We start from the raw sequence: 57170 nt of genomic DNA, 5'->3' as shown, positions 1-57170 counted from the left end.
TTGTCGCCGATCGAGTCGCCATCGGTGTCGAGCACGATATAGGTGTCGAGGGTGAACTGGCTGCTGGAGGTGATGACCCGGGCGTCGTGAATGTTCAGGTTGAGCTGGTCCATCGCGGCCACGGTCACGGCGAAGAAGTCGTGTTGATCCGGTGCGTAAATGAAAATCTGTGTGCCGCCCTCGAACTCGCGCTGGGTGGTTTCCTTGATCAGCACCAGTGGACCACCGTCGGCCGGTTGCTGCAGGATTGCCTCGGTGTGCCAGGCCACATCGCCAGCGGTGTGGCGCAGGAAGTAGTCATCGCCCAATTGCGCCCAGAGCTGCTCGACGTCGTCCGGGTCGGTGCCGCCGCGTACCAGGATGTCCAGCGCCGCGCTCTGGGTCTGACGGATCTGCTCTTCGCGATCCACCGGATTTTCCAGGCCGCGACGCAAGGCGCGCTTGGTCTCGGTGTAAAGCTGGCGCAACAGACTCGCGCGCCAGGAATTCCACAGCGACGGGTTGGTCGCGTTGATGTCGGCAACGGTCAGCACATACAGATAATCAAGGCGGGTTTCATCGCCGACGATCTGCGCGAAATCGTGGATCACATGCGGGTCGGACAAGTCCTTGCGCTGGGCGGTGGTCGACATCATCAGGTGGTTCTGCACCAGCCAGACGATCAGGCGGCTGTCCCAGACCGGCAACTGGTGGCGCTGGCAAAAGGCTTCGGCATCCACTGCGCCGATTTCCGAGTGATCGCCATGCCGACCCTTGCCGATGTCGTGATACAGACCGGCCAGATAGATCAGCTCGGGTTTGGGCAGCTTGGCCATGAGCTTGCTGGCCAGCGGGAATTTTTCCGACACCTGGGTGTACTGCAATTTACGCAGATGCTTGATCAGATTCAGGGTGTGGGCGTCGACCGTATAGATGTGAAACAGGTCGTGCTGCATCTGCCCGACAATGAAGCCGAACTCCGGCAGATAACGCCCAAGGATGCCGTAACGGTTCATCCGCCGCAGGTTGCGGTGGATGCCGATCTTGCACTTGAACAGCTCGATGAACAGGCTGGTGTTGCGGATGTCATTGCGGAAGTCGTCATCGATCAAATGGCGGTTCTCGCGCAGCAGACGGATGGTGTCGGCGCGCACGCCCTTGATCTCCGGCTGCTGGGCCATCAGCACGAATATCTCAAGCATGGCGAACGGCGTGCGGCGGAAAACGTTGTCGCTACGCGCCTCGATGTAGCCGTCGTGCAGCTGGAACCGCGAGTTGATAGGCTGTGGCGGTGCTTCGTCTTCGGGGGCCAGGATCACTTCTTCGAAGTGCTGGATGATCAGGTCGCTGAGTTGGGCGATGCTCATCACCACCCGGTAGTACTGCTGCATGAAGTTTTCGATGGCGTGCTTGGCGTCATCGCCGTTGAACCCAAGCAGCCCGGCAATCGTGCGCTGGTGATCGAGCAGCAGGCGGTCTTCGGAACGGCCGGCGAGCATGTGCAGGGCGTAACGCACTTTCCACAAAAACTCCTGGGACGAGGCCAGCAGGGCGTTTTCGCTCTCTACCAGGAAACCTTCACCCGCCAGAGCCCGCAGGTTCAAGGTGCCGTACTCGCGACGGGCGACCCACAGGATCGTCTGAATATCCCGCAAGCCGCCGGGGGAGCCCTTGACGTTGGGTTCCAGGTTGTATTCGGTGTCGTTGTACTTGTGGTGGCGGGCCTTCTGCTCGGCGCGCTTGGCCAAGAAGAAGTCCTTGCTGGGCCACATGTGCGCGGTGCTGGTCACGTCCAGCATGCGCTGGCGCAGGCGCTCGGGGCCGGCAATGGTGCGGCTTTCCATCAGGTTGGTGATCACCGTCAGGTCGGCGCGGGCTTCCTCGGCGCATTCGTCTACCGAGCGCACGCTCTGGCCGACTTCCAGGCCAATGTCCCACAACAACGTCAGAAAACGCTCGATGGAATCACGAAAAATTTCGTGATCGGCGCTGTCCAGCAGGATCAACAGGTCGATGTCGGAGTAGGGGTGCAGCTCGCCACGACCGTAGCCGCCGACCGCGACCAGCGCGATGTCGGCATCGAAGTTCCAGTTGAATTGTTCCCAGGCCTTTTGCAGGATGTTATCGACGAACCAGGCACGATCCTCGATCAGCCGGCGAATGTCCCGGCCGCTGCGAAACCGCTCGTCGAGCACCTCGCGGGCTTGACGGATCGCCTTCTTGAAAGCAGCGATAGGGCTTGCCTTCAGGGCCAGTTCAGCCTGGAACTGGCCGCGGTCGAAGAGTTCGGGATCCACCTGCGGCATCGATTGACTTTCCTTTCTATAAGGCTGGGAACGGAACTGGCGGGATCAGGCCGAAACGCGCGCGATGGTGTCGTCGCTGCGCAGGGTGAAGATCTCGTAGCCGGTTTCGGTCACCAGCAGGGTGTGTTCCCACTGCGCCGACAGCTTGCGGTCCTTGGTGATGGCGGTCCAGCCGTCGCCCAGCACCTTGGTGTCGGCCTTGCCCTGGTTGATCATCGGTTCGATGGTAAAGGTCATGCCGGCTTTCAGTTCCATGCCGGTGCCGGCGCGGCCGTAGTGCAGGATCTGCGGCTCTTCGTGGAACACTTTGCCGATGCCATGGCCGCAGAACTCGCGAACCACCGAGAAGCCGTTCTTTTCCGCGTGCTTCTGGATCACTTCACCGATATCGCCCAGGCGGCAGCCGGGTTTGACCAGTTCGATGGCCTTGTACATGCATTCCTGAGTCACCTGGGACAGACGCTCGGCCCAGACCGGCACGGTGCCGACGTGGAACATGCGGCTGGTATCGCCGTGGTAACCGTCCTTGATCACGGTGACGTCGATGTTCACGGTGTCGCCATCTTTCAGTGGCTTCTCGTTCGGGATGCCGTGGCAGACCACGTGGTTGATCGAGGTGCAGATCGACTTCGGGAAGCCCTTGTAGTTGAGCGGGGCAGGAATGGCTTTCTGCTCGTTGACGATATAGTCGTGGCAGATGCGGTCCAGCTCTTCGGTGGTGACGCCCGGTTTGACATAATCGGCAATCATTTCCAGCACATCGGCGGCCAATTTGCCGGCGATACGCATTTTTGCGATGTCCTCTGGGGTTTTGAGGGTGACGGTCATACAGGCTCTCTCTGCGCTCAATGGCGCCTTCTAAAACGAAATGGGCATTGCGCAGACAAATGTCGCAGCCCTGAAAAACGCGATTCTACCAGACGATCAGCGCAAATCTGAGCCTCTGTGTATCGCTTCTCTCTATAGGATGGCGCATTCTGGGGAGATTCCAAGGCGGGGGCCAAAAGCATTCACCGGCTTTTCAGAATCCGGGTTCCGTTTTTTTCTGCCTTGTGATATAAAATGCGCCGCTTTCCGGGGATACCCTGGAAAGCTTAAATCCACACACGTGTCGACACGATGACCTGGGTGCCTTCAGCTGATGCTGCTGGTTGGTCATTGGGATACGTGGAGGCCAAACCCGACTTATTAAGGAACTATCATGTCCCAAGTCAACATGCGCGATATGCTGAAGGCCGGTGTGCACTTCGGTCACCAAACCCGTTACTGGAATCCGAAAATGGGTAAGTACATTTTCGGCGCGCGTAACAAGATTCACATCATCAACCTTGAAAAAACCCTGCCAATGTTCAACGAAGCTCTGACTTTCGTAGAGCGCCTGGCCCAGGGCAAAAACAAGATTCTGTTCGTCGGCACCAAGCGTTCCGCTGGCAAGATCGTTGCTGAAGAAGCAGCACGTTGCGGTTCGCCGTACGTCGATCACCGCTGGTTGGGCGGCATGCTGACCAACTTCAAAACCATCCGTGCTTCCATCAAGCGTCTGCGTGACCTTGAAGTTCAAGCCGAAGACGGTACTTTCGCCAAGCTGACCAAGAAAGAAGCGCTGATGCGCACTCGCGATCTTGAGAAGCTGGATCGTTCCCTGGGTGGTATCAAGGACATGGGCGGTCTGCCAGACGCTCTGTTCGTTATCGACGTTGATCACGAGCGCATCGCGATCACCGAAGCCAACAAGCTGGGCATCCCGGTTATCGGCGTAGTCGATACCAACAGCAGCCCGGAAGGCGTTGACTACATCATCCCAGGCAACGATGACGCAATCCGCGCTATCCAGTTGTACATGGGTTCGATGGCTGACGCTGTAATCCGCGGTCGCAACCACGTTGCTGGCGGCACCGAGCAGTTCGTTGAAGAAGCTCCGGTAGCAGCAGCTGAGTAATTGACGCCCTGGCGTTGACTCAGTAAGCAAAAAGGGGGCTTGGCCCCCTTTTTGCCACCTCGAAAACCATTTGTGAGCAGCGCAGCTACAGCATCTGTAACGTGCAGCGGCTAACAAGGGTGGTTCGGGAAGAATTGAACGCCCGTTCGATCGGGTGGAATGGTTGAAAACCTATCCAAGAGGAATTTGAAAATGGCAGAGATTACTGCAGCGTTGGTCAAAGAACTGCGCGAGCGTACTGGCGAAGGCATGATGGATTGCAAAAAGGCCTTGACCAAGGCTGGCGGCGACATCGAAAAAGCCATTGATGACATGCGTGCTTCGGGCGCCATCAAGGCCGCCAAAAAAGCAGGCAACGTTGCTGCTGAAGGCGCGATCGCTATCAAGGCCGACGACAAATCAGCCGTGCTGCTGGAAGTCAACTCGCAGACCGACTTCCTGGCTCTGCAAGATGACTTCAAGAACTTCGTTGCTGCCAGCGTAGACAAAGCCTTCGCTGAAAAACTGACCGACGCAGCTCCGCTGATCGCCGCTCAGGAATCGGCTCGTGAAGCCCTGGTGGCCAAGGTTGGCGAAAACGTCAACATCCGTCGCCTGGCGCGCGTAGAGGGTGACGTTGTCGGCACCTACCTGCACGGTAACAAGATCGGTGTTGCTGTTGTTCTCAAGGGTGGTGATGTTCAGCTCGCCAAAGAGATCGCCATGCACGTGGCGGCAAGCAATCCTGAGTTCCTGCTGCCATCGCAGGTTTCGCCAGAAGCCATCGAGCGTGAGAAGGGCGTCTTCCTGTCTCTGAACGAAGACAAGATGAAAGGCAAGCCAGCTGAAATCGTCGAGAAGATGATCGCCGGTCGTATCACCAAGTTCCTGGCTGAAGCCAGTCTGGTCGAGCAGGCTTTCGTCATGAACCCGGAAGTCACCGTAGGTGCTCTGGCCAAGAAAGCCGGCGCTGAAATCGTTTCCTTCACCTACTTCAAGGTTGGCGAAGGCATCGAGAAGCCAGTTGACAACTTCGCCGAAGAAGTTGCTGCACAGCTGGCTGCCGCCAAGCAATAAGACAGTTTTTTAACTGTCGCCCTGAAGAGGCTGCCCGCTTACGCGCGCAGCCTCTTTTCAGATGGGGTTGCCAATTTTATTTGGTTTCCTTTTGGAACTGGCTTACAAAGCCATGTTCCGATGGCGCTGAAGCAGCGCCAAGCTAGAGTGAACGCCAGCTGTAAACAGCTCGCAAAGAATTTTTAAAATACGCCGCAGGAGAGATTCGCAATGGCTCAGCAGGGCAGTGGTTATCAGGCTCGCTATAAACGCATTCTACTCAAGCTTAGCGGCGAGGCCCTGATGGGCTCGGAAGAGTTCGGGATCGACCCCAAAGTTCTGGATCGCATGGCGCTGGAAGTTGGCCAACTGGTCGGCATCGGTGTTCAGGTCGGTCTGGTGATCGGTGGCGGCAACCTGTTCCGTGGCGCGGCGCTCAGTGCGGCGGGCATGGATCGGGTTACTGGCGACCACATGGGCATGCTGGCCACTGTGATGAACGCCCTGGCGATGCGCGATGCGCTGGAACGTGCCAATATCTCGGCCATCGTGATGTCGGCCATTTCCATGGTCGGTGTGACCGATCACTACGATCGCCGCAAAGCCATGCGCCACCTGAACGCCAAGGAAGTCGTGATTTTCGCCGCCGGTACCGGTAATCCGTTCTTTACTACGGATTCGGCAGCCTGCCTGCGAGCGATCGAGATCGATGCCGATGTCGTGCTCAAGGCGACCAAGGTCGATGGCGTCTACACCGCTGACCCGTTCAAAGACCCGCATGCCGAGAAGTTCGATCATCTGACTTACGATGAAGTGCTGGATCGCAAGCTGGGTGTAATGGATCTGACGGCCATTTGTCTGTGCCGCGACCATAAAATGCCGCTGCGCGTATTTAACATGAACAAGCCCGGCGCCCTGCTGAACATCGTGCATGGCGGCGCTGAAGGGACCCTGATCGAGGAAGGCCAACAATGATCAACGAAATCAAGAAAGACGCTCAAGAGCGCATGCAGAAATCCCTGGAATCGCTGGCGCACAACTTCGGTCGTATCCGTACCGGCCAGGCGCACCCAAGCATTCTGGAAGGCGTGATGGTGCCGTATTACGGTTCCGACACCCCAATCAAGCAAGTGGCCAACATCACTGTTAAAGATGCTCGTACCCTGCAAGTCGTTGCCTTTGAGCGCAACATGTTGGGGGCTGTGGATAAAGCGATCGGCAGCGCTGGCCTGAACCTCAATCCGACCAACCTCGGTGAACTGCTGCTGATCAGCATGCCGGCCCTGACCGAAGAAACCCGCAAGGGCTTCACCAAGCAAGCTCGTGATGCCGCTGAAGACGCCCGTGTTGCCGTGCGCAACATCCGTCGTGATGCACTGGGTCAGTACAAGGATCTGGTCAAAGAGAAAGAGATCAGTGAAGACGAAGAGCGTCGTGCGGCTGACGATATCCAGAAGCTGACCGACAAGTTCATTGCAGACATCGAAGTGGCTGTGAAGCAGAAAGAAAAAGACCTGATGGCCGTATAAGGGTCGTTTTTTCATGGATAAGACCAAGCAGACTGCGCCGTCCGCGGTGCCGCGCCATGTCGCGATCATCATGGATGGCAATAATCGCTGGGCGAAGAAACGCTTTATGCCGGGTGTCGCCGGGCATAAAGCGGGCGTGGATGCGGTGCGCGCGGTGATTGAGGTGTGTGCCGAGGCCAAGGTCGAAGTACTCACCTTGTTCGCCTTTTCCAGCGAGAACTGGCAGCGCCCTGCCGATGAGGTCAGCGCCTTGATGGATCTGTTCTTCAAGGCTCTGCGTCGTGAGGCCAAGCGCCTCAACGACAACAACATCAGTTTGCGCATCATTGGCGATCGTTCGCGTTTTCACCCGGAGCTTCAGGCCGCCATGTGCGAAGCCGAGGCGATGACCGTCGGCGCCAACCGCTTTGTTCTGCAGATCGCCGCCAACTACGGCGGCCAGTGGGATATCGCGCAAGCCGCGCAGCGTCTTGCGCGCGAAGTTCAGGCCGGGCATCTGCGTCCGGAAGACATTACCCCCGAACTTTTGCAAACCTGCCTGGCGACCGGTGATCTGCCGTTGCCGGACTTGTGCATCCGTACCGGTGGTGAGCATCGCATCAGTAACTTCCTGCTGTGGCAACTGGCTTACGCCGAGTTGTACTTCTCCGACCTGTTCTGGCCGGACTTCAAACACGACGCCATGCGCAACGCGCTAGCCGATTTCGCTTCTCGCCAGCGTCGCTTCGGTAAAACGAGCGAGCAGGTCGAGGCTGGAGCCCGGGTTTAATGCTTAAACAACGAATCATCACGGCGCTGATCCTGCTGCCGATTGCCCTGTGCGGGTTTTTCCTGCTCGAAGGCTCCGGTTTTGCGCTGTTCATCGGGCTGGTGGTGACGCTTGGTGCGTGGGAATGGGCGCGCCTGGCAGGTTTCGCTGCCCAGTCGATCCGTGTCGCCTATGCGGCTGTGGTCGCGTTGATTCTGTTTGTCATGCACATCCTGCCGGGGCTCGCGCCTTGGGTATTGGGCGCTTCGGTGCTCTGGTGGGGCGTGGCCACGTACCTGGTGCTGACCTATCCACGGTCTAGCGAGCACTGGGCCAGTGCAGCTTGCAAACTGGTGATCGGTTTGTTGATTCTGTTGCCGGCCTGGCAAGGGCTGATCTGGATCAAGCAAGGCGCCCTGGGTAACTGGCAGATCATGGCGGTGATGGTGCTGGTCTGGGGTGCTGATATCGGCGCGTACTTCTCCGGCCGGGCCTTCGGCAAACGCAAGCTGGCGCCACAGGTCAGCCCAGGCAAGAGCTGGGAAGGCGTTTACGGCGGCTTGCTGCTGAGTCTGGTGATCACGGCAATCGTCGGTTTTGTGCGGGACTGGAGTTTCGCTCAGATGCTGATGGGGCTGTTCGGTGCCGCAATTATCGTATTCATTTCAGTGGTCGGCGACCTCACTGAAAGCATGTTCAAGCGCCAGTCGGGGATCAAGGACAGCAGTAATCTGCTGCCGGGTCACGGCGGCGTGCTGGACCGCATTGACAGCCTGACGGCGGCGATTCCGGTGTTCGCCGTGCTGCTGTGGATGGCGGCGCCGTGAGCCGCCCGCAGCAGATTACCGTGCTGGGGGCGACCGGTTCGATTGGTCTGAGCACCCTCGACGTCATCGCCCGTCATCCCGAGCGCTATCAGGTTTTTGCCTTGAGCGGTTTCACTCGCTTGAGTGATTTGCTGGCGCTGTGTGTGCGTCATGCACCGCGCTTCGCGGTCGTGCCGGAAGCTGGCGCTGCCCGAGGCTTGCAGGACGACTTGCGCGCGGCCGGTCTGTCGACCCGCGTTCTGGTGGGGGAGGAAGGGTTGTGCCAGATCGCCTCCGATCCGGAAGTCGATGCGGTGATGGCGGCCATCGTCGGTGCGGCAGGCTTGCGTCCGACTCTGGCGGCGGTCGAAGCCGGCAAGAAGATTCTTCTGGCCAATAAAGAAGCACTGGTGATGTCCGGTGCGTTGTTTATGCAGGCCGTGCGTAAAAGCGGTTCGGTGTTGCTGCCGATTGATAGCGAGCACAACGCGATTTTCCAGTGCATGCCGCAGGATTTCGCCCGTGGACTGGGTGCGGTCGGTGTACGCCGGATTTTACTGACAGCCTCTGGCGGCCCGTTCCGACAGACACCCATGGCCGAACTGGCGCATGTTTCCCCTGAGCAAGCGTGTGCCCACCCGAACTGGTCCATGGGGCGCAAGATCTCGGTGGATTCGGCCAGCATGATGAACAAGGGGCTCGAGCTGATCGAAGCCTGCTGGCTGTTCGACGCTACGCCTTCTCAGGTCGAAGTGGTGATTCACCCGCAGAGCGTGATTCATTCGCTGGTCGACTACATCGATGGTTCGGTACTGGCGCAGTTGGGCAATCCGGACATGCGCACGCCGATCGCCAATGCCTTGGCCTGGCCAGAGCGGATCGACTCGGGTGTTGCACCCCTGGACCTGTTCGCCATCGCTCGCCTGGACTTCCAGGCGCCCGATGAAGAGCGTTTCCCTTGCCTGCGCCTTGCGCGTCAGGCCGCCGAGGCTGGCAACAGTGCGCCGGCCATGCTCAATGCGGCGAATGAAGTGGCTGTGGCGGCCTTTCTCGACGGACGGGTTCGCTATCTGGAAATCGCGAGTATCATCGAGGAAGTGTTGAGCCTCGAGCCTGTGGTTGCGGTAGATGATCTCGAGGCAGTGTTTACGGCCGATGCGAAGGCACGGGTACTGGCCGGGCAATGGCTGAGTCGTCACGGGCGATAAGTGCTGCAATACGTCGCCCCATGCAGCACTGATAGGATTGCGGAGAAAGTAGATGAGCGCGCTCTATATGATTGTCGGCACCCTGGTAGCGCTGGGCGTGCTGGTCACCTTCCACGAGTTCGGCCATTTCTGGGTCGCGCGTCGCTGCGGGGTCAAAGTGCTGCGTTTCTCTGTGGGCTTCGGCATGCCGCTGCTGCGCTGGCACGACAGCAAGGGCACTGAGTTCGTGGTCGCCGCCATTCCGCTGGGTGGCTACGTGAAAATGCTCGACGAGCGCGAGGGCGAGGTCCCGGCCGATCAGCTCGATCAAGCCTTCAATCGCAAGTCCGTCCGCCAGCGCATTGCTATCGTGGCAGCCGGTCCGATCGCCAACTTTCTATTGGCGATGGTGTTTTTCTGGGCGTTGGCAATGCTCGGCAGCGAGCAGGTGCGCCCGGTTATCGGCGCGGTTGAGTCCGGCAGTATTGCCGCCAAGGCCGGTTTGAGTCCGGGTCAGGAAATTGTTGCCATCGATGGCGAGCCAACCTCCGGCTGGGGCGCAGTGAATTTGCAGCTGGTCCGTCGCCTGGGGGAAAGCGGTTCCCTTCAATTGTTGGTCCGCGAACAGGGCTCCACGGTGGATTCGCCTCGTGAGCTGGTATTGGAAAAGTGGCTCAAGGGCGCTGATGAGCCGGATCCGATTCGTTCGCTGGGTATTCGACCTTGGCGTCCGGCGTTGCCGCCGGTCCTGGCCGAGTTCGATCCGAAAGGCCCGGCGAAGGCTGCGGGCCTGAAAGCCGGCGACCGCTTGTTGGCCCTCGATGGCAAGGCGCTGGATGACTGGCAGCAGGTGGTCGACATCGTCCGCCTGCATCCGGATACCAAAATCATGCTGCGCGTCGAGCGCGATGGTGCTCAAATCGATGTCCCTGTGACACTGGCTGCTCGCGGCGAGAGCAAGGCACCCAGTGGTTATCTGGGCGCGGGGGTGAAAGCGGTCGATTGGCCACCAGAGATGATTCGCGAAGTCAGTTACGGTCCGGTGGCTGCGATTGGGGAGGGTGCCCGACGCACCTGGACCATGAGCGTACTGACCCTCGATTCGCTCAAGAAAATGTTGTTCGGCGAGCTCTCGGTAAAAAACTTGAGTGGACCGATAACCATTGCTAAAGTGGCGGGCGCTTCTGCCCAGTCGGGCTTCGCTGATTTCCTGAATTTCCTTGCTTATCTGAGTATTAGCCTGGGGGTTCTGAATTTGCTGCCCATTCCTGTGCTGGATGGGGGGCATTTGTTGTTTTATCTGATCGAGTGGGCGCGTGGTCGTCCCTTGTCGGATCGGGTGCAAGGTTGGGGGATACAGATCGGTATCAGTTTGGTGGTCGGGGTGATGTTGCTTGCTCTGGTCAATGATCTGGGTCGACTGTAACGCTTCGCTGAATTGCGAATCTGCCGCATTTTGCGGCAGTTTTTATTGCCAGTTGGAATAAGAAAGGACTTCATGAAACGTCTGCTGCTAACTGCGGTTCTCACCGTATTGATGATCGCCGAAGTTCACGCCGAGTCCTTCACTATCTCTGATATTCGCGTCAATGGCCTCCAGCGGGTCTCCGCGGGTAGTGTCTTTGGTGCCTTGCCGTTGAACGTCGGCGAACAGGCGGATGATCGTCGCCTGGTGGAATCCACTCGTGCGCTGTTCAAAACCGGGTTCTTTCAAGATATCCAGCTGGGCCGTGAAGGCAACGTCCTGGTCATCACGGTAGTCGAGCGTCCGTCGGTCGCCAGTATCGAGATCGAAGGCAACAAGGCGATCTCCACTGAAGACCTGATGAAGGGCCTCAAGCAATCCGGTCTGGCCGAAGGCGAGATCTTCCAGCGCGCCACCCTCGAAGGTGTGCGTAACGAGCTGCAGCGTCAATACGTCGCTCAGGGCCGCTACTCGGCTACCGTCGACACCGAAGTGGTGCCGCAGCCGCGTAACCGCGTTGCCCTGAAGGTCAATATCAACGAGGGCACCGTTGCGGCGATCCAGCACATCAACGTGGTGGGCAACACCGTCTTCCCTGATGAAGATCTGATCGACCTGTTCGAACTCAAGACCAGCAACTGGCTGTCGTTTTTCAAGAACGATGACAAGTACGCCCGTGAAAAACTCTCCGGTGACCTGGAGCGTCTGCGTTCCTACTATCTGGACCGCGGCTATATCAATATGGATATCGCTTCGACCCAGGTGTCCATCACCCCGGACAAGAAACACGTCTATATCACCGTCAACGTCAACGAAGGCGAGAAGTACACCGTTCGTGACGTGAAGCTCAGCGGTGACCTGAAAGTCCCTGAAGACCAGGTCAAGTCCCTGCTGCTGGTGCAGAAAGGCCAGGTGTTCTCGCGCAAGCTGATGACCACCACCTCCGAACTGATCACCCGCCGCCTGGGTAACGAGGGTTACACCTTCGCCAACGTCAACGGCGTGCCTCAGCCTCACGATGAAGACCACACGGTCGATATCACGTTCGCTGTCGATCCAGGCAAGCGTGCTTATGTGAACCGCATCAACTTCCGTGGCAACACCAAGTCAGAAGACGAAGTGCTGCGCCGTGAAATGCGTCAGATGGAAGGCGGCTGGGCTTCGACCTACCTGATCGATCAATCCAAGACGCGCCTGGAACGCCTGGGCTTCTTCAAGGAAGTCAACGTCGAAACACCAGCCGTACCCGGTGTCGATGACCAGGTTGACGTGAACTACAGCGTTGAAGAACAGGCCTCCGGTTCGATTACCGCCAGCGTCGGTTTCGCCCAGAGCGCCGGCCTGATCCTCGGTGGTTCGATCACCCAGAACAACTTCCTGGGTACCGGTAACAAGGTCAGTATCGGTTTGACCCGCAGCCAATACCAGAGCCGTTATAACTTCGGTTATGTCGACCCCTACTGGACTGCTGACGGTGTGAGCCTGGGTTACAACGCTTTCTACCGCACCACCGACTACGATGAGCTCGATGCCGACGTGGCCAGCTATGCCGTAGACAGCCTGGGTGCGGGCGTGAGCGTCGGTTACCCGATCAGCGAGACTTCGCGTCTGACCTTCGGTCTGTCTGCGCAACAGGACAAGATCAAGACTGGCCAGTATACCGTTGATGAGATTTTCGACTTCGTTAACCGCGAAGGCGACAGCTACCTGAACTTCAAGGCTTCGGCCGGTTGGTCCGAGTCCACCCTGAACAAGGGCGTACTGGCGACCCGCGGTCATTCCCAGAGTCTGACCCTGGAAACCACGACGCCTGGCAGTGACCTGTCGTTCTTCAAGCTCGATTACCGTGGCCAGTTGTTCCAGCCGTTGACCGAAAATTACACCATGCGCCTGCACACCGAGCTGGGCTATGGCGATGGTTACGGTTCGACCGATGGCTTGCCGTTCTATGAAAATTACTACGCGGGTGGTTTCAACTCGGTGCGTGGCTTCAAGGACAGTACCCTGGGGCCTCGCAGTACCCCTAGCCGCGGCGTGGCTGTGACGGGTAACACCGGCACACTTGCCGACCCGGATCAGGATCCGCTGCCGTTCGGTGGTAACGTGCTGATCCAGGGTGGTGTCGAAGTGCTTTTCCCACTGCCATTCGTCAAGGATCAGCGTTCCTTGCGTACTTCGGTATTCTGGGATGTGGGTAACGTATTCGACTCCAAGTGCGAAAAAACGACAAACGCAAATGTCGGTTCAACCTCTCAAACAGCGTGCAACGACATCAGCCTGAGCAACATGGCCAGTTCTGTCGGTGTAGGTGTGACCTGGGTTACCGCACTGGGGCCTCTGAGTTTCGCGTTGGCCATGCCGATCAAGAAACCGGATGAGGCTGAAACCCAAGTGTTCCAATTCTCCCTCGGCCAGACGTTCTAAGCGTCTGACCCAAGATAACGACAATGGATTTTGTAGGAGTGCATCGTGCGTAAGTTGACTCAATTGGTTCTCCTGGCGACCGTACTGGTCGCAGGACCGGCTTTTGCCGACATGAAAATCGCCGTTCTGAACTATCAAATGGCGCTGCTGGAATCCGACGCGGCGAAGAAATACGCCGTGGATGCCGAGAAGAAGTTCGGCCCGCAACTGACCAAGCTCAAGAGCCTGGAAAGCAGCGCCAAGGGTATCCAGGACCGTCTGATGGCCGGTGGCGACAAAATGCAGCAAGGCGAGCGTGAGCGCCTGGAGCTTGAGTTCAAGCAAAAGGCCCGTGATTTCCAGTTCCAGTCCAAGGAGCTGAACGAAGCCAAAGCCGTTGCCGACCGTGAAATGCTGAAGCAGCTCAAGCCGAAACTGGACAGCGCTGTGGAAGAAGTCATCAAGAAAGGTGCTTTTGACCTGGTCTTCGAGCGTGGCGCAGTGATTGATGTCAAACCTCAGTACGACATCACTCGCCAGGTTATCGAGCGCATGAATCAGCTGAAGTAACCCATGACAGCGACTATCAAGCTCGGCCAGCTGGCCGAGTTCCTCGGCGCCACCTTACGTGGCGACCCGAAGAAGGAAATTACTGGGCTAGCCACTTTGCAAGAGGCTGGCCCAGCTCAGTTGAGCTTTCTGGCAAACCCCCAATACCGTAAATACCTGACTGGCAGTCAGGCCGCAGCTGTATTGCTGAAGGCCGCCGACGCTGAAGGTTTTGCCGGTGATGCCCTGGTGGTGCCTGATCCGTATCTGGCCTACGCGCGCATTTCCCATTTGTTCGATCCCAAGCCCAAGGCACCTGCCGGTATTCATCCGACAGCCGTGGTGGCAGCGGATGCGGTGGTTGATCCGGCAGCGAGCATCGGTGCCTTTGCGGTGATCGAAAGCGCAGCGCGAATTGGTGCTGGTGTGACCGTTGGGGCTCATTGCTTCATTGGCGCTCGTAGCGAAATCGGCGAGGGCGGCTGGCTGGCCCCGCGCGTTACGCTGTATCACGACGTGCGCGTCGGCAAACGGGTCGTGATTCAATCCGGTGCCGTGCTCGGCGGTGAAGGCTTCGGTTTTGCCAATGAGAAAGGTGTCTGGCAGAAAATCGCCCAGATCGGCGGCGTCTCGATTGGTGACGACGTTGAAATAGGTGTAAATACCGCTATCGATCGCGGTGCGTTGGCCGATACCGTCATCGGCAATGGTGTGAAGCTCGACAACCAGATTCAGATCGCCCACAACGTCCAGGTCGGTGACCACACTGCCATGGCCGCATGTGTGGGGATTTCCGGCAGCACCAAAATCGGCAAGCATTGCATGCTCGCCGGTGGCGTAGGGCTGGTGGGGCATATCGATATTTGCGATAACGTTTTCCTGACCGGGATGACCATGGTGACCCACTCGATTACCGAGCCGGGCTCTTATTCTTCCGGTACGGCGATGCAACCGGCAGCCGAATGGCGCAAAAGCGCGGCACGTATCCGTCAGCTCGATGACATCGCGCGACGTCTGCGACAGCTGGAAAAGCGTGTAGGGGACGTGACCCCTGACGGTAATGCTTCATCAGATGGCTGATACCATTTCCATATCAAGTGTGCACAGCCACTAGACTGCCTCCTTGATTTGCTAGAGGAGTGCGCGTCAGTCGCGCGCTCCCAATCTTTACATAGGCTTCCCCCCGAAATGATGGACATCAACGAGATTCGCGAATACCTGCCTCACCGTTACCCGTTCCTGCTGGTGGATCGGGTCGTGGATCTGGATGTGGAAGACAAGCGCATTCGCGCCTACAAGAATGTCAGCATCAACGAGCCGTTCTTCAATGGTCACTTCCCTGCGCATCCAATCATGCCGGGCGTATTGATCATCGAAGCGATGGCTCAGGCTGCCGGGATCCTTGGTTTCAAAATGCTCGACGTGAAACCGGCCGACGGCACCCTTTACTATTTCGTCGGCTCCGACAAATTGCGCTTTCGTCAGCCAGTGCTGCCGGGCGACCAACTGATCCTTGAAGCCAAGTTCATCAGCTGCAAGCGTCAGATCTGGAAATTCGAATGCCAGGCTTCGGTCGATGGCAAACCCGTCTGCTCCGCTGAAATCATCTGCGCGGAACGCAAGCTATGAGTTTGATTGACCCTCGCGCAATCATCGATCCGACGGCCGTTCTGGCCGACGACGTCGAAGTCGGCCCTTGGTCGATCATCGGCGCAGGTGTGGAAATCGGCGAGGGAACAGTGATCGGGCCGCATGTGATTCTCAAGGGCCCGACCCGAATCGGTAAGCACAACCGCATCTACCAGTTTTCTTCGGTAGGCGAGGACACGCCCGATTTGAAATACAAAGGCGAAGAAACCCGTCTGGTCATCGGTGATCACAACGTCATCCGCGAAGGCGTGACGATTCACCGTGGGACCATTCAGGACCGTTCGGAAACGACCCTCGGCGATCACAACCTGATCATGGCCTATGCCCACATCGGCCATGACAGCGTCATCGGTAATCACTGCATTCTGGTCAACAACACCGCGTTGGCGGGCCATGTGCATGTCGAGGACTGGGCGATCCTGTCCGGTTTTACCCTGGTTCACCAGTATTGCCACATTGGTGCCCACAGCTTTTCCGGCATGGGCACCGCCATTGGCAAGGACGTTCCAGCCTACGTCACGGTATTCGGCAACCCGGCCGAAGCCCGCAGCATGAACTTCGAAGGCATGCGCCGTCGCGGTTTCAGCGAAGACGCGATCCACGCGCTGCGTCGTGCCTACAAGGTGGTTTACCGCCAGGGCCTGACGGTCGAGCAAGCGCTTGCCGAGCTGGCGGAACCTTCGCTGCAGTTCCCGGAAGTCGCGGTATTCCGTGATTCCATCCAGTCTTCGACCCGCGGCATCACCCGCTAATCATGGCCAATCTGCGTATTGCGCTGGTGGCGGGTGAGGCTTCCGGTGACATTCTGGGCGCGGGTCTGATGCGTGCGCTCAAGGCACAGCATCCTGCGGTCGAGTTCATGGGTGTCGGCGGTCCGCTGATGCAGGCCGAAGGCCTGACCTCCTATTTCCCGATGGAACGCCTTTCTGTCATGGGGCTGGTGGAAGTGCTGGGCCGTTTGCGCGAGCTGTTGGCACGTCGCAAGAAATTGGTTGCGGACCTGATTGCCGAGAAGCCGGACGTGTTCATCGGTATCGATGCCCCGGACTTCAATCTCAATATCGAACTCAAGCTGCATCAGGCCGGGATCAAGACGGTGCATTACGTCAGCCCGTCGGTCTGGGCCTGGCGGCAAAAACGGGTGCTGAAGATTCGCGAAGGTTGCGACCTGATGCTGACGCTGTTCCCGTTCGAAGCTAAATTTTATCAAGAGAAGGGCGTGCCGGTGCGGTTTGTCGGGCATTCCCTGGCCGATGCAATCCCGCTTGAGGCCGATCGCGCCGCTGCGCGGGCCGAACTCGGTTTGCCGGGCGGGCCGTTGGTCGCCCTGATGCCGGGCAGTCGTGGCGGTGAGGTCGGGCGCCTCGGCGCGCTGTTCCTTGATACCGCCCAGCGCCTGCGGGCCATGCGTCCAGGCGTGCGGTTCGTCATGCCGTGCGCCAGCCCGGAACGCCGGGCCCAGCTTGAAGAGCTGCTGGTCGGTCGCGACTTGCCGTTGACCTTGCTCGACGGCAAATCCCACCAGGCATTGGCGGCGTGCGATGCGGTATTGATCGCTTCAGGAACGGCGACGCTGGAAGCACTGCTGTACAAGCGGCCGATGGTGGTCGCTTATCGCTTGGCACCGCTGACGTTCTGGATTCTCAAGCGGATGGTGAAGAGTCCTTACGTCTCCTTGCCGAACCTGCTGGCCCAGCGTCTGCTGGTGCCGGAGTTGTTGCAGGACGATGCGACGGTCGAAGCCTTGGCCCAGACCCTGTCGCCACTGATCGAAGGTGGCCAGGAGCAGACCCGAGGCTTCGACGAAATCCACCGAACCCTGCGCCTGGACGCCTCCAATCAGGCAGCGGACGCGGTGCTGAACCTGATTGGCGGAGCATAATGAGCAAAGCAAGCAAGCAGCTGGGCCTGGATTTTATGCTGGTCGATGAAGTTGAAGATCTGGTGGCGGGTGTTGATGAAGTCGGTCGTGGCCCGCTGTGTGGTGCCGTGGTGACGGCGGCGGTGATCCTCGATCCGAGCCGGCCGATTCTCGGCCTCAACGATTCGAAGAAACTCACCGAAGCCCGCCGCGAAAAGCTCTACGACGAAATCTGCGAAAAAGCTCTGAGCTGGTGCATCGCTCGTGCCGAAGTTGAAGAAATCGACGAGCTGAACATTCTCCATGCCACGATGCTGGCCATGCAGCGCGCGGTCGAAGGCCTGCACATTCAGCCGAAACTGGCGATGATCGACGGCAACCGGTGCCCGAAACTCTCGATGCGTGCCGAAGCGGTGGTGCAGGGTGACGGCAAAGTGCCAGCCATCGCCGCGGCGTCGATTCTGGCCAAGGTCAGCCGTGATCGTGAAATGGCGGCGTTCGAACTGATTTACCCGGGTTACGGCATCGGTGGCCACAAAGGCTACCCGACGCCCGTTCATCTGGAAGCGCTGACGCGTCTGGGGCCGACACCGATTCATCGGCGCTCGTTCGCCCCGGTACGCTTGGCGTATGAAGCGCGGGAAAACCTGATCGAGGGTTAGTCGCAGGCTGATGTTTTACTCAAGGCCCGGTACAATCCGGGCCTTGTTGTCTTCACGTTTCTAGTTTCTAGACAGGATCACTATGCCGGCATCATTCGTTCATCTACGCCTGCACACTGAATATTCCCTGGTCGACGGTCTGGTGCGGATCAAACCGCTGGTCAAGACCCTGGTCGGCATGAACATGCCTGCCGTGGCGGTCACCGACCAGAACAACATGTGTTCCCTGGTCAAATTCTATAAGGCCGCCATGGGCGCCGGGATCAAGCCGATCTGCGGCGCCGACCTGTGGCTGTCGAACAAGGATCCGGACAACCCCTTGAGCCGGATCAGCCTGCTGGCGATGAACGCCACGGGTTATCGCAACCTCACCGAACTGATCTCCCGCGGCTTCATCGACGGCCAGCGCAATGGCTCGATCATCATCGAGCGCGAGTGGGTGGCCGAAGCCAGCGAAGGCTTGATCATGCTGTCGGCGGCGAAAGAGGGCGAAATCGGTCTGGCCATGCTCGGTGGCAACCCGGACGAAGCCGAAACCCTGGCTCGCGAATGGATGTCGGTGTTCCCGGATCGTTTCTATCTGGAAGTCCAGCGCACCAACCGCCCCAATGATGAAGAACAACTGCACGGCGCCGTGGCCCTGGCCGAGAAAATCGGCGCGCCACTGGTAGCGACCAACGACGTGCGCTTCATCAAGCAGGAAGACTTCGAAGCCCACGAAACCCGCGTTTGCATCGGTGAGGGCCGCGCCCTCGACGATCCGCGACGTTCGAAAAATTACAGCGATCAGCAATACCTCAAAAGCGCAGAGGAAATGGCCGAGCTGTTCAGCGACCTGCCCGAGGCGCTGGAGAACACGGTCGAGATCGCCAAGCGCTGCAACATCGAAGTGAAACTGGGCAAGCACTTCCTGCCCAACTTCCCGATTCCCGATGGCATGACCATCGATGAGTATTTCCGCAAGGTTTCGTTCGACGGTCTGGAAGAGCGCCTCACCGTTCTACTGCCCAAAGACACCACCGAAGACTACGAAGCCAAGCGTCAGGTCTATGTCGACCGATTGAATTTCGAGCTGGATATCATCATCCAGATGGGCTTCCCCGGTTACTTCCTGATCGTGATGGACTTTATCCAGTGGGCCAAGAACAACGGCGTGCCGGTCGGTCCTGGCCGTGGGTCGGGTGCCGGGTCGCTGGTGGCCTACGTGCAGAAGATCACCGACCTCGACCCGCTGGAATATGACCTGCTGTTCGAACGATTCCTTAACCCGGAACGGGTTTCCATGCCCGACTTCGACGTCGACTTCTGTATGGACGGTCGCGACCGCGTGATCGATTACGTGGCCGAGAAGTACGGCCGTAACGCGGTAAGCCAGATCATCACCTTCGGTTCCATGGCGGCCAAGGCTGTGGTCCGTGACGTGGCGCGAGTGCAGGGCAAGTCCTACGGCCTGGCGGATCGTCTGTCGAAGATGATTCCGTTCGAAGTCGGCATGACCCTGGAAAAAGCCTACGAGCAGGAAGAAATCCTGCGCGACTTCATCAAGGTCGATGAAGAAGCCGCGGAAATCTGGGAAATGGCGCGCAAGCTCGAAGGCGTTGTGCGTAACGTCGGTAAACACGCCGGTGGTGTGGTAATCGCGCCGACCAAGCTGACCGACTTCTCGCCGATCTATTGCGACGAAGCGGGCGACGGTCTGGTGACCCAGTTCGACAAGGACGACGTCGAGGCTGCCGGTCTGGTGAAGTTCGACTTCCTGGGGCTTCGGACCCTGACGATCATTGACTGGGCGCTGAAAACCATCAACCGCGAGCGCGCCAAGGTCAACGAACCGCCGCTGGATATCGCCTTTATTCCGCTGGACGACAAACCGACTTACACGTTGCTGCAAAAAGCCGAAACCACCGCGGTGTTCCAGCTCGAGTCGCGCGGCATGAAAGAGCTGATCAAAAAGCTCAAGCCCGACTGCCTGGAAGACTTGATCGCACTGGTGGCCCTGTTCCGTCCGGGCCCGTTGCAATCGGGCATGGTGGACGACTTCATCAACCGTAAGCACGGTCGCGCGGAGCTCGCGTACCCGCACTCGGACTACCAGTACGAAGGCCTCAAGCCCGTCCTGGCGCCGACGTACGGCATCATCCTGTATCAGGAACAGGTGATGCAGATTGCCCAGGTCATGGCCGGTTACACCCTCGGCGGCGCGGACATGCTGCGTCGAGCCATGGGTAAGAAAAAACCCGAAGAAATGGCCAAACAGCGCGGCGGTTTCATTGAAGGTTGCGCCACCAACAATATCGACGCTGACCTGGCCGGTAACATTTTCGACCTGGTGGAAAAATTCGCCGGTTACGGCTTCAACAAATCCCACTCCGCCGCCTACGGCCTGGTGTCGTACCAGACCGCGTGGCTGAAAGCCCACTACCCGGCGCCGTTCATGGCCGCGGTGCTCTCGGCGGATATGCACAACACCGACAAGGTCGTGACCTTGATCGAAGAAGTGCGGACCATGAAGCTGCGCCTCGACGCGCCGGACGTGAACACCTCGGAGTTCAAGTTCACGGTGAACGACGAAGGCCGCATCATTTACGGTCTGGGCGCTATCAAGGGGGTGGGCGAGGGGCCGGTCGAAGCGATTACCGAGGCGCGGCAGGACGGGCCGTTCAAGGACCTGTTCGATTTCTGCGCGCGGGTCGACCTCAAACGCATCAATAAACGAACCCTCGACGGCTTGATCCGCAGTGGTGCCCTGGACCGCCTTGGCCCGTATTTTCACGATGAGCAGAAAGCCTATCAGGCCAACATCGATCGTAACCGCGCGGTCTTGTTGACGGCCATGGAAGAAGCGATCAAGGCAGCCGAACAAACCGCTCGCACTCACGACAGTGGTCATGCCGATCTGTTTGGCGGTCTGTTCGTTGAAGAAGACGCCGATGTCTACGCCAATCACCGCAAGGCCAAGGAACTGACCCTCAAGGAACGTCTGAAAGGCGAGAAAGACACCTTGGGCCTGTACCTCACCGGCCACCCGATCGACGAATACGAAGGCGAGATTCGTCGCTTCGCCCGTCAACGCATCATCGACCTGAAGCCGGCTCGCGATACCCAGACGGTCGCGGGCATGATCATCGCCCTGCGAGTGATGAAGAACAAAAAGGGCGACAAGATGGGCTTTATCACCCTCGACGACCGCTCCGGGCGGATTGAAGCTTCGTTGTTTGCCGACGCCTTCCATTCCGCGCAGTCGCTGTTGCAGACCGATGCGATGGTGGTAGTGGAAGGTGAAGTCAGCAACGACGACTTCTCTGGCGGCCTGCGGCTGCGGGTCAAGCGGGTGATGAGCATGGAAGATGCGCGCACCAACCTGGCCGAAAGCCTGCGCCTGAAATTGCACACCAAGGATTTGAAAGGCGATCAGCTACGCTGGCTGGGGGAGCTGTTCAAGCGTCACCGCGGCGCGTGTCCGATCACCATGGAGTACACCAGTCCCGATGCGAAGGCCTTGTTGCAGTTCGGCGAGACCTGGCGGATCGACCCGGCGGATGCCTTGATTCAAGCCCTGCGTGACCAGTTTGGGCGAGACAACGTCTTCCTCCAATACCGTTGACGGTCAGGTGCCATTCTTTACCATTGGAACGCGCCTGATCCCGACCCGAATTTTTAATCTCGACCTGAACGCGCCTGTCCCTTAAGGTAGGGCGCGAATAGACAACCGGCCGGCCCAAGCTCTCTTGGACGTCGACCCAAGACGGACGCCTATGAACCCGAATTTCCTGGATTTCGAACAGCCGATCGCCGACCTGCAAGCCAAGATCGAAGAGTTGCGCTTGGTCGGTAATGACAATTCGCTGAATATCGGCGATGAGATTTCCCGCCTGCAGGACAAGAGCAACACGCTGACCGAAGACATCTTCGGCAAGCTGACCAGCTGGCAGATCGCGCGTCTGGCGCGTCACCCGAAACGTCCGTACACCCTGGACTACATCGAACACATCTTCACTGAGTTCGATGAACTGCATGGCGACCGTCACTTCTCCGACGACGCTGCCATTGTTGGCGGTGTTGCCCGTCTGGACGACCAGCCGGTGATGATCATCGGTCACCAGAAAGGCCGTGAAGTGCGCGAGAAAGTTCGCCGCAACTTCGGCATGCCGCGCCCTGAGGGCTATCGCAAGGCGTGCCGCCTGATGGAAATGGCCGAGCGTTTCAAAATGCCGATCCTGACCTTCATCGACACCCCGGGCGCTTACCCGGGCATCGATGCCGAAGAGCGCAACCAGAGCGAAGCGATTGCCTGGAACCTGCGCGTCATGGCTCGCCTGAAAACCCCAATCATCGCCACCGTGATCGGTGAGGGTGGTTCCGGTGGTGCACTGGCAATCGGCGTCTGCGATCAGCTGAACATGCTGCAATACTCGACCTACGCGGTGATTTCGCCGGAAGGTTGTGCCTCGATTCTGTGGAAAACTTCCGAGAAAGCTCCAGATGCCGCTGAAGCCATGGGCATCACTGCCGAGCGCCTGAAAGGCCTGGGCATTGTCGATAAAGTGATCAGCGAGCCGTTGGGCGGCGCTCATCGTGATCCGGCCGCTGCCGCTGCCTCGATCCGTGCCGAGCTGAGCTCGCAACTGGCGATGCTGAAGAAGTTCGACAACGACGCGCTGCTGGCCCGCCGTTACGAGCGTCTGATGAGCTACGGTCTCTGATCTGACGCAGATTCGGCTGACCATAGAAAAAACTGTGGGAGCGGGCTTGCCCGCGAAAGCGATGTAACATTCAACGAATGTGTTGGCTGTTACGCCGCCTTCGCGGGCAAGCCCGCTCCCACATTTGATTTGTGCGAAGTGATCGATATGAGTCAGCCCACGATTGATCTGCCTGCCAGGCTCCTGCGCAACCTCACGCCTTGGCGCAATGCTACAACCTGGCGCGTCGCTTTCTCCGGTGGTCTTGATTCCACCGTCCTGCTGCACCTTCTCGCGCACCTTGCGAAAACCCAATCCCTGCCGGCGCTGACCGCCATTCATGTCCACCACGGCCTTCAGGCTGCGGCTGATGCGTGGCCGGATCATTGTCAGTCGGTCTGTGATGCGTTGGGAGTGCCGCTGGAGGTTGTGCGCGTTCAGGTTGAGCCTGGCGCAAGCCTTGAGCGTGCGGCGCGGGATGCGCGTTATGGCGCCTTCATCGCGGCAACTTGCGCCGGTGAAGTGCTGCTCACTGGCCAGCACCGTGACGATCAGGCGGAAACCCTGTTGTTTCGGCTCTTGCGTGGGGCTGGAGTGAGAGGTTTGTCGGGAATGCCGAGCGAGCGTCCGTTGGGGCGGGGGCATCTGCTACGGCCGCTGCTTGATGTCACTCGCGCCGAGCTTGAGGCCTACGCAACTGAACATCAGTTGAGCTGGATCGAAGATCCTTCGAACCAGGACCGACAGTTCTCGCGCAATTACCTGCGCCATCAGGTGTTCCCCGTGTTGACCGCACGCTGGCCGCAAGCGGTGGCGACCATGGCTCGCAGCGCCGCGCATCTGAGTGAAGCCCAGGGCTTGCTCGACGACTTGGCACAAATCGATCTGGCCCACGCCAGTACCGTCAGTGATTTCGATTGGCTGGGTTTGCCATCGCTGGAGCTGGCGCCACTGGAAACACTCTCTGATGCGCGCCAGCGCAACGCGTTAAGTCATTGGCTCAAACCGCTGACATCTTTGCCAGACAGTGACCATTGGTCGGGTTGGGAGAGTTTGCGCGATGCGACCGGTGATGCGCGTCCCGTCTGGCGGCTGGCGACGGGTGAGCTGCATCGGGCCGGTGGGCGTCTCTGGTGGTTGTCAGGTGGTTGGCTGCGTACGCTATCCTCTCCGGTATCCTGGGCTGATCCCTCGGTATCACTGGCGTTGCCGGATAACGGTGTGCTCACACTCACCGGTCAGATCCCCGATGGCCCGTTGCAGATTCGCTATCGTGAGGGCGGCGAGGTCATGAATCTGCCCGATCGCGGCCACCGTGACTTGAAGCGTTTGCTCAACGAAAGCGGCCTGCCGAGCTTCGCCCGTGGCAGATTGCCGCTGGTCTACAGAGGCGAGCAATTGCTGGCGGTGGCGAACCTGCGGGGGCTAAATGGCGATGTACAGGGTGGCTGGTATTTGCATTGGCAGCCGCTGATCGAAGATCTAGGTTTGAGCTGAAAGGGGCTTTCCGGTAGACTACGCTCCCTTCTTGATACAACTTCTGTGGATTCGCCTGAATCGCAGGAGTTGCCGATTACCAAGCAGTCTTTGCTGGGCGATTCCAAAAAATGTGTAGCGAGCAACCTACCGGTGTTTCATCTGCCGGTCTGTCCCAACGCGGCGGTTTTTTTGAAAGGTGCACTGTGATTAATGCAGGTGATCGGGGGCTTCGGCCTTCCTTCGCTTTCCCCGGCGGCTCGGACCGCTTTAACGCAGACTTCTAGGGTTTTTCATGACGCGCTACATATTCGTCACGGGCGGTGTTGTTTCTTCATTGGGGAAAGGCATTGCCTCGGCTTCATTGGCGGCCATCCTGGAGGCGCGGGGACTTAAGGTCACCATGCTGAAGCTGGACCCGTACATCAACGTTGACCCGGGCACCATGAGCCCGTTCCAGCACGGTGAAGTGTTCGTCACCCACGACGGCGCCGAGACCGACCTGGACCTGGGCCACTACGAGCGGTTCATCCGCACGACCATGACCCAGAACAACAACTTCACTACCGGTCGTGTCTACGAACACGTCCTGCGCAAAGAGCGCCGTGGTGATTACCTTGGCGCAACCATTCAGGTGATCCCGCACATCACCGACGAAATCAAGCGCCGGATCATCAAGGGCGCCGGCGATGCCGACGTGGCCATGGTCGAGATCGGTGGCACCGTGGGTGACATCGAGTCGCAACCGTTCCTCGAAGCGATCCGTCAATTGCGTTTCGAAGTGGGCGCCAAGCGCGCGATGCTGATGCACCTGACGCTGGTGCCGTACATCGCCACTGCCGGCGAAACCAAAACCAAGCCGACCCAGCACTCGGTCAAGGAACTGCGTTCCATTGGCCTGCAACCAGACGTGCTGGTATGCCGTTCCGATCACCCGATCGATATCTCTTCGCGTCGCAAGATCGCGCAGTTCACCAACGTTGAAGAACGTGCGGTGATCGCGCTGGAAGACGCCGACACCATCTACAAGATCCCGGGCATTCTGCACTCCCAGGGCCTGGATGATTTCGTCGTCGAGCGTTTCGGCCTGCAATGCGACAGCGCCGATCTGTCCGAGTGGGAAGCGGTGGTTGACGCCAAGCTGAACCCGGAGCACGAAGTCACCATCGCCATGGTCGGCAAGTACATGGAACTGCTGGACGCCTACAAGTCGCTGATCGAAGCGATGAGTCACGCCGGCATCAGCAACCGCACCAAGGTCAACCTGCGCTATATCGATTCCGAAGACATCGAAAACCAGGGCACCGCGCTGCTGGAAGGCGTCGACGCGATTCTGGTACCAGGCGGCTTCGGTCTGCGTGGTGTCGAAGGCAAGATCACTGCCGTTCAATACGCTCGCGAAAACAAGGTTCCGTACCTGGGCATCTGCCTGGGCATGCAAGTGGCCGTCATCGAGTTCGCTCGTAACGTCATGGGCTGGAAAGACGCCAACTCCACCGAGTTCGATCGCACCAGCGGTCACCCGGTCGTGGGTCTGATCACCGAATGGGAAGACGCCACCGGCGCAGTCGAAATCCGTACCGAAGCGTCCGATCTGGGCGGCACCATGCGCCTCGGCGCTCAGGATTGCCTGCTTGAGCCAGGTTCCCTGGTGCACGATTGCTACGCCAAGGACGTGATCGTCGAGCGTCACCGTCATCGCTACGAAGTGAACAACAACCTGCTGCCGCAAATCATGGAAGCCGGTCTGAAAATCTCCGGTCGCTCCGGTGATGGCGCGTTGGTTGAAGTGGTCGAAGCACCGGATCACCCATGGTTCGTCGCTTGCCAGTTCCACCCTGAGTTCACCTCTACTCCACGCGACGGTCACCCGTTGTTCAGCGGTTTCGTCAAAGCCGCTTTGGCTCAACATCAGAAGAAGGCTTGAACTTCATGGCGCAGAAAATCATCCGTGTAGGCAACATCGAGATCGCTAACGACAAGCCGATGGTGCTGTTCGGTGGCATGAACGTACTGGAAAGCCGCGACATGGCGATGCAGGTCTGCGAAGAGTACGTAAAGGTGACCGAGAAACTCGGTATCCCTTACGTGTTCAAGGCCAGTTTCGACAAGGCCAACCGTTCCTCTGTGACCTCTTACCGTGGCCCTGGCCTGGAAGAGGGCATGCGAATTTTCCAGGACATCAAGCAAGCCTTCGGCGTGCCGATCATCACCGACGTTCACGAGCCTGATCAGGCTGCGGTCGTGGCTGAAGTCTGCGACATCATCCAGCTGCCGGCCTTCCTTTCGCGTCAGACCGACCTCGTGGTTGCGATGGCCAAGACCGGCGCGGTGATCAACATCAAGAAAGCCCAGTTCCTCGCGCCTCAGGAAATGAAACACATCCTGAACAAATGCGTAGAAGCCGGTAACGATCAGTTGATCCTCTGCGAGCGTGGTTCGAGCTTCGGCTACAACAACCTGGTCGTCGACATGCTCGGCTTCGGCATCATGAAGCAGTTCGAATACCCGGTGTTCTTCGACGTGACCCACGCGCTGCAAATGCCTGGCGGTCGCTCCGATTCCGCTGGCGGTCGTCGTGCCCAGGTCACCGACCTGGCCAAGGCCGGCATGAGCCAGTCGCTGGCCGGGCTGTTCCTCGAAGCCCACCCGGACCCGGACAACGCCAAATGCGACGGCCCTTGCGCCTTGCGTCTGGACAAACTGGAACCCTTCCTGGCCCAGCTCAAAGCACTGGACGAACTGGTGAAGGGTTTTCCGACGGTAGAAACCGCGTAAACCTCGATTCTCCGGTAAAGTACCGCACGGTTTAATGCTCAGGCCCTCGGGCTTGAGCCTTATCGTCCGCAAGCCTGCCCGCTGTCTGTCGCTTGCCGACGATAAAAGATTTCCTTCAGCTGCGTCGTTTTCGTCAACTTTGGAGTGTTTACAACAATGGCAAAAATCGTCGACATCAAAGGTCGTGAAGTTCTCGACTCCCGTGGCAATCCCACTGTGGAAGCAGACGTGCTTCTCGATAACGGCATCATCGGCAGCGCTTGCGCGCCGTCCGGTGCTTCCACTGGCTCGCGTGAAGCGCTCGAGCTGCGTGATGGCGACAAGAGCCGTTACCTGGGCAAGGGCGTGCTCAAGGCTGTAGCCAATATCAACGGTCCGATTCGCGACCTGTTGCTGGGTACAGACCCAAGCGACCAGAAAGCGCTGGATCACGCGATGATCAAGCTCGACGGCACCGAAAACAAAGCGACCCTGGGCGCCAACGCGATCCTCGCCGTTTCCCTGGCCGCGGCCAAGGCAGCAGCACAGGACCAGGACCTGCCGCTGTACGCACACATTGCCAACCTGAACGGCACCCCAGGCGTCTACTCGATGCCGGTTCCGATGATGAACATCATCAACGGTGGCGAGCACGCCGATAACAACGTCGACATCCAGGAATTCATGGTTCAGCCGGTTGGCGCCAAGTCTTTCTCGGAAGGTCTGCGCATGGGCACCGAGATTTTCCATCACCTCAAAGCCGTTCTGAAGGCTCGTGGCCTGAGCACTGCCGTTGGTGACGAAGGTGGTTTCGCGCCGAACCTGGCCTCCAACGAAGACGCTTTGAAAGTGATCTCCGAAGCCGTGGCCAACGCCGGTTACAAGCTGGGCACCGACGTGACCCTGGCGCTGGACTGCGCGGCCAGCGAATTCTACGAAGACGGCAAGTACAACCTGTCCGGCGAAGGCCAGGTGTTCACCGCTGAAGGTTTCGCCGACTACCTGAAAGGTCTGACCGAGCGTTATCCGATCATCTCCATCGAAGACGGTCTGGACGAGTCCGACTGGGCTGGCTGGAAAATCCTCACCGACAAGATCGGCGAGAAGACTCAGCTGGTTGGCGACGACCTGTTCGTGACCAACACCAAGATCCTGAAAGAAGGCATCGACAAAAAGATCGCCAACTCGATCCTGATCAAGTTCAACCAGATCGGCACTCTGACCGAAACCCTGGAAGCCATCCAGATGGCCAAGGCCGCTGGTTACACCGCCGTGATCTCGCACCGCTCCGGCGAAACCGAAGATTCGACCATTGCCGACCTGGCCGTGGGCACCTCGGCTGGCCAGATCAAAACCGGTTCTCTGTGCCGTTCCGACCGCGTTTCCAAGTACAACCAACTGCTGCGTATCGAAGAGCAGTTGAATGGCAAAGCCAAGTACAACGGCCGTAGCGAGTTCCGCGGCTGAGTGGTAAACGATAAAAAGACACCGGATTGTGTCGGAAAAATCGCAGCAGCGATGGATTTGCCACTAATCTGATGCCTTAAGAGCACAAGCCTGGTTCTTCCAGGCTTCGTGCTATCAGAAGCTTCAAAGTTTTGGCATGGCTGTCTTTTTTCACTGGATACCTGATATTCGATGCGCAGTCCCAATTGGTTGTTCCTCGTCTTGCTCTTGCTGCTGGCTGGCCTGCAGTACCGCCTGTGGGTGGGTAATGGCAGTCTGGCGCAAGTGGCCGAGCTGAAGCAGCAGATTGCGGACCAACATGCCGAGAACGAGGCGCTGCTGGAACGCAATCGGGTGATGGATGCCGAAGTCAGCGAATTGAAAAAGGGCATGGAGACCGTTGAAGAGCGGGCTCGCCATGAGTTGGGCATGGTCAAGGACGGTGAAACCCTTTACCAGTTGGCCCAATGATGGAGTCGTTACCGGCCTTCTGGGCCGTGATTCCTGCCGCGGGTGTCGGTGCCCGTATGGCCGCGGACCGTCCCAAGCAATACTTGCAGCTGGGCGGGCGCACTATTCTGGAACACAGTCTTGGCTGTTTTCTCGATCATCCTTCCCTGAAGGGGTTGGTGGTCAGTCTTGCTATCGACGATCCTTACTGGCCGAACCTGGCGTGTGCTGCCGATCCGCGTATTCAGCGGGTTGAAGGTGGCGCCGAGCGTTCCGGGTCGGTGCTCAATGCCTTGCTGCATCTGCATGCCCAAGGCGCTGACGATGAGGATTGGGTGTTGGTTCACGATGCTGCGCGACCGAATCTGGCGCGTGATGATCTCGATAAATTGCTCAGTGAGCTGGTCGACGATCCGGTGGGTGGTCTGTTGGCGGTGCCTGCGCGCGATACCCTCAAGCGGGTCGACCAGCATGGGCGTGTGCTGGAAACGGTGGATCGCAGTGTGATCTGGCAGGCCTACACACCGCAGATGTTTCGCCTCGGCGCGTTGCATCGGGCGTTGGCGGACAGTCTGGTAGCGGACGTTGTCATCACCGATGAAGCTTCGGCCATGGAGTGGTCGGGCCAGGCGCCGCGCCTGATCGAAGGTCGATCCGATAACATCAAGGTCACTCGCCCCGAAGACCTTGAGTGGTTGCGGCAGCGTTGGGCTAACCGCCGTTAAAAGATCGCAGCCTTCGGCAGCTCCTACATTGATCGTGTGCGCCTCGGATTAACGGGTGTACTCGATACCTGTAGGAGCTGCCGCAGGCTGCGATCTTTTTATCTTAAGTTCGATACTCCGGCCGTTCGGCCAACCCCGCCTTCAAGTAATCCACCAACTTGCGCACCTTCGGCGACAGATGCCGTTGCTGTGGGTAAAGTGCCCACACGGCTGTATTCGGCGGTTGGTGGGCTTCCAGCAGCGAAATCAATTCGCCGTTTTTCAGGTGCTCCAGGACGTAGTAATCCGGCAGCTGACACAACCCAACCCCCTGTAGCGCGGCATCCAGCACCGCTTGCCCACTGTTGCAGCGCCAGTTTCCCTGTACTCGCTGGGAAAATTCCCGCCCGTTCTGTTCCAGTTGCCAGATATCCGAGCTGCCGATGAGGCAGTTATGGCGGCTCAGTTCCGACAAACTGTGTGGGCGACCATACCGCTCCAGGTAAGACGGCGAGGCGCACAGGTACATGCGTCGTGGTGCCAGACGTGTCGCGACCAATCTTGAATCCTGCAGACGGCCGAGGCGGATGGCCAGGTCCAGGCCTTCATGCACCAGATCGAGCGGATGATTGCTCAGTTCGATGTCAACGCGTAGTTGCGGATACAGCCCCATGAAACGAGTGACCAGAGGCACGATGAATCGCTCGCCGTAAGCCACGGCGCAGGTCATGCGCAACATACCTTTGGGTTCGCTGGTCAAATCACCGACGGCTCGCAACGCTTCTTCGCGACCGTCCTGCAGGCGCTGGCAATGTTGCAGAAAGGTTTGCCCGGCCTCGGTCAGCGTGACCCGACGGGTGCTGCGATAGAGCAAACGGGTTTGCAGGCGCTCTTCCAGCCGTACGATTTGGCGACTGATGTGGGAGGAAGACACCCCAAGGCGTTCAGCCGCGGCAGTGAATTGGCTGCATTCGGCGACGGCGACGAACTCGTCGATACCTTCCCAGCGGTTTTCGGACATCAGGATTATCCCTGTATGGCAATAATGTTTTGCTTTTGTGCCGATTATTCATCGCAAGCAGCTGTATTACACTCCCTGTCTTGTTTTTATTCACTGGAGAGTCAGCATGATCAAGTCGCGCGCCGCCGTAGCCTTCGAGGCCAAGAAACCCCTCGAGATCGTTGAAGTCGATGTCGCCATGCCCAAGGCCGGTGAAGTTCTGCTGCGCGTGGTCGCTTCCGGTGTCTGCCATACCGATGCCTACACCCTCTCGGGCGCGGACCCGGAAGGCATTTTTCCTTCGATTCTGGGGCATGAAGGTGGCGCGGTGGTTGAAGCGATCGGCGAGGGCGTGACGTCGGTCGCGGTCGGTGACCATGTGATCCCGCTGTACACCCCGGAATGTGGCAAGTGCAAATTCTGTCTGTCGGGCAAAACCAACCTCTGCCAAGCCATTCGTGCGACGCAGGGTAAAGGCCTGATGCCGGATGGCACTTCGCGTTTTTCCTACAAGGGCGAAACGATTTTCCACTACATGGGGACCTCGACATTTTCCGAGTACACCGTGCTGCCGGAAATCTCCGTGGCCAAAATTCCTAAAGAAGCGCCGCTGGAAAAGGTCTGCCTGCTGGGCTGTGGCGTCACCACCGGCATTGGCGCGGTGATCAACACCGCCAAGGTCAAGCCGGGCGACACGGTTGCCATCTTCGGTCTGGGCGGCATCGGTCTGTCGGCTGTGATCGGTGCGGTCAAAGCCAAGGCCGGGCGGATCATCGCTATCGATATCAACCCGGCCAAGTTCGAGATCGCCAGGCAGTTGGGTGCTACCGATTGTGTAAACCCGAAAGATTTCGATCGTCCGATTCAGGAAGTGATCGTCGACATGACCGATGGCGGCGTCGACTTTTCCTTCGAATGCATCGGCAACGTCCAATTGATGCGTGCTGCACTTGAGTGCTGCCACAAGGGTTGGGGGGAGTCGGTGATCATCGGCGTGGCCGGCGCCGGTCAGGAAATCTCCACCCGTCCATTCCAGCTGGTGACCGGTCGTGTCTGGCGCGGTTCGGCATTCGGTGGCGTGCGCGGTCGTACCGAGTTGCCAAGCTATGTTGAAATGGCCCAGACCGGCGAGATCCCGCTGGATACCTTCATTACCCACACCATGGGGCTGGAAGATATCAACAAGGCATTCGACCTGATGCATGAAGGCAAAAGCATCCGTAGCGTCATCCATTTCTGAGGTCGGTCATGAGCCTGGAAAATATCTCCTGCCAGAAAAGCTTCGGCGGCTGGCACAAACGCTACCGGCACCGCTCCGATGTACTTGGCTGCGACATGGTGTTTGCCGTGTACCTGCCGCCGCAAGCGGAGCAGGGCGGCAAATTGCCGGTGCTGTACTGGTTGTCCGGCCTGACCTGCACCGACGAGAACTTCATGCAGAAGGCCGGCGCCATGCGCATGGCCGCCGAGCTTGGGCTGATCATCGTCGCACCGGACACCAGCCCACGCGGTCCCGACGTGCCGGGTGATCCGGACGGCGCCTGGGACTTCGGTCTCGGTGCCGGGTTTTATCTGAATGCCACGCAGGAACCGTGGTCCCGGCATTATCGGATGCATGACTATGTCGTGCAGGAATTGCCGGCATTGGTCGAAGCGCATTTCCCGGCATCGGACAAGCGTGGCATCAGCGGTCACTCCATGGGTGGTCACGGTGCGCTGGTTTGCGCGTTGCGCAACCCGGGGCGTTATCTGTCGGTGTCGGCGTTCTCGCCGATCAACAATCCGATGGATTGCCCATGGGGTCAGAAAGCCTTTTCCCGGTACCTGGGGGAAGACCGTTCGAAATGGCGCGAATGGGATGCCTGCGCGCTGATCGCCGAGGCTGACGAGAAGCTGCCGCTGTTGGTCGACCAAGGTGATCGAGACGATTTCCTGGCTACCCAGCTCAAGCCTGAGGCCTTGCAACAGACGGCCAAACTGGCTGGTCATCCGCTGACGTTGCGCTTGCAACCCGGCTACGACCATAGCTATTTCTTCATTGCCAGCTTTGTCGAGGACCACTTGCAACATCATGGGCGTGCGCTAAGCGCGTAGGGGCTGTTGACGTTCGGTGACGGCCGCGTTGCGCGCCAAGTTGCGCGATGCTGCGTTGCGGGATTTGCCAAGGGAACAACCATTGGCTGCATCCCGCGCCTTGCCTCGCACAACTTGGCACTGCAATGCGGCTCGCCACCAAACGTCAACAGACCCTAATGTCCGACAAAGCAGGTAGAATCACGCCCTGACAAAAATCGGGGCGTTTTTTTATGCGTATTGGCCACGGCTATGATGTGCACCGTTTCGGTGAAGGCGATTTCATCACGCTGGGCGGTGTGCGGATTGCACACAGCTTCGGGCTGCTTGCCCATTCCGACGGTGATGTCCTGCTGCACGCCTTGAGCGATGCCTTGCTCGGTGCTGCCGCATTGGGTGATATCGGTAAGCACTTCCCGGACACCGACCCGCAATTCAAGGGCGCCGACAGCCGTGCGCTGTTGCGTCATGTCGTCGCACTGATCCACGCCAAGGGCTGGAAAGTCGGCAACGTCGATAACACCATCGTCGCCCAGGCCCCGAAAATGGCCCCGCATATCGAATCGATGCGCGCGCTGATTGCCGCAGATCTTCAAGTTGAGTTGGATCAAGTGAATGTGAAAGCTACCACCACCGAAAAGCTTGGCTTTGTCGGTCGCGAAGAGGGCATTGCCGTGCACTCCGTTGCCTTGTTGCTGCGCGCATGAACGAGGCGCAATTGCTCGGCCCGCGGGCCTATGGTCAAGCCCTCGGCAGCGCGGTTCTGAAAGCCACGGCGGAAGATTTCCAGGTCGACGAAGTCCTCGATATTCCCCTGAGCGGCGACGGCGAACACCTGTGGATCTGGGTGGAAAAGCGCGGTCTGAATACCGAAGAAGCGGCGCGGCGGATCGCCAAGGCGGCGGGCGTGCCGTTGCGTACCGTCAGCTATGCGGGGCTCAAGGACCGTCAGGCGCTGACTCGCCAGTGGTTCAGCGTGCAACTGCCGGGCAAGGCCGATCCAGATCTGTCGGCGGCGGAAAACGATACGCTGAAAATCCTCAAGACCGGTCGGCATAAACGCAAACTGCAACGCGGAGCCCATTCGGCCAACGGTTTCACCTTGCGTTTGACCCAGTTCAGCGGTGACAAGGCGGCGATCGAAGAGCGTCTGCAACTGATCGCCACGAAAGGTATTCCCAATTATTTCGGCGCCCAGCGGTTCGGCTTTGACGGCGGCAACGTCGTCGATGCCCGTGCCTGGGCGGCGCGCAAGGCCCTGCCGGAGCAACGCAATGTGCGTTCGCGGCTGCTTTCCACTGCGCGCAGTTTTCTGTTCAATCAAGTGTTGGCGGCGCGCGTCGCCGATGGCACCTGGCAGCGCGCTCAGGTGGGCGATCTGTTGGCGTTCACCGACAGCCGCAGCTTCTTCCCGGCGGGTGAAGCCGAGTGCAGCGACCCGCGTTTGGCGATTCTCGACCTGCACCCGACCGGCCCGCAGTGGGGCGAAGGTGACTCGCCCGCGGCGGGCGCTGTCCATGAATTGGAACAGGCGATCGCCGCGCGCGAAGCGGATCTGCGCGATTGGTTGATCAACGCCGGAATGAGCCACGAACGTCGCATCCTGCGGCTGCCCATTGGCGGGTTGACGTGGCATTATCCCTCGCTGGACATTCTACAACTGGAATTCGTCCTGCCGGCCGGATGCTTCGCCACCGTATTGGTGCGTGAACTCGTCGATCTGGTGCCGGTGGGGCAGACGGACAGCCCATGCGTATTCTGATTTCTAACGACGATGGGGTAGCCGCACCCGGTCTCGCCGCGCTTTATGCTGCGCTGGCGGATTACACCGAATGCGTGGTTATTGCCCCTGACCAGGACAAAAGTGGCGCCAGCAGCTCGCTGACGCTCGACCGTCCGTTGCACCCGCAAACCCTGGCCAACGGCTTTATCAGCCTCAACGGCACACCCACCGACTGCGTACACCTGGGCCTTAATGGTTTGCTGGAGTTCGAGCCGGACATGGTGGTTTCCGGTATCAACCTGGGGGCGAACCTGGGAGATGATGTGCTGTATTCCGGCACCGTGGCGGCGGCCCTTGAGGGGCGTTTTCTGGAGCGTCCTTCGTTTGCTTTTTCGTTCGTCTCACGGCAAGTAGAGAACCTTCCCACCGCCGCCTATTTTGCGCGCAAACTGGTGGAGGCTCACGCGGACCTGGATCTGCCACCGCGCACGGTACTGAACGTGAACATTCCCAACTTGCCGCTGGATCACATTCGCGGTATCCAGCTGACCCGTCTCGGTCATCGCGCCCGAGCGGCTGCGCCGATGAAAGTGGTTGATCCGCGCGGCAAGTCGGGTTACTGGATCGCCGCAGCGGGGGACGCTGAAGATGGCGGCCCGGGCACCGATTTCCATGCGGTGATGCAAGGCTATGTTTCAATCACGCCACTGCAACTGGATCGCACCTTCAATGATGCCTTCAGTTGTCTCGATGGCTGGCTGGAGGGGCTGCGCAAATGACTCGTGAACAAGACGACATTCTGCGTCGCGGCATCGGAATGACCTCTCAGCGAACCCGCGAGCGCCTGATTCAGCGTCTCTATGAAGAAGGGGTGTCCAACGCCAAGGTGCTGGAAGTCATCCGCCGCACGCCGCGTCACCTGTTCGTCGACGAGGCGCTGGCACACCGCGCCTATGAAGATACCGCGTTGCCGATCGGGCATAACCAGACCATTTCCCAGCCTTATATGGTGGCGCGCATGAGCGAGCTGCTGCTGGAGGCCGGTCCGCTGGACAAGGTACTGGAAATCGGTACCGGTTCGGGTTACCAGACGGCGGTGTTGTCGCAGCTGGTCGAGCGGGTTTTTTCCGTGGAGCGCATCAAGGTTTTGCAAGACCGGGCCAAGGAGCGCCTGGTGGAACTGAATTTGCGCAACGTGGTATTTCGCTGGGGCGATGGTTGGGAAGGCTGGCCGGCGCTGGCGCCTTACAACGGCATCATCGTCACCGCCGTGGCCACCGACGTGCCTCAGGCACTGCTCGATCAGTTGGCGCCGGGCGGGCGACTGGTGATTCCGGTCGGCTCCGGTGAGGTGCAGCAATTGATGCTGATCATCCGTGAAGAGCAGGGCTTTTCCAGGCGTGTTCTGGGGGCGGTACGCTTTGTGCCATTGCTCAACGGGCCGCTGGCCTGAGCATTTATTTTGGCGCGCTGAATTCTCTTCGATTGCCTGGGTCTTACAGCGGCATCGATTGGTTAAACGTTTCATCGTCAGGCAGCAAACGTGTGCGCCAAGCAAATCGCTTCATTAAAGGTAAAGCCTGTTCGGCCCGTTATACTTGCGACATTTTGTGCCGGAACACGGCAATTCATATTTTCAGCCACCACAAAGGGAGCGGCGGGTGAGTCTCACAGTCGTTGCGCAGCGAATGGGTATAACGAGCTTTCAGCGTCTGGTGACTGGCCTTGTCTTGAGTACCTTGCTGGTCGGTTGCTCCAGTACCAAATCGAGTAGTGTGGGAGTTGTCGAACGCAACAACGCGGTCGCCCAGCGTCCGGTCGTGACCACCGGCCAGTACGTTGTTCGACCCAAAGACACCTTGTTCTCCATCGCCTTTCGCTACGGTTGGGACTACAAAGCCCTCGCGGCAAGGAACAATATTCCTACGCCTTACACGATTCATCCGGGTCAGACGATTCGCTTTGACGGTCGCAGCGGTTCAACGCCAACGGCAGTCGTGAGTTCGTCCAGTTCCTCGCCTTCTTCGTCGAGTAAAACCACGGTAATCCGACGCCAGGCAAATGGCGAAACGACCAGTACAACGGTGCTTGCACCGTCCGTCGCCAGCAAGCCGGCACCCGCGCCACTGCCTCCTGCCGGTCCGGCCCCGACGGGCTGGGGGTGGCCTTCTAGTGGCATTCTCATTGGAAAATTCTCTTCAAACGGTAGTTTGAATAAAGGAATTGATATCGCCGGAGATTTGGGACAGCCTGTTTTAGCTGCGTCTGATGGGACGGTGGTATACGCCGGGAGTGGCTTAAGGGGCTACGGCGAATTAGTCATCATCAAACACAGCGATACCTACGTCAGTGCCTACGGTCATAACCGCAGGCTTTTGGTTCGGGAGGGGCAGCAGGTCAAAGTCGGACAGACAATTGCCGAAATGGGGTCAACGGGTACAGACCGGGTGAAACTGCATTTTGAGATTCGCCGACAAGGTAAGCCTGTAGATCCGCTGCAATTCCTGCCACGTCGTTGATTTGTGAGCCAGCCTGTTCCGTCACGTAGAGGGAACAGGCTCCAGCGTTGCCAGGGATAAAGGCGCCGCTTGAGCTTGAGGTCGAACTCACCAAAGGACTATAACAATGGCTCTCAGTAAAGAAGTGCCGGAGTTTGACATCGACGATGAGGTTCTCCTGATGGAGACCGGCATCGCTACGGATTCGATGTCGAATGATGAAGGGGATGCACCACCTTCCGTTCGTGCCAAATCCAGACACTCCGCTTCGCTAAAGCAACACAAGTACATCGACTACACTCGGGCACTCGATGCCACGCAGCTGTACCTCAACGAAATCGGCTTTTCCCCATTGCTCTCTCCGGAAGAAGAAGTTCATTTTGCGCGCTTGTCGCAAAGTGGCGACCCGGCCGGGCGCAAGCGCATGATTGAAAGCAACCTGCGGCTGGTGGTGAAAATCGCCCGGCGTTACGTCAATCGTGGGCTGTCGCTGCTGGACCTGATCGAAGAGGGCAACCTCGGCCTGATCCGGGCAGTGGAAAAGTTCGATCCCGAACGCGGCTTCCGTTTTTCGACCTACGCCACCTGGTGGATTCGTCAGACCATCGAGCGCGCGATCATGAATCAGACCCGGACCATCCGGTTGCCGATCCATGTGGTCAAAGAGCTCAACGTGTACCTGCGGGCTGCACGGGAGCTGACTCAAAAGCTCGACCACGAACCCTCACCCGAAGAAATCGCCAACCTGCTGGAGAAACCGGTAGGCGAGGTCAAGCGCATGCTCGGCCTGAACGAGCGGGTTTCTTCGGTCGACGTCTCGCTGGGTCCGGATTCGGATAAAACCCTGCTGGACACCCTTACCGACGACCGCCCAACCGATCCGTGCGAATTGTTACAGGACGACGACCTGTCGCAGAGCATCGATCAATGGCTCTCGGAACTGACCGACAAACAACGCGAGGTGGTCATACGCCGCTTCGGCTTGCGAGGTCACGAGAGCAGCACCCTTGAAGACGTCGGCCTGGAAATCGGCCTGACCCGGGAGCGGGTCAGGCAAATCCAGGTTGAAGGCCTCAAGCGTCTTCGGGAGATTCTTGAGAAAAACGGCCTGTCGAGTGAGTCGCTGTTCCAATAAGCCATTCGCTCAACCGGTAACAAAAAGCCCCGACTGGTTTGACTGGTTCGGGGCTTTTTGCTGTCTGGGATATGAGAGGTGCATTGTTTTTGGCGCCGCCTCAGGTTTGTAGTCTTGTGGTGTAAGTCTTTGCTTACTCTTTCGTAAGTGTTCACTATTTTTACACCCTGGCAGTTGTCTATTCAACGTGTGCTCACGGTTTATCTAGTTGATTTATATGATTATTTTTTTAGGTTAACGACATATTACAGGTAGTTTCAGCCATAAAGGCCGATTGCGCTTGGTGGGGAACGCTTTAGTATTTGAACTGTGTCGACGGATAGACACGCCCTTCAAGGATGAGGGGAATGGATATCGCAGGATGCGATTCATCAGGACGATGAAAAGGAACACAGGGAATAGGGAAGAAATGTGGGCGGGTCAAACCGCCCCTTTTTTTTGCCTGCAGAAAAGCAAAATATCAAAAGATCGCAGCCTGCGGCAGCTCCTACACAAACCACGTACACCCGTGATTTCGCGAACATGAGCAATCTCTGTAGGAGCTGCCGCAGGCTGCGATCTTTTGATCTTTCTTTTGATCTTTGAAAAAGCAAAAAGGCCCGCAAGGAGCCTTTTCGAGAACGCGGGGGGTAATCAGCGTTCGAGGTCTTTGATCTTGCCTTTGACGCCATCCCACTCTTCGGCATCAGGCAGCGATTCTTTCTTCTCGGTGATGTTGGGCCAGATTTCCGCCAGCTCAACGTTCAGCTGAATGAATTCCTGCATATCTTCCGGAACTTCATCTTCGGAGAAGATGGCCACGGCAGGGCATTCTGGCTCGCACAGTGCGCAGTCGATGCACTCATCCGGGTGAATCACCAGGAAGTTCGGGCCTTCGTAAAAGCAGTCCACCGGACAGACTTCTACGCAGTCGGTGTACTTGCACTTGATGCAGTTGTCGGTGACGACGAAGGTCATTTCTAATTTTCTCCTCAGGCGGCGGCAGCGGAGCCCCTTCAGGACGGGGTCGCCAGGTTCGGGAGCGATAGTCTGCAGGCCAGGCTGTTAGCCTGCAGCATCCCAAACCGCGCGAGATTCTAACAGCTTGCAGGCAAGTGCGTTAGATCCGTGTCTTTAATGTATAGAGCATTTCCAAAGCCCTGCGCGGTGTCAGGTCATCCAGATCGAGCTTGGCCAGTTCATCCAGCACCGGGTGCGGCAGGCTGGCGAACATGTCGCTCTGCTGTGGCGCCACGGTTTTGCCTTTGGCCGGCGCTGGCATTTCATGAGGCAACGCTGTGGATTCCAGCCGGCTCAGGTGTTCACGAGCACGCACGATCACTTCGCTCGGCACACCGGCCAACTGCGCAACCGCCAGGCCATAGCTCTGGCTGGCAGGGCCAGGCAGCACGTGGTGCAGGAACACGATGCGTTCGTTGTGCTCGGTGGCATTGAGGTGCACGTTGGCCACCAGCGGTTGGGCTTCCGGCAGCACCGTCAGCTCGAAATAGTGGGTGGCAAACAGTGTGTAGGCCCGCAGGTGCGCCAGGCGCTCGGCGGCGGCCCAGGCCAGGGACAGGCCGTCGAAGGTGCTGGTACCACGTCCGACTTCGTCCATCAGCACCAGACTGCGCTCGGTGGCGTTGTGCAGGATGTTCGCGGTTTCGCTCATTTCGACCATGAAGGTCGAACGCCCGCCGGCCAAGTCATCGCTGGAACCGATTCGGGTGAAGATCCGGTCGACCAAGGACAATTCGCAACTGGCCGCCGGCACGAAGCTGCCGATGTGTGCCAGCAACACGATCAACGCGGTCTGACGCATGTAGGTGGATTTACCGCCCATGTTCGGGCCGGTGATCACCAGCATGCGGGTGTTGTCGTCGAGGCTCAGGTCGTTGGCCACGAACGGCGTGGTGAGTACTTGCTCGACCACCGGGTGACGACCCTGGCTGATGCGCATGCACGGTTCGCTGACGAAGCGCGGGCAGTTCAGGTCCAGGTTCAGTGCGCGCTCGGCGAGGTTGCTCAGCACGTCCAGTTCGGCCAGTGCGGCGGCGGTGTCTTGCAAGGGCGGCAACTGGGCGATCAGGTCTTCGAGCAGCGTTTCGTAGAGCATCTTCTCGCGAGCCAGGGCGCGGCTCTTGGCCGACAGCGCCTTGTCTTCGAACGCTTTCAGTTCCGGGGTGATGAAGCGCTCGGCGCCCTTGAGCGTCTGGCGACGGATATAGTCGGCCGGCGCCGATTCGGCCTGCTTGCTCGGCAGTTCGATGAAGTAGCCGTGAATGCGGTTGTAGCCGACCTTCAGGTTGGCCAGGCCAGTGCGGGCCTTCTCCCGGGCTTCAAGATCGATCAGGAACTGACCGGCGTTTTCGCTCAGCGATTGCAGTTCGTCGAGTTCGCTGTCGTAACCGGTTTTCAACACGCCGCCGTCACGGATGACAGCGGGCGGGTTGTCGATAATGGCCTTTTCCAGCAGCGCTGCCAGTTCCGGGTAGGTGCTGGTGGTCATCGCCAGTTGCATGATGTGCGGGGCTTCAAGCTCGGCCATCGCCACCTGCAACGCTGGCAGTGCACCGAGAGCATCGCGCAGGCGCGCCAGGTCACGAGGACGGGCATTACGCAGGCCGATCCGCGCCAGAATCCGCTCGATGTCACCGATTTCCTTGAGCTGCGGTTGCAGCTTTTCGAAGCGGTAGCCGTCGAGCAGGCAGGCGATCGAGGTCTGGCGTGCCAGCAATACGGTCAAATCCCGCAGCGGACGGTTCAACCAGCGGGTCAGCAGACGGCTGCCCATGGCGGTCTGGCAGCGGTCGACCACCGATTGCAAGGTGTTGTCGCGACCGCCGGCCAGGTTGGTGTCCAGTTCCAGGTTGCGACGGCTCGCGCCGTCCAGCACCACGGTGTCGTCCAGGCGTTCATGACGCAGGCTGCGCAAGTGCGGCAGGGCGGTGCGCTGGGTTTCCTTGGCGTAGCTGAGCAGGCAACCGGCGGCGCCAATCGCCAGGGTCAGGTTCTCGCAGCCGAAACCTTTCAGGTCCTGGGTGGAAAACTGCTGGCAAAGACTTTTCAGAGCCGAGTCGCGCTCGAAATCCCACGGCGCACGGCGACGAACCCCACGACGTTTCTCCGCCGGCAGATCCTTCGGCCAGTCGTCCGGGATCATCAGCTCTACTGGATTGACCCGCTCAAGTTCCGCCAGCAGGTTTTCCCAGCCTTTGATCTCCAGCACGGTGAAGTTGCCGCTGGTGATGTCCAGCACCGCCAGGCCGAACAGACGCTCGTCACCCAGTACCGCCGCGATCAGGTTGTCCCGGCGTTCATCCAGCAGCGCTTCATCGCTGACCGTGCCGGGCGTGATGATCCGCACCACCTGACGATCCACCGGGCCTTTGCTGGTGGCCGGGTCGCCGACCTGCTCACAAATCACCACCGATTCGCCGAGCTTCACCAGTTTCGCCAGGTAACCTTCTGCGGCGTGGTAAGGAATCCCACACATCGGAATCGCCTGACCCGCCGATTGCCCGCGAGCTGTTAGCGTGATGTCCAGCAACTTGGCGGCCTTCTTCGCGTCTTCATAGAAGATTTCGTAGAAGTCGCCCATGCGATAGAACATCAGCTGGTCAGGGTGCTGGTTCTTAAGGCGCCAGTATTGCTGCATCATCGGCGTGTGGGAGGATAGATCGGAGAGCGCTTTATTCATCGGATATAGGCAAATTCGTTGAAAGGTGTGGGGCAAAGGAGGGGCGTTGGCCCGGCTTTTCCGCGATGGGCGCAAGGTTAACATGAGCAGTCCGACCTACGCAGGCATGAAACCCCCGCAGTACATTTCCGCTGGCTATGCACGATCTATGCAAATCAGCATTTGTCTTCCGAAAAAAGATCAAGCACTATGCGCGTTATGCAAAAACGCAATGTTTCTACCGTCTTAAGAGCGCTGCTCGACCAACACGGGATCTCCCCCACGGAGCTTCACCGTCGCACCGGCGTGCCTCAATCCACTCTCTCGCGCATCCTCAGCGGGAAGATCGTCGATCCTTCGGATAAACACATTTCGAAGATTGCCGAATACTTCTCCGTGAGCACCGATCAGTTGCGGGGCCGCGCGGATGTCGCGCCGGCTGCCAGCGCCGGGCGCGATGAATTGCATTCGGAACTCAAGGACATAAGCCTGTGGGACGACGATACACCCGTCGATGACGACGAGGTGTCGGTCCCCTTTCTTCGCGAGGTTGAATTGGCTGCTGGATCAGGAAGATTCGTCATCGAAGAGAGCGAGCGCTCTAGCCTGCGCTTCGGCAAGCGCAGTTTGCGCCACAACGGTGTGCAGTTCGACCAGGCCAAATGCGTGACCGTGCGTGGCAACAGCATGTTGCCGGTGCTGCGCGATGGCGCCACCGTTGGTGTGAATGCTGGCAAATGCGGGATTGGCGACATCGTCGACGGCGACCTGTACGCCATCAACCACAACGGCCAATTGCGGGTGAAACAGCTTTATCGCCTGCCGACCGGGATTCGCCTGCGCAGCTTCAATCGCGATGAGCATCCGGACGAGGACTACAGCTTCCAGGAAATCCAGGAAGAGCAAATTGTCATCCTCGGTCACGTCTTCTGGTGGGGCATGTACGCCCGTTAACCTCACCGCTGTCAGATAGAACCCGCCACCCGGCGGGTTTTTTTTCGCCTGCCGTAAACCGCCAACGCCTTTGTCTGCGGGGCTTTCATGCGTTCGTGCATTTTTAGTGCATAAATAAATGCATTTATGCATTGACTGTATATGCATGCATGCATATTCTTTGTCTCAAGCCGCTCAACAAGGCGGCTCGAAACGAAGCTCTTTAGTTCCACAACAAAGGCAGCGATGAACCGGCCTCAACGGTTCAGAGGGTTGGCAACTGACCCGGGTGTGCAGCGTAAAGCACCAGAAGCAGTTATCCGGCGGGCAGGGACCGCGGTCGGAAAAACAATTTGAATCGATCCGTACCGCGCCAGTAGCGCCGAAAGATCAACTTCCTTCAGGCCGTTGGCCAGGGAAGGCGAAGGACCGCATTACTGAAAAGCCCGGCCAAAACCTGATGCCAGTCAGTTAAGCGCAACCCATGTGGGAGCGTCTTGACTGATTGGCATTGCGGCCAAAGCCGGGCTTTTTGGAATGCCTACCTCAAGAGACATCGTTTGAACCCAACACACATCACTCATCAATCACCCCAGGAGGCGTGACATGACAAACGAGCAACAAGCGTTGCTGGACATGCCGATCTGGCTAGTCATCCTCCTCGCCGTGGCGGGCGGGGTATCCGGCGAAATGTGGCGTGCCGACAAGGAGGGCGCCCGTGGCTGGTCGCTGTTGCGGCGCCTGGCGCTGCGGTCCGGGGCCTGCATGATCTGCGGCGTCTCGGCAATCATGCTGCTGTACGCCGCCGGCGTGTCGATCTGGGCCGCCGGTGCCTTTGGTTGCCTCACGGCGATGGCCGGGGCGGACGTGGCCATCGGGCTTTACGAACGCTGGGCCGCCAAGCGGATTGGCGTTTGCGAAGTGCCACCGCGGGATTCTCGTCCCGACCAACAGTAAACCGGCGTCGCTGATCTTCGCGTTGCTACAGGAACAGGAGGCCATGAATGCCCGCCGTCATCGAAAAACCGTCGCAGCTGTTTTCCGCCATTGCCGAGACATTGCGCAGCACCGTTCCCGGCTTGAAGGTCGGGAGTCATCAAGACTTTGACGGCACCGGCGATCAGCCCTGGGTGCTGATCGCCATCGAACGTGATGCGCCAGGCTGCCGTGCCAACGACGGGCGCATTGCTCACGTCTTGACCGTTTCCTTGCAAGCCGTGGTGCCCGGCACAGGGTTGGCGGCTTGCGATCTGGCCAGTGAGTTGAAGAACCTGGTTGTCGATAATCGCTGGGCACTGCCGGGCGAGCAATGCGATCCGCCCATGAACATTGAGGGTGTCCCGTCCACGTTCATCAGCGAAACACGGGAGCACACCGCCTGGACCGTTTCATTTACCCAAACCCTGTACCTCGGCCCGACGCTGCTCGAAGACCCGCTGGGCATCCCGAAATTCGCTCGCACCTGGGAGGTGTCGAACATCGACGACCCGGATCAATACACCGCACTCGAGGGCTGACCCATGTTTGATGCGCTTTTACGTCTGCAGCTGGGCCCGATCATCGAGCGTCTGGCCGAAATGGAAACCGAGATGGAAGACCTGCACCGGCGTGCCGACAGTTTCTGTCGCATCGGTGTGTGCCAGGAGGTCGATGCGGCCAGCAACACCTGCAAGGTCAGCCATGGGGAGCTGCTCACCCCGGCCATCCGGTTTTTCAACCCGAGTGCCGGCGCACAGAGCGAGTCGCGGATCCCCTCCGTGGGTGAGCAGTGTTTGCTGCTGAACCATGGCGGTGGCGAGGGCGGCGGGCAGTCGGTGGCGTTGTTCGGCCTCAACGGCGGTCAGTTTCCGCCCGTCTCGACACAGGCATCGCTGACGCGTCGCCTCTATCAGGACGGCACGGAAAACAGTTACGACCACGCCAGTCATGTTCTGCGCTGGCAAAACGGCCCGGCGGCGTTCACCGGCTCCCGTGAATCCCTAGAGTTGAGCATCGGCCCGGCGCGGCTGGCGATGACGCCTGAGGCCATCGAATTGCAACTGGGCGCCGTCGGCCTGCGGCTCGACGCTTCCGGTGTGCACCTGAGCGGCCCGTTGGTGGATCACCAGGGTCGCGTCATCAGTACCGCATAAAGAGCTTCCCATGATCGGAATCGATAGAAACACCGGCGCAACGGTCGATGACTGGCTGCAATTTGTGCAGCGTGCCACCCGGGCGTTGACCACGCCTTTGGGCACGCGTCAGAAGCGCCCTTTGTATGGCTGCGCACTCACTGAGTTGCTGGGGAGGAACCTCGGCGATGACCTGCTGATTCTGGCCCAGAGCCATGCGGCCCAAGCGTTCTACAACAAGCACAACGGCATCGACGATTTCGAGCCGCAGGTCATTGTGGCCAGCCGCTACGGTGCCGGGTTGTTGCTGCGCTTCGCCGGCACCTGGAAAAACCGCAATCAGACCTTCGAGGTGGTGGCATGAGCATGTTGATACCTGGCCAGAACCAGTTGGCCGAACCGGCCATCGTCACGGTCGAAGCGTTCGAGGATCTGCTCGCAGAGTTCAAGACCTTCGTCGTCGAGTACGTCGGAGCCCGTGCTCCCGAGAGCGCGGCCAAGCTTGCAGCTAGCCTTGAAAACGAAAGCGAGTTGCTGACCCTGGCCCTTGAGGCGTTCTGTGTACGGCTGCAAACCCACGAGCGCAAATACAACGCCCGCATCAAACAGATGCTGGCGTGGTGGGCCACCGGGACCAACCTCGATGCGCGCCTTGCGGACATGGGACTTGAACGTCAGCTGCTCGATCCGGGCGACCCGGCGGCGTTCCCGCCGATCGATCCGGTTTTTGAGAGCGACGACGACGCCCGGTTGCGTTATTACCTGGCGCCCCATGCCCCGGCGGCTGGCTCTCGCATGCAGTATCGGCGTGAGATCTTCACCCTTGGCGAACGGCCTGTCGTGAAAGTGGAAACCGCTGCGGCGGGTGTGGTGACGGTCACTTACACCTTCGACCCGGACGGTTTTGCAGCGCAGGTCAAGGACGGTAACGGGCGCCGAACCGCGCCCGGCGAAGTCGCGGTCACGGTGCTTTCCCGGGAGGGTGATGGCACGCCATCCCAAGCGCTGCTCGACGGTGTTCGCCAGCATTTCGCCCGGCCAGATGTACGACCGGAAACGGACCTCGTCATCGTGCAGGCCGCGCAAATCAAGACCTACAAAATCCGGGTCGTGGCCAAGATCAACGCAGGTCCCGATTCGGGGCTGACCAAGGTCGCCGCGCAACAGCAGTTGCAGGCGTATGCCGATTCTTGTCACCGGCTGGAAGGGCGGGTGGATCCGAGCTGGATCGACTACACGCTGCACAGTGCCGGCGCGGTTCAGCTGCAAATTCTTGAGCCGGTAACGCCGATTGTGACGACCGCTTTTCAAGCGCCGTATTGCACGGGCGTCGAGGTCGAGGTGGATACGTTATGAGTGACGACACACTTCGCCCGAGCCTGTTGCCGGCCAACAGCTCACCGCTGGAAAGGGCGCTTGATCTCGGTTTCGCCCGGTTGCTTGAGCGCATTGACCCGCCGTTCCCCGAACTGATGAACCCCGCCAAAACACCGCTGGCATTCCTGCCATATCTGGGCGCGGATCGCGGGGTCAGCGAATGGAGCACCGAGGCGACCGAGGCGGAAAAACGCCTGACGGTAGAACTCGCCTGGCCCACCGCACGACAGGCCGGGACTCGAAAAGCGCTGGCAAACGCGATCAAGGGATTGCAACTGATACCGGAAATTCGTGCCTGGTACGAGCAAACGCCGCCCGGCCCGGCTTACAGCTTTTCCGTCCGGGCTTTTTCCGAACAACCCTACAGCGAAGCAATCGACGCCCGTCTCGACCGACGCCTGGCGGATGCCAAAAGCGAACGCGACACCTTGAAGGTTTCCGTCGGCTTGAGCGCATTCGGCACTCACGTCATCGGTGCCGCGACGGTGTGCGGCGAGCTGACCACGGTTTATCCGCTTGTCATCGAAGGGCTTGAAGCCTCGGGCCAGGCCTTTATGGCCGCTGGGCTCTACACCGTCGAAACCTCCACTATTTATCCACAGGGGTCCTAAATGGCCGACTATTACACCCTGCTCACCAATGCGGGGATCGCCTACGAAACCGCCTGCAAGGCAGCGGGCACACCGATCAAGCTGTCGCAGATTTCCGTCGGCGACGGCGGCGGCGCGATTTATAACCCGGCCGCAACCGCCACGGCGCTTAAGCGCGAAGTGTGGCGTGGGCCACTCAATGCACTGTTCCAGGATGAGAAAAATCCGAGTTGGTTGTTGGCCGAAGTGACTATCCCGCCTGAAGTAGGCGGCTGGTATGTGCGTGAGGCTGGGCTGTGGACTGATACCGGCATTCTGTATGCCATCGTCAAGTATCCGGAGTCGTTCAAGCCGGTGTTGGCGACTTCGGGTTCGGGGAAAGAGTTCTACATTCGTTCGATTTTCGAGACCAGCAATGCAGCGTTGGTGACGTTGCTGATTGACGACACGGTTGTTAAAGCGACCCGTGCATGGGTGATGAGTTATCTCGCTGAAGAGCTCGGCAAACTCGACGGCAAGCAGTCCGTGCGTGTCGCGGCAACCGGCAACGTGGTGTTGAACGGTGCAAAGCAGGTCGACGGAGTTGCGGTGATTGCCGGTGACCGCGTTTTGCTGCCGAACCAGACGCTCGCCAAGGATAACGGTCTGTGGATCGTGGCCAACGGTGACTGGGTTCGGGCGAACGATGCCAACGTCAGCGCCAAGGTCGCGCCGGGCCTGACCGTGATGGTAGAAGAGGGCACGCAGAATGGTGATTCGCTGTGGCACCTGACCACTAACGGGCCGATCAATCTCGGCACCACCGCGCTGACTTTCGAGATGCTGGCCGGTCGTACCGGCATTGCACCTGGGACTTACAAAAGCCTGACCGTGGACAAATACGGCCGAGCGACGGCGGGTGCGAATCCCGAAACGCTGGCCGGGTTCGGGATCAAGGACAGCTACACCAAAACTGAAATCGAGGGGATGATTGCCAGCGCCTCGATGTTGCCGGTGGGGGCAATTGTCGCGTTTCCCGGTGATACGCCGCCGCTGGGCTTTCTTGAACTGGATAACAGCGTCAAGAGTACTGCGCTTTATCCGGATCTGAGTGCTTATCTCGCCGGCAAGTACAACAAGGGCGACGAGGGCGCTGGAAATTTTCGTTTGCCGGATGGGCGCGGCGAATTCCTGCGCGGTTGGGATCATGGACGCGGTGTTGATGGCGGTCGGACAATCGGCAGTTATCAGGTTGATACCTTACAGAACATCACCGGTACGTTTGACGGCTATCTCGATATCACCGCGGCAGGTGGTGCGTTCATGTTAAGCAACATGAGCACGTCCTCAACTCCGCTCAACCAGAAAGGCGCCTACCACGGCGTGTATTTTGATGCTTCGAAAGTGGCGCGCACCTCCACGGAAACGCGTCCCCGCAACCTCGCCGTCATGTGGTGCATCAAGGCCTGGAACGCACCTATCAATCAGGGAAACATCGACATCGGTGAGCTGGCCGCAGAGGTTCAGGCTCTGGGTGTGAATGGTCCGATAATAGGAACAACGCGCAAGCTGAAGGCGTTGCTGCCGGTAGCTTCGCAGGCAGTGACCTACGCGGCGGAAGAGATTGTTTTAGAAAATAAACTTGGCGGCATGAGCTATAAGCTTGCCAATGTCAGCGCGACACTTAGTCTGAGTGCGTCAACTGGCCTTGGATATATGGATACAGGGATAGCCCCCGTGAACGGCTATGTAGCTGTTTACTTACTCTATAATCCGGCCACCAGGATGTATGGTGCCATAGGCGTTAACGCGACTGCTGCCGAGGTTCCAGAAGTTTACGGCGGTAATTTTGCGCCCGTAGGGTATACCGCTTCCGCTCTTCTTGGTGTTTTGCCAACTAATGCTAGCGCTCAGTTCAAACCAGGTAAGCAGAAAGGTCGAACTCTCTATTTTCCTTATGTAAATGCGCTAGCTACATCAACCACGAGCGCGACGTTGGTCGCGTTTTCCGTGGCTGCATACATTCCAAAAAATGCAATATCCGTGAGTGGTGCATTAGCCGTTTCTGGAACTGGTTCTATGAACTCGTCGCTTGCAGGGGATTCAATTGGTAGTGGGTGGCGCTATTACTCAAATACAAATGCTGCAGGATCTGCACCATTTGACGACTTGATCGTAGACGTATCGCAGACGCTTTATTACTCCGCGACGCAAACGTCTCTATTTTCAGTTTTTCTTTCGTCTTACACCATTTAAAAGGGGGCGCTATGTTCGTTCAATTTTCAGACGAAACAGAAAAAAAAATTATTTCCGTATTTGGCTGTTTGCAAGATGAAAATGTGTGGCCGAATCAAGGCGAAGTGGATGAAAACGACCCACGATATATCGCCTTTCACGACATTTCGAGTAGTGGTGGAAAGGTTGAGACGTTAATCGCCAATACCCGTTATGAGCATGAAACGGCGGGCATCATGTACCAAGGTATGGCGGTAGGGACCACTCGAGATGACCGGGCGACACTCACCGATATGGCTCTGGCGGTCGTACTTGATCCTGCCTATGTCTGCAATCTGAAAACGTCCGAGGGTTTTGTGGTGCTGAACGCAGCGCAGCTTTTGGCCGTTTCGGCAGCTGTCCGTTCGTACGTACAGTCCTGTTTCGACCGCGAGCTTGAGTTATTGCAGGCCGTTGAGGCTGGTAAGTACCACGACGAAATGCTGACCAAGGGGTGGCCTGACCCATTGTTATCCGAGAATGTTTCTGGCTCCGCAGAGCCCCAATAAACGCCCCGCACCGCCGGGGCATTTTCTTATCCGCCAAACACCAAACAAAACCCGACAGCCCCTTCCTCAAAAGGGGCTTTTTCGTATCTGGAGAAACCCAAATGGCACAACGCCAAACCTACACCGTGCTCCTCCCATTCCCCACCGGGGGTGGCCACTGGTCGAGCGTCGGCCAAGAGCTCGACCTGCTCGATGTGGAGGCCAGTGCGTTGTGCAGCGCTGGTCGTCTGGAGCTGAAAAAAACCGAGGCTGCAGAGTCGGCCTCTACATCCAACCCGGCCAAAAAGGCCGCTGCCAAGAAGGCTGAATAACCATGGCTGAGGTTTTGAACTTCGAGCACAACGGCATTACCGTCAATGCCACTGAATCTCCCGAGGCCATGGGTGGCCTGGGTGACAACGTCATCGGTCTGGTCGGCACTGCGCCGAAAGCGGATCTGTTGATCCCGCGTAACGCCCCGTTCCGCATCAACAGCTTCACCACCCAGGCACTGCTGGACCCGACCGGCACCGAGTCGGGCACGCTGTTCCACGCGGTGTTCCAGATCCTGAAAGTGGTCAAGGTGCCGGTCTACGTGGTCATCGTCGAAGAGGGCACAACCCCGGCCGACACCGTGAACAACGTGATCGGCGGTATCGAGCCGTCGACTGGTCGCAAACTGGGTCTGGCCGCACTTGGCGGTGTGCCGGAAGACTTGACCATCATCGGCGCACCGGGTTTCACCGGCACCAAAGCGGTGGCCAGTGAGTTCGCCTCGTTCGGCAAACGCATCAAGGCTCGGGTGGTACTCGACGGCAAGGACGCCTCGGTCGCCGATCAAGTGACTTACAGCCAGGAACTGGGCGGCGCGGATCTCGGTTTCGACCGTTGCCTGGTGGTGCACAACATGCCGGCGGTTTACTCCAAAGCGGCGAAGAAAAACGTGTTCCTGGCGCCATCGAGCCTGGCCATCGCTGCATTGGCCAAGGTCAAACAGTGGGAAAGCCCAGGCAACCAGGTGACCTACGCCGAAGACGTTTCGCGAGTCGTGGAATACAACATCCTCGACACCTCCACCGAGGGCGATCTGCTCAACCGCTACGGCGTCAGCTACTACGCTCGCACGATCCTCGGCGGCTTCTCGCTGCTGGGTAACCGTTCCATCACCGGCAAGTTCATCAGCTACGTCGGCCTTGAAGATGCGATCAGCCGCAAGCTGGTGAAAGCCGGCCAGAAGGCCATGGCCAAGAACCTGACCAAGTCGTTCATGGATCAGGAGGTCAAGCGCATCAACGACTGGCTGCAAACCCTGGTTGCCGACGAAACCATTCCCGGCGGCAGCGTGTACCTGCACCCGGAATTGAACAGCGTCGAGAAGTACAAAAACGGCACCTGGTACGTGGTCATCGACTACGGCCGCTACGCGCCGAACGAACACATGATTTATCAACTCAACGCCCGCGATGAAATCATCGAGCAGTTCCTGGAGGACGTTCTCTAATGTTTACCAACCGCGTAAGACAGGCCATCGCGGCCACCCTGCAAGGCCTGCCGTTGTCGGCGACCGTGGAAGAGTTCACCCCGCCGAAGATCGAATTCGACATGGAACCGATGGCCGGCGGACGCTTCATCGCCGAGGAAATGGCCAAGAGCGGCAAAGTGCTGGGCGCCACCCTCATCCTGCAAGGCGCCGGTCCGGAAATCATGCTCGCCCTGGGTGTGAAACTGGGCGACGACATTCTGCTGAACGTACGTGAAGCCGGCCAGGATCAGGACGGCAATACCTGGTTCACCTACCACACCGTCGGCGGCAAGCTGAAGTCTCTTGGGGAAGCCGCGCTGAAAATGGGCGAAAAACCCAAGACCACCCTCGAGCTGTCCTGCCGCACCTACAACCGTCTGGAAAACGGCATCCCGGTAATCGACATCGACGTGCGCACCCAGAAGTTCGTACTCAACGGCGTCGACATCCTCGGCGACGCCCGCCGCGCTGTGTTGCTGCCGTAACACCAAGGCCAGCCAAGGCGCACAACCTGTGGGAGCGAGCCTGCTCGCGATGAGGGAATCACATTCAACATCATTGTTGACTGCCCTGACGTTATCGCGAGCAGGCTCGCTCCCACAAGGATTGTGGCAGCACCCATTCTTGAATCACCAAGGAATTTCCTACATGTCCTGGATGCCACCCAAACATGAACTGTTGTCGCCGATTACCGGTGATGACGGATCCGAAATCGAGCAGATCCAACTCAAACCGTTGTACTACGCCGCGCAGAAAGAGGCCCTGGCCCGTGCCGGCGATGATGAGGACGATCAGTTTTTCGAACTGGCCAGGCTGGCCACCGGCTTGTCGGTCAAGGAACTCGATCAGTTCAAACGCCCGGACTACGTGAGCATCGCGCAGTACGTGCATGAGATGTCGACTCGCCCAGCTTCGTACTTTCTTGAGCAGCAAGCGCAGGGCGAACAGTCGGTAGACCCAGACCAGGTGCAACTGCTGCAACCGCTCAACGTGGCAGGCCGCAGCATGACCTCGCTGACCCTGGAAATGCCGGTGCTGCGCGCCACCAAGGCGATGAAAAAACTCAAGACGGCCAAAGAACGCGCCGAGTTCATCACCGCCCATTGCACCGGGCTGATGCTTCCCGATCTGGACCTGCTGACCGTGCCCGACTGGACACAGCTTCAGGTGCGCATCGACGATTTTTTAAACAAACCGGCGGACTTCTTTCGGAGCGCGACATCGAAGTAATCCTCGATGTGGTGCCGCTCATTTACTCGGTAAGTGAGGCGGAAATTCTGGAGTGGGACGCCGGCAAGGCATTGCGCCGCTACGACATCGCGATCACTCGCCTTGGCGTGAAACAGGAGTAGAGCGGGATGGCGGACGATAGTTATTCGCTCAAATTCGCAGCCCTCGACGACAGTGGGTTGGCGTTCGGTAATACCAGCCTGACCACGGCAGTCACCAGCGTTGTGTCAGCACAAGGTACGGGCGCGTCCGCCAGGGATCAGATGCCCGGCCTCGGTCTGGCGCTGAAAGACGTCGGGCTCAAGCTCGGTCTGCTGACAACGGCTATTGAGTCGTTGACCTTGAAACTTTCGTCGCAACGTTTGTTATCCCAGGCAACGGGAGGCGGCGCCAAGAGTGAGCCGGCCAGCGAGCAAAAGAGTGCGGGCAAGTCGGGTGGCGGTATCGAGCCGCCTGACCTGCTTAAACCCGCGATAGCGATGGATTCGGCTAGGGCCGATCTGAAGCGGGACGCCCAATTTACCCCGCGCCAGAGCGAAGAGATGGCGCAGTCAACCCAGCACATCGCTATCGCTCCGCTGGTGGCGGCCGGGGGGACCAGGGCGGTTGATTTGGTGAGGATTGAAAGTCTGGCTGCCAAGGCAGGAATCGCTAGCGATCTGCCCAATGCTTCGGACCGACAGTTTGAGCTGCTGCGCTTTGCCAGTGATGCTGGCGTCGCCGCGTCGGCGTTCAAAATGCCGGCCATGGATGTCGCCGAGATGATGGTCGGCTGGCGCACCTCCATGAAGCTCAACGGTGCTCAAGCCTTTGACCTGGCGGATGCAACCAACCATCTGGGCAAGATACCCGGTGGTGCAAAAGCGGCTGACATCGGTGCCGTCTTGCAGCGTGACGGTGCTGCTGCTACGGCGGCGGGCCTGTCCCCTGCGCAAGCCGCAGCGTTGACGGCGGCACTGCTGAAAACCGGTACGCAAAAGGCTGATGCCGGCGAAGCGCTAAAAAGCATCACCACTGTGATGGGCAAGGGTGATCAGGCCTCGGCAACCGAGCAAGCGGCCTGGAAGCAGCTGGGTCTGGAGCCGAAGGCGGTGGCGAGCGGCTTGCGTGACAAGGACGCGGCGCCTGGCACGGTGATGTCGGTGCTTGCGGCCTTGAACGCGCAACCTGCCGAGAAACGCTCGACGCTTGCCTCCACGCTATTTGGCAATGGTGATGAGGCGGCGCTGCGCATGGCGCAAAACCTTGCCGATGTGAATGGCGCTTTCTGGCAGGTAAGAGACAAAGCCCAGTACGCCACATCGGAGTTGGGTGACAAAGGCTCGGTGAGGCAAGACGCACTCGCGCAGTCGAAAACCCAGCAAGGCCAGTTGAACATCTTGAGCGCGCGCAATGATCGTCTGTCGGTGGCCACGGGTAATGCTCTGGCGCCGGTGACGGAAATCTCGCTCCACTCCCTTGGTTCGCTGGTTGATGGCTTGAGTGAATTGGTTGAAACCTCACCTAAAGCCACCGCTGCAGTTGTACTGGTTGCAGCGGCGATCAAACCGCTGATGGGGACGTTGTTCAAGGCTGTAGCGGATCCTGCGAACGCTGCGAAAGCTGAGGCCGGGGCGAGTGCTAGCGGTGCCCTGACAGGCATGAGCGCTTCATTGGGCTCGGTTACCCGTTTTATACCTGGAGCATTCGCGTTAAGTGCCGCCCCCCAGGTGGTTGAAGGCGCGATGAACGGCGATGCCCGGATGGCAGGCGCTGGCCTGGGAGCCGCTGGCGGCGGTTGGGCGGGGGCTTCGGCAGGTGTTGCCATGGGCGCCACCGTGGGTAGCTTTTTCGGCCCTGTCTTAGGCACTGCCATTGGCGGGGCGGTCGGCGCGGTCATCGGCGGACTGGCGGGAAGCTGGATGGGGAGAGAATCGGGTTCCTGGCTGGGTGACAAACTCGCCGCGCCCGCCGACAAGCTCGCCGCTCCAGATCAGGTCAGCAAAGACCTGACCAACACCCAGGCAGCCAGTCAGCAAAACGCACTGACCGCGAACATTTATATCAATGGTCAGGATCAAGCCAGCGCCACTCAACTGGCAAACCTGGTGGTGCAGCACATTTCCGGGCAATTCGGACTGATGACAACGACCAACCAACTCGCCGTGCGACGTGACACGGCCCTGACTGACGGGGTGGCTTGATGAGGCAGCAAATGGCACTCGGCACGTTCATTTTCGGCTTGTCGCGCAACTTCGCCTACAGCGGTCTGGTGCGCAAATCGGACGGTGGCTGGGTGAAGGTGGATATTCTGACCAGCAAGCCCAAGTCCAGCCAGACCGGTCAAGGCCTGCAAAGCCTGACGATAACCGGCAAGGCGATGTACGCGGTGGCGATGGACCGGCTCGATGAATTGCGCGCCTTGCAAGCAATGAGAGTACCGCTGCCGTTGGTCGATGGCATTGGCCGTAACTGGGGTTTATGGCGGATCAACGATGTGACGGAAACCCAAAGCGACGTGATTGATGACGGCACGGCGATGTTGATCAGTTGGTCGATTACATTGGAGGAATTCGTCAATGCGTAAGGTACGAACGGTGGCCGGTGATTCGGTGAATCTGTTGCTCTACCGAGAGCTTGAACGTTGTGACGATTTGGCCGAAGAGGCGCTGTGGCGTCTCAACCCGACACTGGCCGAGCAAGGTCCGGTACTGCCCGCCGGCATCTGGGTGGTGCTGCCGGAACTTGAATCCAGACCCGTAGCGACCACACCGGTAACAGCGTGGGATTGAGGAGGTTACATGGCACTGGGGTTCACGCCTGCGGTAGAAATTTACGGGGCCAACGCGGCCCTGATCAATCAGCGTCTGATCAGTTGGGAGCACATCGATGCCGCCGGTATCGAGTCCGATCAACTGACTCTGCTACTCGATCTCGAAGGCCTTGAAGGGCTGCCGAGCCTGGGCGGGAAAGTCGGCTTGCGCGTGGGTTATCTGGAGTCCGGGCTGGTGGATAAAGGCCAGTTTCTGGTGACCCGACGCACGCCGACGCTGTTCCCGTTTCGTGTGTCACTGGTGGCTACCGCCGCACCGTTCAGTGCGGCGGACGAGAGCGGATTTCAGCAGCGTCGTTCGGCCAGTCATGGCCCGACTACCCTCGGTGCATTGTTTCGCGAGCTGACGGCCAGGCACGGCTTTTCGCCGAGGGTGGACCCGGCATTGGCGCTGAAAAAGGTCGAACACATCGACCAGTCGAATGAAACCGACATGGGCTTCATCACACGTTTGGCGGCCAAGTACGGCGCCATCGCCAAACCGGTCAATGAGCTGTATGTGCTGGCTCGGCCAGGCCAGGTCAAATCGTTGTCGGGCAAAGTTTTGCCGGACGTGAAACTGTCGGTCACCCACAACAATCGCCCCGGCGATCATGGGTTCATCACCGCCACCCTCGATGACTCCGCCCGGGGCAAAAGCCAGGGCTGCAAGATCAGTTGGTGGGATGCCGCAGCCGGTTTGCTGCAGGTGGTTGAAACCGGGCTCGCGCCGTTCAAGACCGTGCGCCAGAGCTGCCAAAGCGCGGAAGAAGCGCAGGCGGTCGGCGAAGGTGAAGTGCGCAAAATGGGCCGTGAAAAGCTCAAGGTGAAAATCAGCTGTCCGGGCAATCCTGACTTCTCGGCTGAAGGGCTGGTAGTGCTGGACGACACGTGGCCGGACTTTATGCGTGGTCGCTGGTCGATCGACAAAGTCACCGCCAACGGTGATCGCACCAACAGCTATCGCTGCATGATCGAGGCGACTTGCCTCGATCCAGGCGCTGACACCGTCGCCTGATCCAAACCTGTAGCCAACGCGCAGAGCCCTGTGAGAGCGAGCCTGCTCGCGAAGATGGCCGCTCATTCAACATCGATGGCGCCAGACCCGCCGCTATCGCGAGCAGGCTCGCTCCCACACGTTCCTGCGGCACCTTTCATTCGAGTCTGGAGCACCTCCATGAAGATCACCCCGATCCTCACGCAGTTGCGTGAGCAATGCCCAACCCTGGCCAATCGCGTGGCCGCTGGCATCGATCTCGCCACGCTGCAAGCCAACACCCCGCTGCAAACACCTTGCGCCTATGTGGTGCCGATTGCCGATCTGGCGAGCAAGAGCGTGGCGCAAAACCTGATGCTGCAACCGATCCGTGACCGCTTCGAAGTGACCCTGGTGCTCGACACCACGGACGCCACAAACGCGCTGGATCTACTGCATGACTTACGCGCCGAACTGTGGCGCGCACTGGTGGGTTTCAAGCCCGGCAATGGCTACGGCGCCATCGCCTACGACGGCGGCGAACTGGTTTCCATCAACAGCAGCCGCGTGCTCTACCGCCTGCGCTTTTTTACCGAATTCCAGCTCGGCCGCAATCTGCCGGGTCAACCGGCAGAAAGCTGGCACGAGCGTGAACTGGACGGCTTGTCGTCCTTTACCGGGGTCACCGTGCGGGTCGATGCGATTGATCCGGCGGACCCCAATCTGCAACGCCCAGGCCCCGACGGGCGCCTGGAACTGACTTTCTCTGGAGACGTAACCCCATGAGCAAACGCATCACCGTGCTGCCGGCCCCGGGCCGTGCCGTGCCGGACCCGGAAGCGGGCGATCTGTTGCCCCTCGAGGGCCGTGAAGTGCCGGACAACGCCTGGTGGCGTCGACGTCTGGCCGATGGCGATATCACTACCAAAGCCGTGAAAGCGGCGAAACCACAGGGAGCCAAATAATGGCGATCGGATTCAGCAACATCCCCGCGGACATTCGTGTTCCGCTGTTCTATGCCGAAATGGACAACTCGGCCGCCAATAGCGCGTCATCGGCCATGCGCCGCCTGATCGTCGCTCAGGTCAACGACAACATTGCGCCGGCCGATGTCGGCAAACTTGTGCTGGTGTCCAGCGTGGCGCTGGCCAAAAGCATTGGCGGCCAGGGCTCGATGC

The 57170-nt window shown here is 58.9% G+C and carries 56 protein-coding genes (2 of these 56 running past the window's edge); 51 read left to right on the top strand and 5 right to left on the bottom strand.

Annotated features, from left to right (window positions below; translation table 11 throughout):
• Both AACY49_RS02930 and map read right to left on the bottom strand, forming a co-directional pair.
• Positions 1–2285, bottom strand: partial view of a [protein-PII] uridylyltransferase gene (locus AACY49_RS02930; RefSeq protein ID WP_258697365.1) — the 5' portion only. 418 nt of this gene lie to the left of the window's left edge; the window shows 2285 of its 2703 coding nt (coding positions 1–2285); the start codon lies at positions 2283–2285; its stop codon lies beyond the left edge, outside the window.
• A 45-nt stretch (positions 2286–2330) separates the two neighbouring features.
• On the bottom strand, positions 2331–3113 hold the full coding sequence (map, locus tag AACY49_RS02925; RefSeq protein ID WP_030127993.1) for a type I methionyl aminopeptidase: 783 nt from the start codon (positions 3111–3113) through the stop codon (positions 2331–2333).
• A gap of 373 nt (positions 3114–3486) precedes the next feature.
• Between map and rpsB the strand changes: the two genes are divergently transcribed.
• The 23 genes from rpsB to ispD all read left to right on the top strand — a co-directional run bounded on the left by rpsB (position 3487) and on the right by ispD (position 29655).
• Positions 3487–4224: a 30S ribosomal protein S2 gene (gene rpsB, locus AACY49_RS02920; RefSeq protein ID WP_003219330.1), complete on the top strand. Its 738-nt coding sequence runs from the start codon at positions 3487–3489 to the stop codon at positions 4222–4224.
• 192 nt (positions 4225–4416) lie between these two features.
• Positions 4417–5280, top strand: coding sequence for a translation elongation factor Ts (gene tsf, locus AACY49_RS02915; protein WP_320392058.1), 864 nt, complete (start codon positions 4417–4419; stop codon positions 5278–5280).
• 210 nt (positions 5281–5490) lie between these two features.
• Positions 5491–6234, top strand: coding sequence for a UMP kinase (gene pyrH, locus AACY49_RS02910; RefSeq protein ID WP_003172271.1), 744 nt, complete (start codon positions 5491–5493; stop codon positions 6232–6234).
• Positions 6231–6788 carry a ribosome recycling factor gene (gene frr, locus AACY49_RS02905; protein WP_258697363.1) on the top strand — a complete coding sequence of 186 codons (558 nt, stop codon included), beginning with the start codon at positions 6231–6233 and terminating at the stop codon, positions 6786–6788. The genes pyrH and frr overlap by 4 nt, the downstream gene beginning before the upstream one ends.
• A 13-nt stretch (positions 6789–6801) precedes the next feature.
• Positions 6802–7557, top strand: coding sequence for a polyprenyl diphosphate synthase (gene uppS, locus AACY49_RS02900; protein WP_339521557.1), 756 nt, complete (start codon positions 6802–6804; stop codon positions 7555–7557).
• Positions 7557–8363, top strand: a complete 807-nt coding sequence (locus AACY49_RS02895) for a phosphatidate cytidylyltransferase (RefSeq protein ID WP_339521556.1) — start codon at positions 7557–7559, stop codon at positions 8361–8363. Before uppS ends, AACY49_RS02895 begins: the two co-directional genes overlap by 1 nt.
• Positions 8360–9550: a 1-deoxy-D-xylulose-5-phosphate reductoisomerase gene (gene ispC, locus AACY49_RS02890; RefSeq protein ID WP_258697361.1), complete on the top strand. Its 1191-nt coding sequence runs from the start codon at positions 8360–8362 to the stop codon at positions 9548–9550. Before AACY49_RS02895 ends, ispC begins: the two co-directional genes overlap by 4 nt.
• A 52-nt stretch (positions 9551–9602) precedes the next feature.
• On the top strand, positions 9603–10955 hold the full coding sequence (rseP, locus tag AACY49_RS02885; protein WP_258697360.1) for a sigma E protease regulator RseP: 1353 nt from the start codon (positions 9603–9605) through the stop codon (positions 10953–10955).
• Positions 10956–11027: 72 nt separating this feature from the next.
• Positions 11028–13418 (top strand): outer membrane protein assembly factor BamA, encoded by a 2391-nt coding sequence (bamA, locus tag AACY49_RS02880; RefSeq protein WP_258697359.1) that lies wholly within the window; start codon positions 11028–11030, stop codon positions 13416–13418.
• Between the two features lie 45 nt (positions 13419–13463).
• Positions 13464–13967, top strand: coding sequence for an OmpH family outer membrane protein (locus tag AACY49_RS02875; RefSeq protein WP_007907155.1), 504 nt, complete (start codon positions 13464–13466; stop codon positions 13965–13967).
• Between the two features lie 3 nt (positions 13968–13970).
• Complete coding sequence (gene lpxD / locus AACY49_RS02870) at positions 13971–15026, top strand: UDP-3-O-(3-hydroxymyristoyl)glucosamine N-acyltransferase (protein ID WP_258697358.1); 1056 nt, start codon at positions 13971–13973, stop codon at positions 15024–15026.
• Between the two features lie 108 nt (positions 15027–15134).
• Complete coding sequence (gene fabZ, locus AACY49_RS02865; RefSeq protein WP_258697357.1) at positions 15135–15575, top strand: 3-hydroxyacyl-ACP dehydratase FabZ; 441 nt, start codon at positions 15135–15137, stop codon at positions 15573–15575.
• Positions 15572–16348 (top strand): acyl-ACP--UDP-N-acetylglucosamine O-acyltransferase, encoded by a 777-nt coding sequence (gene lpxA, locus AACY49_RS02860; protein WP_205887353.1) that lies wholly within the window; start codon positions 15572–15574, stop codon positions 16346–16348. Before fabZ ends, lpxA begins: the two co-directional genes overlap by 4 nt.
• Before the next feature lie 2 nt (positions 16349–16350).
• On the top strand, positions 16351–17478 hold the full coding sequence (gene lpxB, locus AACY49_RS02855) for a lipid-A-disaccharide synthase (RefSeq protein WP_258697356.1): 1128 nt from the start codon (positions 16351–16353) through the stop codon (positions 17476–17478).
• Positions 17478–18119 carry a ribonuclease HII gene (gene rnhB / locus AACY49_RS02850; protein WP_258697355.1) on the top strand — a complete coding sequence of 214 codons (642 nt, stop codon included), beginning with the start codon at positions 17478–17480 and terminating at the stop codon, positions 18117–18119. Before lpxB ends, rnhB begins: the two co-directional genes overlap by 1 nt.
• Before the next feature lie 82 nt (positions 18120–18201).
• Positions 18202–21723 carry a DNA polymerase III subunit alpha gene (gene dnaE, locus AACY49_RS02845; RefSeq protein WP_339521555.1) on the top strand — a complete coding sequence of 1174 codons (3522 nt, stop codon included), beginning with the start codon at positions 18202–18204 and terminating at the stop codon, positions 21721–21723.
• Between the two features lie 151 nt (positions 21724–21874).
• Positions 21875–22822 (top strand): acetyl-CoA carboxylase carboxyltransferase subunit alpha, encoded by a 948-nt coding sequence (locus AACY49_RS02840; RefSeq protein ID WP_258697353.1) that lies wholly within the window; start codon positions 21875–21877, stop codon positions 22820–22822.
• Positions 22823–22969: 147 nt separating this feature from the next.
• Positions 22970–24298, top strand: a complete 1329-nt coding sequence (tilS, locus tag AACY49_RS02835; protein WP_339521554.1) for a tRNA lysidine(34) synthetase TilS — start codon at positions 22970–22972, stop codon at positions 24296–24298.
• A gap of 274 nt (positions 24299–24572) precedes the next feature.
• Complete coding sequence (locus tag AACY49_RS02830) at positions 24573–26204, top strand: CTP synthase (RefSeq protein WP_258697351.1); 1632 nt, start codon at positions 24573–24575, stop codon at positions 26202–26204.
• A 5-nt stretch (positions 26205–26209) separates the two neighbouring features.
• Complete coding sequence (gene kdsA / locus AACY49_RS02825; RefSeq protein ID WP_339521553.1) at positions 26210–27055, top strand: 3-deoxy-8-phosphooctulonate synthase; 846 nt, start codon at positions 26210–26212, stop codon at positions 27053–27055.
• A gap of 156 nt (positions 27056–27211) precedes the next feature.
• Complete coding sequence (eno, locus tag AACY49_RS02820) at positions 27212–28501, top strand: phosphopyruvate hydratase (RefSeq protein WP_093436567.1); 1290 nt, start codon at positions 27212–27214, stop codon at positions 28499–28501.
• Positions 28502–28672: 171 nt separating this feature from the next.
• Positions 28673–28951: a cell division protein FtsB gene (gene ftsB, locus AACY49_RS02815; RefSeq protein WP_007907178.1), complete on the top strand. Its 279-nt coding sequence runs from the start codon at positions 28673–28675 to the stop codon at positions 28949–28951.
• The gene (ispD, locus tag AACY49_RS02810; protein WP_339521552.1) at positions 28948–29655 is read left to right on the top strand and encodes a 2-C-methyl-D-erythritol 4-phosphate cytidylyltransferase; all 708 of its coding nucleotides are present in this window, start codon (positions 28948–28950) and stop codon (positions 29653–29655) included. Before ftsB ends, ispD begins: the two co-directional genes overlap by 4 nt.
• A gap of 103 nt (positions 29656–29758) precedes the next feature.
• Here the strand turns inward: ispD and AACY49_RS02805 are convergent, their stop codons facing one another.
• Positions 29759–30655, bottom strand: coding sequence for a LysR substrate-binding domain-containing protein (locus tag AACY49_RS02805; RefSeq protein ID WP_258697348.1), 897 nt, complete (start codon positions 30653–30655; stop codon positions 29759–29761).
• Between the two features lie 106 nt (positions 30656–30761).
• On the opposite strand from AACY49_RS02805, the gene AACY49_RS02800 reads away from it, so the two are divergent.
• The 8 genes from AACY49_RS02800 (at position 30762) to rpoS (ending at position 38063) form a co-directional block, all read left to right on the top strand.
• Positions 30762–31874: an S-(hydroxymethyl)glutathione dehydrogenase/class III alcohol dehydrogenase gene (locus AACY49_RS02800; RefSeq protein ID WP_018927002.1), complete on the top strand. Its 1113-nt coding sequence runs from the start codon at positions 30762–30764 to the stop codon at positions 31872–31874.
• An 8-nt stretch (positions 31875–31882) separates the two neighbouring features.
• Positions 31883–32728 carry an S-formylglutathione hydrolase gene (fghA, locus tag AACY49_RS02795; RefSeq protein WP_258697347.1) on the top strand — a complete coding sequence of 282 codons (846 nt, stop codon included), beginning with the start codon at positions 31883–31885 and terminating at the stop codon, positions 32726–32728.
• A 212-nt stretch (positions 32729–32940) separates the two neighbouring features.
• On the top strand, positions 32941–33414 hold the full coding sequence (gene ispF / locus AACY49_RS02790) for a 2-C-methyl-D-erythritol 2,4-cyclodiphosphate synthase (protein WP_018927000.1): 474 nt from the start codon (positions 32941–32943) through the stop codon (positions 33412–33414).
• Positions 33411–34469: a tRNA pseudouridine(13) synthase TruD gene (truD, locus tag AACY49_RS02785; protein ID WP_258697346.1), complete on the top strand. Its 1059-nt coding sequence runs from the start codon at positions 33411–33413 to the stop codon at positions 34467–34469. Before ispF ends, truD begins: the two co-directional genes overlap by 4 nt.
• Positions 34457–35209: a 5'/3'-nucleotidase SurE gene (gene surE / locus AACY49_RS02780; protein WP_258697345.1), complete on the top strand. Its 753-nt coding sequence runs from the start codon at positions 34457–34459 to the stop codon at positions 35207–35209. Before truD ends, surE begins: the two co-directional genes overlap by 13 nt.
• A 38-nt stretch (positions 35210–35247) precedes the next feature.
• A complete protein-coding gene (locus tag AACY49_RS02775) occupies positions 35248–35883 on the top strand; it encodes a protein-L-isoaspartate(D-aspartate) O-methyltransferase (RefSeq protein ID WP_173861137.1) in 636 nt (211 codons plus the stop codon).
• 208 nt (positions 35884–36091) lie between these two features.
• Positions 36092–36949: a peptidoglycan DD-metalloendopeptidase family protein gene (locus AACY49_RS02770; protein WP_258697344.1), complete on the top strand. Its 858-nt coding sequence runs from the start codon at positions 36092–36094 to the stop codon at positions 36947–36949.
• A 106-nt stretch (positions 36950–37055) separates the two neighbouring features.
• A complete protein-coding gene (gene rpoS, locus AACY49_RS02765) occupies positions 37056–38063 on the top strand; it encodes an RNA polymerase sigma factor RpoS (RefSeq protein WP_105340288.1) in 1008 nt (335 codons plus the stop codon).
• Positions 38064–38696: 633 nt separating this feature from the next.
• On the opposite strand, the gene fdxA is transcribed toward rpoS, so the two are convergent.
• Both fdxA and mutS read right to left on the bottom strand, forming a co-directional pair.
• On the bottom strand, positions 38697–39020 hold the full coding sequence (gene fdxA, locus AACY49_RS02760) for a ferredoxin FdxA (protein ID WP_003222178.1): 324 nt from the start codon (positions 39018–39020) through the stop codon (positions 38697–38699).
• A 142-nt stretch (positions 39021–39162) separates the two neighbouring features.
• Positions 39163–41742, bottom strand: a complete 2580-nt coding sequence (gene mutS / locus AACY49_RS02755; RefSeq protein WP_258697343.1) for a DNA mismatch repair protein MutS — start codon at positions 41740–41742, stop codon at positions 39163–39165.
• Positions 41743–41940: 198 nt separating this feature from the next.
• Here mutS and AACY49_RS02750 point away from each other — a divergent pair, with 198 nt between their 5' ends.
• The 20 genes from AACY49_RS02750 to AACY49_RS02655 form a co-directional block, all read left to right on the top strand.
• Positions 41941–42675: an XRE family transcriptional regulator gene (locus tag AACY49_RS02750; RefSeq protein WP_258700787.1), complete on the top strand. Its 735-nt coding sequence runs from the start codon at positions 41941–41943 to the stop codon at positions 42673–42675.
• A 585-nt stretch (positions 42676–43260) separates the two neighbouring features.
• The gene (locus tag AACY49_RS02745) at positions 43261–43611 is read left to right on the top strand and encodes a phage holin family protein (protein WP_258697341.1); all 351 of its coding nucleotides are present in this window, start codon (positions 43261–43263) and stop codon (positions 43609–43611) included.
• Between the two features lie 47 nt (positions 43612–43658).
• Entirely contained in the window at positions 43659–44171 is a 513-nt protein-coding gene (locus tag AACY49_RS02740) for a hypothetical protein (RefSeq protein ID WP_339521551.1), read from the top strand.
• Between the two features lie 3 nt (positions 44172–44174).
• On the top strand, positions 44175–44786 hold the full coding sequence (locus tag AACY49_RS02735; RefSeq protein ID WP_339521550.1) for a phage baseplate assembly protein V: 612 nt from the start codon (positions 44175–44177) through the stop codon (positions 44784–44786).
• Positions 44787–44796: 10 nt separating this feature from the next.
• Positions 44797–45129 carry a phage baseplate protein gene (locus tag AACY49_RS02730; RefSeq protein WP_258697338.1) on the top strand — a complete coding sequence of 111 codons (333 nt, stop codon included), beginning with the start codon at positions 44797–44799 and terminating at the stop codon, positions 45127–45129.
• The gene (locus tag AACY49_RS02725; protein ID WP_339521549.1) at positions 45126–46121 is read left to right on the top strand and encodes a baseplate J/gp47 family protein; all 996 of its coding nucleotides are present in this window, start codon (positions 45126–45128) and stop codon (positions 46119–46121) included. The genes AACY49_RS02730 and AACY49_RS02725 overlap by 4 nt, the downstream gene beginning before the upstream one ends.
• Positions 46118–46753 carry a phage tail protein I gene (locus AACY49_RS02720; RefSeq protein ID WP_339521548.1) on the top strand — a complete coding sequence of 212 codons (636 nt, stop codon included), beginning with the start codon at positions 46118–46120 and terminating at the stop codon, positions 46751–46753. The genes AACY49_RS02725 and AACY49_RS02720 overlap by 4 nt, the downstream gene beginning before the upstream one ends.
• On the top strand, positions 46754–48967 hold the full coding sequence (locus AACY49_RS02715) for a phage tail-collar fiber domain-containing protein (RefSeq protein WP_339521547.1): 2214 nt from the start codon (positions 46754–46756) through the stop codon (positions 48965–48967).
• Between the two features lie 11 nt (positions 48968–48978).
• A complete protein-coding gene (locus AACY49_RS02710; RefSeq protein WP_339521546.1) occupies positions 48979–49494 on the top strand; it encodes a DUF4376 domain-containing protein in 516 nt (171 codons plus the stop codon).
• Positions 49495–49595: 101 nt separating this feature from the next.
• Positions 49596–49805 (top strand): hypothetical protein, encoded by a 210-nt coding sequence (locus AACY49_RS02705; protein WP_258697333.1) that lies wholly within the window; start codon positions 49596–49598, stop codon positions 49803–49805.
• A 2-nt stretch (positions 49806–49807) separates the two neighbouring features.
• Positions 49808–50974, top strand: a complete 1167-nt coding sequence (locus tag AACY49_RS02700) for a phage tail protein (protein ID WP_339521545.1) — start codon at positions 49808–49810, stop codon at positions 50972–50974.
• Positions 50974–51480, top strand: coding sequence for a phage major tail tube protein (locus tag AACY49_RS02695; RefSeq protein WP_253419256.1), 507 nt, complete (start codon positions 50974–50976; stop codon positions 51478–51480). Before AACY49_RS02700 ends, AACY49_RS02695 begins: the two co-directional genes overlap by 1 nt.
• A gap of 163 nt (positions 51481–51643) precedes the next feature.
• Positions 51644–52225, top strand: a complete 582-nt coding sequence (locus tag AACY49_RS02690; protein WP_339521544.1) for a phage tail assembly protein — start codon at positions 51644–51646, stop codon at positions 52223–52225.
• Between the two features lie 128 nt (positions 52226–52353).
• Positions 52354–54408, top strand: coding sequence for a phage tail tape measure protein (locus AACY49_RS02685; RefSeq protein ID WP_339521543.1), 2055 nt, complete (start codon positions 52354–52356; stop codon positions 54406–54408).
• Positions 54408–54791, top strand: coding sequence for a phage tail protein (locus tag AACY49_RS02680; RefSeq protein WP_258697329.1), 384 nt, complete (start codon positions 54408–54410; stop codon positions 54789–54791). The genes AACY49_RS02685 and AACY49_RS02680 overlap by 1 nt, the downstream gene beginning before the upstream one ends.
• Entirely contained in the window at positions 54784–54996 is a 213-nt protein-coding gene (locus AACY49_RS02675) for a tail protein X (RefSeq protein ID WP_320391998.1), read from the top strand. Before AACY49_RS02680 ends, AACY49_RS02675 begins: the two co-directional genes overlap by 8 nt.
• Positions 54997–55005: 9 nt before the next feature.
• Complete coding sequence (locus tag AACY49_RS02670; RefSeq protein ID WP_339521542.1) at positions 55006–56034, top strand: phage late control D family protein; 1029 nt, start codon at positions 55006–55008, stop codon at positions 56032–56034.
• 159 nt (positions 56035–56193) lie between these two features.
• Positions 56194–56778, top strand: a complete 585-nt coding sequence (locus tag AACY49_RS02665) for a phage tail terminator protein (protein ID WP_339521541.1) — start codon at positions 56194–56196, stop codon at positions 56776–56778.
• Positions 56775–56957 (top strand): DUF2635 domain-containing protein, encoded by a 183-nt coding sequence (locus tag AACY49_RS02660; protein ID WP_003198311.1) that lies wholly within the window; start codon positions 56775–56777, stop codon positions 56955–56957. Before AACY49_RS02665 ends, AACY49_RS02660 begins: the two co-directional genes overlap by 4 nt.
• Positions 56957–57170 carry the start of a phage tail sheath subtilisin-like domain-containing protein gene (locus AACY49_RS02655; protein ID WP_339521540.1) on the top strand. It continues 1283 nt past the right edge of the window, so only the first 214 of its 1497 coding nucleotides appear in the window; the start codon lies at positions 56957–56959; its stop codon lies off the right edge, out of view. The genes AACY49_RS02660 and AACY49_RS02655 overlap by 1 nt, the downstream gene beginning before the upstream one ends.

Source organism: Pseudomonas sp. EL_65y_Pfl2_R96, from assembly GCF_963970905.1.
Taxonomy (GTDB): Bacteria; Pseudomonadota; Gammaproteobacteria; order Pseudomonadales; family Pseudomonadaceae; genus Aquipseudomonas.
This window is presented reverse-complemented; position numbering and strand designations above follow the sequence as displayed.

Coding starts and splice junctions, on each gene's coding strand:
- rseP (WP_258697360.1), top strand. CDS start 9,603: ATGAGCGCGCTCTATATGATTGTCGGCACCCTGGTAGCGCTGGGCGTG.
- AACY49_RS02690 (WP_339521544.1), top strand. CDS start 51,644: ATGTCCTGGATGCCACCCAAACATGAACTGTTGTCGCCGATTACCGGT.
- AACY49_RS02720 (WP_339521548.1), top strand. CDS start 46,118: ATGAGTGACGACACACTTCGCCCGAGCCTGTTGCCGGCCAACAGCTCA.
- AACY49_RS02800 (WP_018927002.1), top strand. CDS start 30,762: ATGATCAAGTCGCGCGCCGCCGTAGCCTTCGAGGCCAAGAAACCCCTC.
- fghA (WP_258697347.1), top strand. CDS start 31,883: ATGAGCCTGGAAAATATCTCCTGCCAGAAAAGCTTCGGCGGCTGGCAC.
- AACY49_RS02745 (WP_258697341.1), top strand. CDS start 43,261: ATGACAAACGAGCAACAAGCGTTGCTGGACATGCCGATCTGGCTAGTC.
- rpsB (WP_003219330.1), top strand. CDS start 3,487: ATGTCCCAAGTCAACATGCGCGATATGCTGAAGGCCGGTGTGCACTTC.
- frr (WP_258697363.1), top strand. CDS start 6,231: ATGATCAACGAAATCAAGAAAGACGCTCAAGAGCGCATGCAGAAATCC.
- AACY49_RS02710 (WP_339521546.1), top strand. CDS start 48,979: ATGTTCGTTCAATTTTCAGACGAAACAGAAAAAAAAATTATTTCCGTA.
- ispF (WP_018927000.1), top strand. CDS start 32,941: ATGCGTATTGGCCACGGCTATGATGTGCACCGTTTCGGTGAAGGCGAT.
- pyrH (WP_003172271.1), top strand. CDS start 5,491: ATGGCTCAGCAGGGCAGTGGTTATCAGGCTCGCTATAAACGCATTCTA.
- AACY49_RS02725 (WP_339521549.1), top strand. CDS start 45,126: ATGAGCATGTTGATACCTGGCCAGAACCAGTTGGCCGAACCGGCCATC.
- map (WP_030127993.1), bottom strand. CDS start 3,113: ATGACCGTCACCCTCAAAACCCCAGAGGACATCGCAAAAATGCGTATC.
- uppS (WP_339521557.1), top strand. CDS start 6,802: ATGGATAAGACCAAGCAGACTGCGCCGTCCGCGGTGCCGCGCCATGTC.
- lpxA (WP_205887353.1), top strand. CDS start 15,572: ATGAGTTTGATTGACCCTCGCGCAATCATCGATCCGACGGCCGTTCTG.
- AACY49_RS02735 (WP_339521550.1), top strand. CDS start 44,175: ATGTTTGATGCGCTTTTACGTCTGCAGCTGGGCCCGATCATCGAGCGT.
- AACY49_RS02705 (WP_258697333.1), top strand. CDS start 49,596: ATGGCACAACGCCAAACCTACACCGTGCTCCTCCCATTCCCCACCGGG.
- AACY49_RS02685 (WP_339521543.1), top strand. CDS start 52,354: ATGGCGGACGATAGTTATTCGCTCAAATTCGCAGCCCTCGACGACAGT.
- AACY49_RS02660 (WP_003198311.1), top strand. CDS start 56,775: ATGAGCAAACGCATCACCGTGCTGCCGGCCCCGGGCCGTGCCGTGCCG.
- AACY49_RS02775 (WP_173861137.1), top strand. CDS start 35,248: ATGACCTCTCAGCGAACCCGCGAGCGCCTGATTCAGCGTCTCTATGAA.
- fdxA (WP_003222178.1), bottom strand. CDS start 39,020: ATGACCTTCGTCGTCACCGACAACTGCATCAAGTGCAAGTACACCGAC.
- surE (WP_258697345.1), top strand. CDS start 34,457: ATGCGTATTCTGATTTCTAACGACGATGGGGTAGCCGCACCCGGTCTC.
- AACY49_RS02675 (WP_320391998.1), top strand. CDS start 54,784: ATGCGTAAGGTACGAACGGTGGCCGGTGATTCGGTGAATCTGTTGCTC.
- lpxB (WP_258697356.1), top strand. CDS start 16,351: ATGGCCAATCTGCGTATTGCGCTGGTGGCGGGTGAGGCTTCCGGTGAC.
- bamA (WP_258697359.1), top strand. CDS start 11,028: ATGAAACGTCTGCTGCTAACTGCGGTTCTCACCGTATTGATGATCGCC.
- AACY49_RS02895 (WP_339521556.1), top strand. CDS start 7,557: ATGCTTAAACAACGAATCATCACGGCGCTGATCCTGCTGCCGATTGCC.
- rpoS (WP_105340288.1), top strand. CDS start 37,056: ATGGCTCTCAGTAAAGAAGTGCCGGAGTTTGACATCGACGATGAGGTT.
- AACY49_RS02740 (WP_339521551.1), top strand. CDS start 43,659: ATGCCCGCCGTCATCGAAAAACCGTCGCAGCTGTTTTCCGCCATTGCC.
- AACY49_RS02830 (WP_258697351.1), top strand. CDS start 24,573: ATGACGCGCTACATATTCGTCACGGGCGGTGTTGTTTCTTCATTGGGG.
- AACY49_RS02680 (WP_258697329.1), top strand. CDS start 54,408: ATGAGGCAGCAAATGGCACTCGGCACGTTCATTTTCGGCTTGTCGCGC.
- lpxD (WP_258697358.1), top strand. CDS start 13,971: ATGACAGCGACTATCAAGCTCGGCCAGCTGGCCGAGTTCCTCGGCGCC.
- fabZ (WP_258697357.1), top strand. CDS start 15,135: ATGATGGACATCAACGAGATTCGCGAATACCTGCCTCACCGTTACCCG.
- AACY49_RS02715 (WP_339521547.1), top strand. CDS start 46,754: ATGGCCGACTATTACACCCTGCTCACCAATGCGGGGATCGCCTACGAA.
- AACY49_RS02730 (WP_258697338.1), top strand. CDS start 44,797: ATGATCGGAATCGATAGAAACACCGGCGCAACGGTCGATGACTGGCTG.
- AACY49_RS02805 (WP_258697348.1), bottom strand. CDS start 30,655: ATGTCCGAAAACCGCTGGGAAGGTATCGACGAGTTCGTCGCCGTCGCC.
- rnhB (WP_258697355.1), top strand. CDS start 17,478: ATGAGCAAAGCAAGCAAGCAGCTGGGCCTGGATTTTATGCTGGTCGAT.
- AACY49_RS02750 (WP_258700787.1), top strand. CDS start 41,941: ATGCAAAAACGCAATGTTTCTACCGTCTTAAGAGCGCTGCTCGACCAA.
- tilS (WP_339521554.1), top strand. CDS start 22,970: ATGAGTCAGCCCACGATTGATCTGCCTGCCAGGCTCCTGCGCAACCTC.
- kdsA (WP_339521553.1), top strand. CDS start 26,210: ATGGCGCAGAAAATCATCCGTGTAGGCAACATCGAGATCGCTAACGAC.
- AACY49_RS02700 (WP_339521545.1), top strand. CDS start 49,808: ATGGCTGAGGTTTTGAACTTCGAGCACAACGGCATTACCGTCAATGCC.
- AACY49_RS02840 (WP_258697353.1), top strand. CDS start 21,875: ATGAACCCGAATTTCCTGGATTTCGAACAGCCGATCGCCGACCTGCAA.
- dnaE (WP_339521555.1), top strand. CDS start 18,202: ATGCCGGCATCATTCGTTCATCTACGCCTGCACACTGAATATTCCCTG.
- ftsB (WP_007907178.1), top strand. CDS start 28,673: ATGCGCAGTCCCAATTGGTTGTTCCTCGTCTTGCTCTTGCTGCTGGCT.
- eno (WP_093436567.1), top strand. CDS start 27,212: ATGGCAAAAATCGTCGACATCAAAGGTCGTGAAGTTCTCGACTCCCGT.
- ispD (WP_339521552.1), top strand. CDS start 28,948: ATGATGGAGTCGTTACCGGCCTTCTGGGCCGTGATTCCTGCCGCGGGT.
- mutS (WP_258697343.1), bottom strand. CDS start 41,742: ATGAATAAAGCGCTCTCCGATCTATCCTCCCACACGCCGATGATGCAG.
- AACY49_RS02665 (WP_339521541.1), top strand. CDS start 56,194: ATGAAGATCACCCCGATCCTCACGCAGTTGCGTGAGCAATGCCCAACC.
- truD (WP_258697346.1), top strand. CDS start 33,411: ATGAACGAGGCGCAATTGCTCGGCCCGCGGGCCTATGGTCAAGCCCTC.
- AACY49_RS02670 (WP_339521542.1), top strand. CDS start 55,006: ATGGCACTGGGGTTCACGCCTGCGGTAGAAATTTACGGGGCCAACGCG.
- AACY49_RS02695 (WP_253419256.1), top strand. CDS start 50,974: ATGTTTACCAACCGCGTAAGACAGGCCATCGCGGCCACCCTGCAAGGC.
- tsf (WP_320392058.1), top strand. CDS start 4,417: ATGGCAGAGATTACTGCAGCGTTGGTCAAAGAACTGCGCGAGCGTACT.